At 63.1% G+C, this 54,568-nt stretch carries 59 protein-coding genes and 1 pseudogene (2 of these 60 cut by a window edge); 33 read left to right on the top strand and 27 right to left on the bottom strand.

Annotation, left to right across the window (positions count from 1 at the left end; translation table 11 throughout):
* On the bottom strand, positions 1-823 hold the 5' portion of the coding sequence (locus tag NKI63_RS08890) for an MFS transporter (RefSeq protein WP_023678496.1). 425 nt of this gene lie to the left of the window's left edge; 823 of the gene's 1,248 nt are visible here — the first part of the coding sequence; it begins with the start codon at positions 821-823; its stop codon lies beyond the left edge, outside the window.
* A gap of 96 nt (positions 824-919) precedes the next feature.
* Entirely contained in the window at positions 920-1,114 is a 195-nt protein-coding gene (locus tag NKI63_RS08885) for a DUF1192 domain-containing protein (RefSeq protein ID WP_023678495.1), read from the bottom strand.
* A gap of 124 nt (positions 1,115-1,238) precedes the next feature.
* On the opposite strand from NKI63_RS08885, the gene NKI63_RS08880 reads away from it, so the two are divergent.
* The 3 genes from NKI63_RS08880 (at position 1,239) to NKI63_RS08870 (ending at position 3,559) form a co-directional block, all read left to right on the top strand.
* The gene (locus NKI63_RS08880) at positions 1,239-2,249 is read left to right on the top strand and encodes an NAD(P)H-quinone oxidoreductase (RefSeq protein WP_352452476.1); all 1,011 of its coding nucleotides are present in this window, start codon (positions 1,239-1,241) and stop codon (positions 2,247-2,249) included.
* A gap of 132 nt (positions 2,250-2,381) precedes the next feature.
* Positions 2,382-2,522, top strand: coding sequence for a DUF1127 domain-containing protein (locus tag NKI63_RS08875; protein WP_352751194.1), 141 nt, complete (start codon positions 2,382-2,384; stop codon positions 2,520-2,522).
* A 341-nt stretch (positions 2,523-2,863) separates the two neighbouring features.
* Positions 2,864-3,559, top strand: coding sequence for a DUF1013 domain-containing protein (locus tag NKI63_RS08870; RefSeq protein WP_254816540.1), 696 nt, complete (start codon positions 2,864-2,866; stop codon positions 3,557-3,559).
* A gap of 107 nt (positions 3,560-3,666) precedes the next feature.
* Here NKI63_RS08870 and NKI63_RS08865 read toward each other — a convergent pair whose 3' ends face one another.
* From NKI63_RS08865 to NKI63_RS08855, 3 genes are all read right to left on the bottom strand, one after another.
* Entirely contained in the window at positions 3,667-4,386 is a 720-nt protein-coding gene (locus NKI63_RS08865) for a helix-turn-helix transcriptional regulator (protein ID WP_254816539.1), read from the bottom strand.
* An 18-nt stretch (positions 4,387-4,404) separates the two neighbouring features.
* Positions 4,405-4,806 carry a hypothetical protein gene (locus NKI63_RS08860; RefSeq protein WP_352821122.1) on the bottom strand — a complete coding sequence of 134 codons (402 nt, stop codon included), beginning with the start codon at positions 4,804-4,806 and terminating at the stop codon, positions 4,405-4,407.
* A gap of 142 nt (positions 4,807-4,948) precedes the next feature.
* Positions 4,949-5,116, bottom strand: a complete 168-nt coding sequence (locus NKI63_RS08855; protein ID WP_254816537.1) for a hypothetical protein — start codon at positions 5,114-5,116, stop codon at positions 4,949-4,951.
* Positions 5,117-5,319: 203 nt separating this feature from the next.
* Here NKI63_RS08855 and NKI63_RS08850 point away from each other — a divergent pair, with 203 nt between their 5' ends.
* Positions 5,320-5,481 (top strand): hypothetical protein, encoded by a 162-nt coding sequence (locus NKI63_RS08850; protein WP_008873884.1) that lies wholly within the window; start codon positions 5,320-5,322, stop codon positions 5,479-5,481.
* Between the two features lie 115 nt (positions 5,482-5,596).
* Here NKI63_RS08850 and NKI63_RS08845 read toward each other — a convergent pair whose 3' ends face one another.
* From NKI63_RS08845 to NKI63_RS08815, 7 genes are all read right to left on the bottom strand, one after another.
* Positions 5,597-6,328, bottom strand: coding sequence for an SGNH/GDSL hydrolase family protein (locus tag NKI63_RS08845; RefSeq protein ID WP_352821119.1), 732 nt, complete (start codon positions 6,326-6,328; stop codon positions 5,597-5,599).
* A gap of 86 nt (positions 6,329-6,414) precedes the next feature.
* Entirely contained in the window at positions 6,415-7,152 is a 738-nt protein-coding gene (locus tag NKI63_RS08840; protein WP_254816535.1) for a DUF899 domain-containing protein, read from the bottom strand.
* 152 nt (positions 7,153-7,304) lie between these two features.
* On the bottom strand, positions 7,305-8,330 hold the full coding sequence (locus NKI63_RS08835) for a class I fructose-bisphosphate aldolase (protein WP_352739602.1): 1,026 nt from the start codon (positions 8,328-8,330) through the stop codon (positions 7,305-7,307).
* 140 nt (positions 8,331-8,470) lie between these two features.
* The gene (locus NKI63_RS08830; RefSeq protein WP_352821116.1) at positions 8,471-9,667 is read right to left on the bottom strand and encodes a phosphoglycerate kinase; all 1,197 of its coding nucleotides are present in this window, start codon (positions 9,665-9,667) and stop codon (positions 8,471-8,473) included.
* A 161-nt stretch (positions 9,668-9,828) separates the two neighbouring features.
* A complete protein-coding gene (locus tag NKI63_RS08825) occupies positions 9,829-10,683 on the bottom strand; it encodes a lytic transglycosylase domain-containing protein (protein ID WP_352504997.1) in 855 nt (284 codons plus the stop codon).
* A gap of 4 nt (positions 10,684-10,687) precedes the next feature.
* Entirely contained in the window at positions 10,688-11,941 is a 1,254-nt protein-coding gene (gene ispG, locus NKI63_RS08820) for a flavodoxin-dependent (E)-4-hydroxy-3-methylbut-2-enyl-diphosphate synthase (protein ID WP_352504996.1), read from the bottom strand.
* Between the two features lie 207 nt (positions 11,942-12,148).
* On the bottom strand, positions 12,149-12,328 hold the full coding sequence (locus tag NKI63_RS08815) for a YdcH family protein (protein WP_254816530.1): 180 nt from the start codon (positions 12,326-12,328) through the stop codon (positions 12,149-12,151).
* Positions 12,329-12,567: 239 nt separating this feature from the next.
* Here NKI63_RS08815 and NKI63_RS08810 point away from each other — a divergent pair, with 239 nt between their 5' ends.
* On the top strand, positions 12,568-12,771 hold the full coding sequence (locus NKI63_RS08810) for a YdcH family protein (RefSeq protein ID WP_023678480.1): 204 nt from the start codon (positions 12,568-12,570) through the stop codon (positions 12,769-12,771).
* Positions 12,772-12,803: 32 nt separating this feature from the next.
* Here the strand turns inward: NKI63_RS08810 and NKI63_RS08805 are convergent, their stop codons facing one another.
* Positions 12,804-13,607, bottom strand: coding sequence for an IclR family transcriptional regulator (locus NKI63_RS08805; RefSeq protein ID WP_352504995.1), 804 nt, complete (start codon positions 13,605-13,607; stop codon positions 12,804-12,806).
* Between the two features lie 128 nt (positions 13,608-13,735).
* On the opposite strand from NKI63_RS08805, the gene NKI63_RS08800 reads away from it, so the two are divergent.
* From NKI63_RS08800 to NKI63_RS08745, 12 genes are all read left to right on the top strand, one after another.
* The gene (locus tag NKI63_RS08800; RefSeq protein ID WP_254816528.1) at positions 13,736-14,617 is read left to right on the top strand and encodes a transporter substrate-binding protein; all 882 of its coding nucleotides are present in this window, start codon (positions 13,736-13,738) and stop codon (positions 14,615-14,617) included.
* Positions 14,618-14,685: 68 nt separating this feature from the next.
* Positions 14,686-15,351: an amino acid ABC transporter permease gene (locus NKI63_RS08795; protein ID WP_352650808.1), complete on the top strand. Its 666-nt coding sequence runs from the start codon at positions 14,686-14,688 to the stop codon at positions 15,349-15,351.
* A gap of 1 nt (position 15,352) precedes the next feature.
* Positions 15,353-16,003: an amino acid ABC transporter permease gene (locus NKI63_RS08790; protein ID WP_352650810.1), complete on the top strand. Its 651-nt coding sequence runs from the start codon at positions 15,353-15,355 to the stop codon at positions 16,001-16,003.
* A gap of 4 nt (positions 16,004-16,007) precedes the next feature.
* A complete protein-coding gene (locus NKI63_RS08785) occupies positions 16,008-16,802 on the top strand; it encodes an amino acid ABC transporter ATP-binding protein (protein WP_352489302.1) in 795 nt (264 codons plus the stop codon).
* A gap of 34 nt (positions 16,803-16,836) precedes the next feature.
* On the top strand, positions 16,837-17,295 hold the full coding sequence (locus NKI63_RS08780; RefSeq protein ID WP_352704295.1) for a RidA family protein: 459 nt from the start codon (positions 16,837-16,839) through the stop codon (positions 17,293-17,295).
* A 26-nt stretch (positions 17,296-17,321) separates the two neighbouring features.
* Positions 17,322-18,527, top strand: a complete 1,206-nt coding sequence (locus NKI63_RS08775) for an aminotransferase class V-fold PLP-dependent enzyme (RefSeq protein ID WP_352751196.1) — start codon at positions 17,322-17,324, stop codon at positions 18,525-18,527.
* Between the two features lie 166 nt (positions 18,528-18,693).
* Positions 18,694-19,641, top strand: a complete 948-nt coding sequence (locus NKI63_RS08770) for a metallophosphoesterase family protein (protein ID WP_352821109.1) — start codon at positions 18,694-18,696, stop codon at positions 19,639-19,641.
* 11 nt (positions 19,642-19,652) lie between these two features.
* Entirely contained in the window at positions 19,653-20,000 is a 348-nt protein-coding gene (locus tag NKI63_RS08765) for a cupredoxin domain-containing protein (RefSeq protein WP_352821106.1), read from the top strand.
* Positions 20,001-20,025: 25 nt separating this feature from the next.
* The gene (locus NKI63_RS08760; RefSeq protein ID WP_352880739.1) at positions 20,026-20,586 is read left to right on the top strand and encodes a sigma-70 family RNA polymerase sigma factor; all 561 of its coding nucleotides are present in this window, start codon (positions 20,026-20,028) and stop codon (positions 20,584-20,586) included.
* Positions 20,583-21,416, top strand: a complete 834-nt coding sequence (locus tag NKI63_RS08755; RefSeq protein WP_352821103.1) for an anti-sigma factor family protein — start codon at positions 20,583-20,585, stop codon at positions 21,414-21,416. Before NKI63_RS08760 ends, NKI63_RS08755 begins: the two co-directional genes overlap by 4 nt.
* Positions 21,417-21,540: 124 nt before the next feature.
* A complete protein-coding gene (gene purE, locus NKI63_RS08750; protein ID WP_352504988.1) occupies positions 21,541-22,038 on the top strand; it encodes a 5-(carboxyamino)imidazole ribonucleotide mutase in 498 nt (165 codons plus the stop codon).
* On the top strand, positions 22,035-23,111 hold the full coding sequence (locus tag NKI63_RS08745) for a 5-(carboxyamino)imidazole ribonucleotide synthase (protein ID WP_352821101.1): 1,077 nt from the start codon (positions 22,035-22,037) through the stop codon (positions 23,109-23,111). Before purE ends, NKI63_RS08745 begins: the two co-directional genes overlap by 4 nt.
* Positions 23,112-23,202: 91 nt before the next feature.
* Here NKI63_RS08745 and NKI63_RS08740 read toward each other — a convergent pair whose 3' ends face one another.
* Positions 23,203-23,625: a lysozyme inhibitor LprI family protein gene (locus NKI63_RS08740; RefSeq protein WP_352504986.1), complete on the bottom strand. Its 423-nt coding sequence runs from the start codon at positions 23,623-23,625 to the stop codon at positions 23,203-23,205.
* A gap of 235 nt (positions 23,626-23,860) precedes the next feature.
* On the opposite strand from NKI63_RS08740, the gene ykgO reads away from it, so the two are divergent.
* On the top strand, positions 23,861-23,986 hold the full coding sequence (gene ykgO / locus NKI63_RS08735) for a type B 50S ribosomal protein L36 (protein WP_006203764.1): 126 nt from the start codon (positions 23,861-23,863) through the stop codon (positions 23,984-23,986).
* A 94-nt stretch (positions 23,987-24,080) separates the two neighbouring features.
* Positions 24,081-24,680 carry a tetratricopeptide repeat protein gene (locus tag NKI63_RS08730; RefSeq protein WP_352687263.1) on the top strand — a complete coding sequence of 200 codons (600 nt, stop codon included), beginning with the start codon at positions 24,081-24,083 and terminating at the stop codon, positions 24,678-24,680.
* 116 nt (positions 24,681-24,796) lie between these two features.
* Here NKI63_RS08730 and NKI63_RS08725 read toward each other — a convergent pair whose 3' ends face one another.
* The 3 genes from NKI63_RS08725 to NKI63_RS08715 form a co-directional block, all read right to left on the bottom strand.
* On the bottom strand, positions 24,797-25,879 hold the full coding sequence (locus NKI63_RS08725) for an NAD(P)H-dependent flavin oxidoreductase (protein WP_352687260.1): 1,083 nt from the start codon (positions 25,877-25,879) through the stop codon (positions 24,797-24,799).
* A gap of 218 nt (positions 25,880-26,097) precedes the next feature.
* Positions 26,098-27,528 carry a pyruvate kinase gene (gene pyk / locus NKI63_RS08720; RefSeq protein WP_352821097.1) on the bottom strand — a complete coding sequence of 477 codons (1,431 nt, stop codon included), beginning with the start codon at positions 27,526-27,528 and terminating at the stop codon, positions 26,098-26,100.
* Positions 27,525-27,989 carry a DUF1036 domain-containing protein gene (locus NKI63_RS08715; RefSeq protein WP_502894192.1) on the bottom strand — a complete coding sequence of 155 codons (465 nt, stop codon included), beginning with the start codon at positions 27,987-27,989 and terminating at the stop codon, positions 27,525-27,527. Before NKI63_RS08715 ends, pyk begins: the two co-directional genes overlap by 4 nt.
* A 267-nt stretch (positions 27,990-28,256) precedes the next feature.
* Between NKI63_RS08715 and NKI63_RS08710 the strand changes: the two genes are divergently transcribed.
* From NKI63_RS08710 to NKI63_RS08695, 4 genes are all read left to right on the top strand, one after another.
* Positions 28,257-29,054 (top strand): N-formylglutamate amidohydrolase, encoded by a 798-nt coding sequence (locus tag NKI63_RS08710; protein ID WP_352821094.1) that lies wholly within the window; start codon positions 28,257-28,259, stop codon positions 29,052-29,054.
* 26 nt (positions 29,055-29,080) lie between these two features.
* A complete protein-coding gene (locus NKI63_RS08705) occupies positions 29,081-29,389 on the top strand; it encodes a DUF1244 domain-containing protein (protein ID WP_254816513.1) in 309 nt (102 codons plus the stop codon).
* A gap of 10 nt (positions 29,390-29,399) precedes the next feature.
* Positions 29,400-29,861: a cupin domain-containing protein gene (locus NKI63_RS08700; RefSeq protein ID WP_352821091.1), complete on the top strand. Its 462-nt coding sequence runs from the start codon at positions 29,400-29,402 to the stop codon at positions 29,859-29,861.
* Positions 29,862-30,021: 160 nt separating this feature from the next.
* On the top strand, positions 30,022-31,188 hold the full coding sequence (locus tag NKI63_RS08695) for an MFS transporter (protein WP_352821088.1): 1,167 nt from the start codon (positions 30,022-30,024) through the stop codon (positions 31,186-31,188).
* Here the strand turns inward: NKI63_RS08695 and NKI63_RS08690 are convergent.
* Positions 31,146-32,057 (bottom strand): LysR family transcriptional regulator, encoded by a 912-nt coding sequence (locus NKI63_RS08690; protein WP_352476142.1) that lies wholly within the window; start codon positions 32,055-32,057, stop codon positions 31,146-31,148. The two genes, NKI63_RS08695 and NKI63_RS08690, sit on opposite strands and share 43 nt — an antisense overlap.
* Before the next feature lie 94 nt (positions 32,058-32,151).
* Between NKI63_RS08690 and NKI63_RS08685 the strand changes: the two genes are divergently transcribed.
* Complete coding sequence (locus NKI63_RS08685) at positions 32,152-33,114, top strand: SDR family oxidoreductase (protein WP_352650943.1); 963 nt, start codon at positions 32,152-32,154, stop codon at positions 33,112-33,114.
* 63 nt (positions 33,115-33,177) lie between these two features.
* Here NKI63_RS08685 and NKI63_RS08680 read toward each other — a convergent pair whose 3' ends face one another.
* The 6 genes from NKI63_RS08680 to NKI63_RS08655 all read right to left on the bottom strand — a co-directional run bounded on the left by NKI63_RS08680 (position 33,178) and on the right by NKI63_RS08655 (position 41,438).
* Positions 33,178-33,336 (bottom strand): DUF3309 family protein, encoded by a 159-nt coding sequence (locus tag NKI63_RS08680; RefSeq protein WP_023678456.1) that lies wholly within the window; start codon positions 33,334-33,336, stop codon positions 33,178-33,180.
* Between the two features lie 98 nt (positions 33,337-33,434).
* The gene (locus tag NKI63_RS08675) at positions 33,435-36,611 is read right to left on the bottom strand and encodes an efflux RND transporter permease subunit (protein ID WP_352821084.1); all 3,177 of its coding nucleotides are present in this window, start codon (positions 36,609-36,611) and stop codon (positions 33,435-33,437) included.
* Between the two features lie 2 nt (positions 36,612-36,613).
* Positions 36,614-37,825: an efflux RND transporter periplasmic adaptor subunit gene (locus NKI63_RS08670; protein ID WP_352821081.1), complete on the bottom strand. Its 1,212-nt coding sequence runs from the start codon at positions 37,823-37,825 to the stop codon at positions 36,614-36,616.
* A 385-nt stretch (positions 37,826-38,210) separates the two neighbouring features.
* Positions 38,211-39,341: a patatin-like phospholipase family protein gene (locus NKI63_RS08665; RefSeq protein WP_352476433.1), complete on the bottom strand. Its 1,131-nt coding sequence runs from the start codon at positions 39,339-39,341 to the stop codon at positions 38,211-38,213.
* A gap of 26 nt (positions 39,342-39,367) precedes the next feature.
* Complete coding sequence (locus NKI63_RS08660; protein ID WP_352821078.1) at positions 39,368-40,150, bottom strand: 3-hydroxybutyrate dehydrogenase; 783 nt, start codon at positions 40,148-40,150, stop codon at positions 39,368-39,370.
* A gap of 199 nt (positions 40,151-40,349) precedes the next feature.
* The gene (locus NKI63_RS08655) at positions 40,350-41,438 is read right to left on the bottom strand and encodes a citrate synthase/methylcitrate synthase (RefSeq protein WP_352701384.1); all 1,089 of its coding nucleotides are present in this window, start codon (positions 41,436-41,438) and stop codon (positions 40,350-40,352) included.
* Positions 41,439-41,530: 92 nt separating this feature from the next.
* On the opposite strand from NKI63_RS08655, the pseudogene NKI63_RS08650 reads away from it, so the two are divergent.
* Positions 41,531-42,662 (top strand): annotated as a pseudogene (locus NKI63_RS08650) (citrate synthase).
* 42 nt (positions 42,663-42,704) lie between these two features.
* Here the strand turns inward: NKI63_RS08650 and NKI63_RS08645 are convergent.
* Positions 42,705-43,358, bottom strand: a complete 654-nt coding sequence (locus NKI63_RS08645) for a TetR/AcrR family transcriptional regulator (protein ID WP_352504976.1) — start codon at positions 43,356-43,358, stop codon at positions 42,705-42,707.
* Between the two features lie 101 nt (positions 43,359-43,459).
* On the opposite strand from NKI63_RS08645, the gene NKI63_RS08640 reads away from it, so the two are divergent.
* Positions 43,460-43,906 carry a hypothetical protein gene (locus tag NKI63_RS08640; RefSeq protein WP_352504975.1) on the top strand — a complete coding sequence of 149 codons (447 nt, stop codon included), beginning with the start codon at positions 43,460-43,462 and terminating at the stop codon, positions 43,904-43,906.
* Positions 43,907-44,014: 108 nt separating this feature from the next.
* On the opposite strand, the gene phaR is transcribed toward NKI63_RS08640, so the two are convergent.
* The gene (gene phaR, locus NKI63_RS08635) at positions 44,015-44,623 is read right to left on the bottom strand and encodes a polyhydroxyalkanoate synthesis repressor PhaR (protein ID WP_254816501.1); all 609 of its coding nucleotides are present in this window, start codon (positions 44,621-44,623) and stop codon (positions 44,015-44,017) included.
* A gap of 278 nt (positions 44,624-44,901) precedes the next feature.
* On the opposite strand from phaR, the gene NKI63_RS08630 reads away from it, so the two are divergent.
* Together NKI63_RS08630 and phbB are read left to right on the top strand one after the other, a co-directional pair.
* Positions 44,902-46,086, top strand: coding sequence for an acetyl-CoA C-acetyltransferase (locus NKI63_RS08630; protein WP_254816500.1), 1,185 nt, complete (start codon positions 44,902-44,904; stop codon positions 46,084-46,086).
* A 104-nt stretch (positions 46,087-46,190) separates the two neighbouring features.
* Entirely contained in the window at positions 46,191-46,916 is a 726-nt protein-coding gene (gene phbB, locus NKI63_RS08625) for an acetoacetyl-CoA reductase (RefSeq protein WP_352504974.1), read from the top strand.
* A gap of 65 nt (positions 46,917-46,981) precedes the next feature.
* On the opposite strand, the gene NKI63_RS08620 is transcribed toward phbB, so the two are convergent.
* A complete protein-coding gene (locus NKI63_RS08620) occupies positions 46,982-48,232 on the bottom strand; it encodes an FAD-dependent oxidoreductase (protein ID WP_352504973.1) in 1,251 nt (416 codons plus the stop codon).
* A gap of 82 nt (positions 48,233-48,314) precedes the next feature.
* On the opposite strand from NKI63_RS08620, the gene NKI63_RS08615 reads away from it, so the two are divergent.
* The 5 genes from NKI63_RS08615 to NKI63_RS08595 all read left to right on the top strand — a co-directional run.
* Positions 48,315-48,899 carry a TetR/AcrR family transcriptional regulator gene (locus NKI63_RS08615; RefSeq protein WP_352751214.1) on the top strand — a complete coding sequence of 195 codons (585 nt, stop codon included), beginning with the start codon at positions 48,315-48,317 and terminating at the stop codon, positions 48,897-48,899.
* 701 nt (positions 48,900-49,600) lie between these two features.
* On the top strand, positions 49,601-52,999 hold the full coding sequence (locus tag NKI63_RS08610; RefSeq protein ID WP_352504971.1) for a helicase-related protein: 3,399 nt from the start codon (positions 49,601-49,603) through the stop codon (positions 52,997-52,999).
* A 12-nt stretch (positions 53,000-53,011) separates the two neighbouring features.
* The gene (locus NKI63_RS08605; protein WP_254816495.1) at positions 53,012-53,398 is read left to right on the top strand and encodes an RNA-binding S4 domain-containing protein; all 387 of its coding nucleotides are present in this window, start codon (positions 53,012-53,014) and stop codon (positions 53,396-53,398) included.
* 148 nt (positions 53,399-53,546) lie between these two features.
* Positions 53,547-53,885 (top strand): ferredoxin FdxA, encoded by a 339-nt coding sequence (gene fdxA, locus NKI63_RS08600; protein WP_254816494.1) that lies wholly within the window; start codon positions 53,547-53,549, stop codon positions 53,883-53,885.
* 368 nt (positions 53,886-54,253) lie between these two features.
* Positions 54,254-54,568: the 5' portion of a CarD family transcriptional regulator gene (locus NKI63_RS08595; RefSeq protein ID WP_006327799.1), read on the top strand. Its footprint extends 267 nt past the window's final position; the window shows 315 of its 582 coding nt (coding positions 1-315); its start codon is at positions 54,254-54,256; its stop codon lies beyond the right edge, outside the window.

The following is a 54,568-nucleotide window of genomic DNA, read 5'->3' as shown; positions in this document are numbered from 1 at the left end:
GCGCAGCGCCGAAGGCCGCGCCCGCCAGCACGAAACGACGGTCCGTCGTGTCGGAGAGCCGCCCGGCCGGAAGCTGCATGGCAGCGCCGGCGATGACCACGAGGCTCATCATCAGCGCGATCTCGGCTGTCGAGATGCCGATGCGCGCTCCATAGACGGCACCAAGTGTACCCCAGGCGCCGTTGGCGATGCCGATCAGCACGCAAGCGATCGCCGACACCGGCGAATTGACGTAGAGCCCCTTGACGTCAAGCGACACGTCCTGCAGCGGCTTGGGGTGAGACGCCGTCGAGACCGCCGTCGGGATCAGCGACAGGCAGAACAGAATGCCGGTGATCATGAACAGCGACGCCGATCTCACATCGCCGCCGGCAACGATCATCTGACCGCCCATGATCGAGGCATAGGTGACCATCATGTAGAGGCCGAAGACGGTGCCGCGGTTTTCGTTGGTGGCCTTCTCGTTGAGCCAGCTTTCGATGACCATGAAGGCGCCGGCCATGGTGAAGCCGGTGAAGGCGCGCAGCAGGATCCAGGTATATTCGTCGATGATCAGGCCGGTGAGCAGTGCGACGATCGCTCCCGATGCGGCAAAGGCGCCGAAAGCCCTGACATGACCGGCGCGGCGCACGATGCGTGGCGCAAAGAAGCAGCCGGTGACGAAGCCGCCGGCCCAAGCCGTGCCCATCAGGCCGAGCGATGCCGTCGAGAAGCCCTCCACCTGGCCGCGCAGCGGCAACAGCAGACCGTGCAGTCCGGATGCCGCCAACAGGAACGCGGTGCCGCGCAGCAGCGAGAGGATCGGTCTGTAGCTTGCGAACATTTTTCAATCCGGCTGGGGTTTAGGGCACAAGTCTGGAGACAGCGGCATTCGGGCTTTTCGGCGGCGTGCCCGAGCTTTTGGAATTACCCGCAGTAACTACCCACGGCGAAACAGCGCCTCTGCCGCCGACTTGGTCGAGCCCTTGGTCTTGAGCTCGGCTTCCAGCCGGGCGATCTCGTCGCGCAGGATGCCGATCCGTTCGGACAATTCATCGACAGAAAGCAGCGACAGATCCTGCCCGATCTCGTGCGGGCGCGCTTTCTTCTTGGGTTCGTCGTCGAAGATCGCCATCGTCGCTCCTCCGTGATTGCCCATTTGCCTGATTTGCCAATGAGCATACATAGGGCAAGGGTATGGATGCAAATGGCGGGCAAGAGCTGGCACGAGAAACCGGCGGAGCACGACGGGAAAATTCATGGCGAACGCACAGAAAATTCCGGCGAAGATGATGGCGATCGCCATATCGGAACCGGGCGGGCCGCGGGTGCTGAAAGCGGAAACCCGCGACGTACCGGTTCCCGGTCCCGGCGAGATCCTGATCCGGGTGCGGGCCGCCGGCGTCAACCGGCCGGACGTGCAACAGCGCAAGGGCGCCTATCCGCCACCGCCGGGAGCGTCGGATCTGCCGGGCCTGGAAGCAGCAGGCGAAGTCGCTGCCCTTGGTGATGAGATATCGCGCTGGCGCGTCGGCGATCGGGTCTGTGCGCTGACGGCGGGCGGCGGCTATGCCGAATATGTCAGAGTGCACGCCGGCAGCGTGCTGCCGCTGCCCGCCGGCTTTACCTACACCGAAGCGGCGGCGTTGCCGGAGAACTACTTCACTGTTTGGCACAATGTCTTCGAGCGCGGCGGCCTGAAGAGCGGCGAGACCCTGCTCGTGCATGGCGGCTCGTCGGGTATCGGCACCACGGCGATCCAGCTTGCTGCCGCTTTCGGCGCCTATGTCGTCACCACCGCCGGCAGCAAGGAGAAATGCGACGCCTGCCTCAAGCTCGGCGCCGACCGGGCGATCAACTACCGCGAGGAGGACTTCGTCGCCGCAGTCAAGGAGGCAACCGGCGGCAAGGGTGCCAATGTCATCCTCGACATGGTCGGCGGCGACTATGTGGCGCGAAACTATGAGGCTGCAGCCATGGAAGGCCGCATCGTCCAGATCGCGACGCAGGGCGGGGCGGTGGCGAGCGCCGATTTCTTCAAGATCATGGCCAAGCGGCTCGTGCACACAGGATCGCTGCTCAGGCCACGCACCGTGGAGTTCAAGGCGGCAGTTGCGGCTGCGCTGGAGGCGCAGGTTTGGCCGCTGCTCGGCACGCGCAAGGTTGCGCCGGTGATGGATACGATCTTCCCGCTCAAGGAAGCGTGGCGGGCGCATGAGCGGATGGAGGAGGGTGAGCACATCGGCAAGATTGTGCTCGATGTCGCCTGATGGCCCGCAAACAGGCTGAACGAAAGCTTAATGGTGCAATGCAACAAACGCATTGCGGCCATGCAAAAGCGTCTGTTCAATTTTTCATCGCCGATGCCTATTTACGCGGCATCAAAACGATGGAGGACTATCATGAACCCGATCCGCGCTTTCCGTAACTGGCGCATGTACAACGAAACCGTGCGCGAACTGAACCGGCTGAATGTTCGTCAGCTCAACGACCTCGGCATCAACCGCGGCGACATCGAGAGAATCGCCCGCAAAGGGCTTTGATCTCGAGCACGATCCCGCCCGAAGACCGGGCGCTGCTTTTCGGCAACGCCGAGCCGCGGTTCGGGATCAAGCTTTAGAAGCCAGAGCCGCAGCAGACGGATTTCCGTCGCCGGTTCCGAGCCCGCCCGACCTTGGTCTGGCGGGCTTTGTCTTTTTGAAGCTTTCGACTGCATGGCGTCATCTGCCGATCCCGTCGCGGTCTGCCGGCCGTCCTTGACACGCGCCTCCCAAAAACATTGCGAAACGGCGAGCGAGCGGTTATATAGACCGCGATTTTCCCATTTTGGTGGCTCTAAACCACCGCCCGCGCGGGAACGCGGGCGAACGAGAAGGATTTTGTGATGGCCAATACGCTGCTGATGCCAAAGGCGACCGCCGTCTGGCTGGTTGACAACACAGCGCTCTCCTTCGAGCAGATCGCGCAGTTCTGCGGACTGCATCCGCTTGAGGTCAAGGCGATCGCCGACGGCGAGTCGGCGCAAGGCATCAAGGGCATGGACCCGATCATGACCGGCCAGCTAACTCGCGACGAGATCGCGCGCGCCGAGAAGGACCCGAACCACCGACTGAAGCTCTCCGATCCCAAGGTGCGTGTGCCGGAGTCCAAGCGCAAGGGTCCGCGCTACACGCCGCTGTCGAAGCGCCAGGACCGGCCCAACGCCATCCTCTGGCTGGTGCGCAACCATCCCGAGCTCAAGGATGCGCAGATTGCCCGCCTTGTCGGCACGACGAAGTCGACGATCGACCAGATCCGCGACAGAAAGCACTGGAACTCCGCCAATCTCCAGCCGATGGATCCAGTGACACTCGGCCTGACGTCGCAGATCGACCTCGATATGGAAATCAACCGCGCCTCGCGCGGCCGTGAGCAGGCGCAGCCGGTCGGCGATACGCTGCTGCCGGCCGCCTTGACCGAACGACTGGTGCCGGCGCCGGAAAAGCCGAAAGACGAGGACCAGGAACTCGACGCCAACGCCGTCTTCGCCAAGCTTTCGGCGCTAAAGTCGAAGGACAAGGATGCCGACGAAGAGGAGTAGGCATCTCGCATCCAAAACAAAACGCCCGCTTTCAAGCCGGCCGAATCGGCGGGGTTTGTCAGCGGTCTGAGACCGCTTTCAAGCGGGCTTTTTTGTGATCTTCCGTGTCAGCTCCGCGCCGCCCGGTCCGGCGCCATGCCGTAATCCTCGCTGCGCTCCACCGCGCGATAGAAATCGGCGAGCTGCTTGCCGCGCTCCGGCTTGAAGGTGCGGCCGGCGATGACCACCGAGGCGATGCGGTCAATGCGGAAAGCGCGGAAATCGCTGCGCATCTCGCACCAGGCGACCAAGGTCCACACCTTGCCCCAGAACCACAGGCCGAGCGGGCGGATGTCGCGCGCGGTGCTGCGGCCGGCCTCATCCGAATAGTCGATGGTCAGCACCTGACGTTTCTCGATGGACCGCTCGATCAGGTCGATGGCTTCGCGGGCGGCATCGCTTACCACCCACATCGGCGTGTGGATCTCGGTACGGGCGATGCGGTCCTTTTCGGCGTCGGGCAACACGGCGCCTATCTTAACCAGCGCCTCGTCGGCGGCTCGTGCCATGGCCGCGCCGCCAAAGGCGCGCACCATGCGGGCGCCGGCGACCAGCGCGACGATCTCGTCACGCGTGAACATCAGCGGCGGAAGGTCGAAACCCTCCCTCATCATGTAGCCGACACCGGCCTCGCCGTCGATCGGCACGCCGGTCGACTGCAGGTCGGCGATGTCGCGATAGATCGTCCGCTCGGAAACCTCGAGCCACGTGCCCAGCTTCTGGGCAGTGACCAGACGGCCACCACGCAGATGCTGCACGATCTGAAAGAGCCTGTCGGCGCGGCGCATCGTATGGACCCTCGGCGTCTATCGTTCCAGCCCTTCGCGCTTGCGCTGCGCGGCGACGAAGGCCACGCCGAAGGACAGTTTCCTAGTTGTCGGCATGCTTGCGTCGAGCACCCGCCAGAACGGCGCAATGTCGCTCAGCGCCATGCCACGCTCAAGATCCTTGTTGGCGGCCTCGGCGACAGTGCGCAGATGATAGCCGATGGTGACCGGACATGTCACCTCGGCACCGTGCTCGATGGCGAGAACGGTGCGCAAAGCGCGGATATCCATGCCTTCGGGGATGGAGCGGATGAATGCATCGACCTGGCGAGCTGTAGGAACCGGCATCGACTGCCCTTCGACGACGTCGCCGAGGGTGCGTGGCGACGGTTTTATGCCGTTGATGCCAGGCGTGTTCAGCCCGTCGCTCCAGCTATTCATCGATCGTCCTCTCAGCCATCCGTCTCGGGCGGCCATCGCACTATGGCACGAGCCTCCTGACACCATACTGTCAGGAGGTTTCAGCATGCCCATTTCAGCTCGTCGCCAGGTTGCATCCAAAACGCCACCCAGAAAGCTTGCGTCAATTGCCGCCATTGCGGCGGTCGCCATACATGTCCGGCCAACCAATATCCTTGCGGATGTCCGCCGGCAGGGTATTCATGAACCGCTGGGTGCGGATCTCATTGCGCATCGTCCGGATCTTGCCGACATAGTGCTGCACGCTTCGCAGAATGGTAAAACCGTTCATGGCTGGTCTCCTCTCTTTCGATGCAGGCACTATCGCACACCCCTGCTGACAGCAGTCTGTCAGGAGGGTGCGTCTCTCCTGACCGGCGTTTCGATTTGTCGACCGACGTGATCAGGCAGTGCTGAAAAGAGGCCTGCCGCACTGGAAAGACGACGATCTCGGAGCCGCTTTGACAGCCAGCCGCGATGCTGATCAAAGGCGGCATGTCGAAACTTCTCGCGCTCGTCATCATCGCCATGATGGTCATCCAGCTCATCAAGCCGCTCGGCTGGCCCGGACTGAAGCGGCGCAGCGATTTCTGGAAGCTGGCGCTGCTGGCGATGGCGGCGATTTCGATTACGGCGGTGCTCGGGCACTGGACGTGATGCATGTCGCGCAAAGTGTGCAGCGGTTTTGCGACAACGACATGCATGGAAACAGGATCTGAAGCACGTCGGATGAGGCCAGTCGAACGCGACGCGCTTTGGTGCCGGCGGCCCGCTACGCGACGCCCGGTTCGTTGGCGAGCACCAGGCTGACCAGATGTTCCGCCCAGGCTCGGTAGCCGGCTTCCGAAGCATGAAATCCATCCGATGCGAAGCCGGCCTCGGCATCGGTGATCGGCAGGCGGGGCGCCGGTATGGCGCCGCGCTCGAGGCAAAGGCGCGCGCCCATCCGGTTCATTTCGACGGCACGGATTTCGAGAATCTTGCCGAGCAGCGGCGGCATTGCCGGCGCCCGGGTGAACTCCAGCACCGGCGACCACACGACGCGCGCCTCCGGCCATTTGGCGCGCAGCGCGTAAAGCAGGCCGCCAAACTCGCGCTTGAACCGCGGTACCGAATGAAAATTCTTGGTGTCGTTGGTGCCGATGGCCAGCACGATATGCGTCCACGGATCGGCCGATAGATTGGGCAGCACATGATCGCGGATCTGGCCGGAGGTTGCCGAGTTGAAGCCGGCTGACCGCCAGCGCACGATGCGGCCGGTGCGTTGCGCAATCAGAACGGCCAGTTGCGCGGCCAATCCGTTTTCGGAATTGCCGATGCCTACCGAGGCGGCGGAGGAATCGCCAAGCACCAGAACCGAGATTGCTGGCGTCAGGCCAGATGTCTCGTGCATGACCGGACCTTGTGCCGGCAGCATGCGGGTGGTGCGGCGACGCACGCCAAGTCCTTGCCAGACATAGACCGGAAAGGCGAGCCAGGTGAGAAGGGTCGGAAAGCGCCGCATGGCAAGTCCCTTTTAGGGCGTAGCGAACAGCACTTAGCGCATGTTGCATTGGAGGTGAACGACCTTACAGTGGCACCCTTGTCGCCTCAATGGCAGCAGTCATGTGTCCCGGATTGATCTTCGTACTCGTCATGCAGCCGCACCCAGTCGACGAGGCTATGATGCGGGCCGGTTTCGTTGCGACCCTTCGGCGTCAGGTCGAGATAATGATAGGCGCCGATCAGCGGATCGCCGCCTCGGGAGCGCAAGACGAAGGTCAGGAAGATGTCGCCCTTCTCGTCGCGATAGAATACGCTGGCGCCAGGAAGGTCTTTCGAGTTTCGCGCACGCCGCTCGAAATTGTAGGTCGTATCGCCGGCCGCGATCTGCTTGTCCGTGAATGACACCTGCATATCGAAGTTGAAGTCCGAGGCGTAGGACGACACCCAGTCGAATTTCCATCCCATACGCTGCTTGTAGGGCAGCAATTCGGCCAATGGCGCCCGCGCTACCACGACAAGTGAGACATCGTGGTGCCTGAGATGCTGGTTGGCGCCGTCGATATGATCGGCAAGGAATGAGCAGCCTTCGCAGCGATAATCGGCGCCCGGCCCGAACATGAAATGGTAGACGATCAGCTGGCTGTTGCCGCCAAACAGGTCGGGCAGTTTCTTTGGCCCTTGCTCGGTCTCGAAGACGTAGTCCTTGCGGATCTTCAGCCACGGCAATTCGCGGCGTTCGGCGGCGACACGATCGCGAAAGCGCGTCAATTCCTTTTCGCGCGCCAGATGCGCCTTGTGCGCCTGAAACCAGTCTTCCTGCGAAACGATCTTGTTGTTTGGCATAGGTCTGCTCCTCTTTTCACGGAGGACGTTCGGCAGCGAGCAATACCGACACCGGGCTGCATTTCAGTTGCAGGAAAATTGCAGCCCTTGCTGCTTTCAAACAAAAACCCGGGCACGTGGCCCGGGTCGGGAGAAACGCAAGATGTCTTCGGTCAGGCGGCTTGCTCAAGCTTCGGCTGCCATTGTCCAAGCGCTGCCAGATGATTCATGTGGGCGCGATGGGCGAAGGCGGCCTGCGCGGCGGCGACGTTCGCTGCCTTGCCGCCCCAGGCCTTCTGCGGAGCGGCCTGCAAGGCGCGGCCATAGGAGAAGGTCAGCTTCCACGGATGCGGGCCGATGGCGTTGATGGCATTGAGGTTGGCGGTCGCCTCCTCGTCCGATTGTCCGCCCGAAAGGAAGGCGATGCCTCCAATCGCCGCCGGCACCGTCTCGCGGAACAGTTTTATGGTCCTTTCGGCAACTTCCTCCGGGCTGCTGACCTTGCCCGATTTCTTGCCGGCGAGGACCATGTTCGGTTTCAGGATGGTGCCTTCGAGCGCGACGCGGGCCGCATAGAGCTCGGTGTACAACTTTGTCAGTGTCGCCTTGCTGATCTCGTAGCACGTGTCGATGTCGTGGGCACCGTCCATCAGCACCTCCGGCTCGACGATCGGCACGATGCCGGCTTCCTGGCAAAGTGCGGCGTAACGGGCGAGCGCATGGGCGTTCGAGCCGATCGAGGTGGCGGAAGGCACGCCCTTGGAAACATCGATGTCGATCACCGCGCGCCATTTGGCAAAGCGGGCGCCGAGCTTGTAATAGTCGGCGAGGCGTTCGCGCAGGCCGTCCAGGCCTTCGGTGATGGTGTCGCCGGGAAAGCCGGCCAGAGGCTTGGCGCCGGCGTCGACCTTGATGCCGGGGATGGCGCCTGATGCCTTGATGATGTCGACCAGCGGCGTGCCGTCGGCGGCCTTCTGGTGGATGGTCTCGTCATAGAGGATGACGCCGGAAATGTATTTGGTCATTGCCTCGCTGGCGCGGAACATCATCTCGCGATAGTCGCGCCGGCTGTCGGCGGTCGACTCGACGCCGATGACGTCGAAGCGTTTCTTGATGGTGCCGGAGCTTTCGTCGGCCGCCAGCAAGCCTTTGCCGTCGGCCACCATCGCGGCGGCAATGTCCTCGAGACGTTCGTTCATCGTGCTTCTCCTGAAAGAATTGATCCGCGCCCAGCAGACCACCAGAGCCACGCAGGTTCAAGTCGAACCATTTCGTCAAACAAGCGCGAATCGATTGAAAGGCGCGGGCGCACTCCTTCGCCCTGCTCTTGCGGTCGCGCTCAGCGCTTCAAGACGTCGACGCCGGGCAACGGCTTGCCTTCCATCCATTCGAGGAAAGCGCCGCCGGCCGTCGATACATAAGTAAAATCATCGCTGACGCCGGCATGATTGAGCGCTGCCACCGTGTCGCCGCCGCCAGCGACCGAGACCAGTCTGCCGGCCTTGGTGCGCGCTGCCGCGTGCCTGGCCGTCGCCACCGTTGCGTGGTCGAATGGCTCGATTTCGAAGGCGCCGAGCGGCCCGTTCCAGACCAGCGTCGCGGCGCGGTCGATCCATTCGGCAATGGTCTTCACGGTTTTCGCGCCGACATCGAGGATCATGCCATCGGCCGGCACGTCTGCTATGGCGACGGTCTCGCTGGCAGCACCGGCCTTGAACTCCCTGGCGACGACGCCGTCGGCGGGCAGGATGATGGCGCAGCCGGCCTCGGCCGCCTCGATCATGATCTGCTTGGCGGTGGTCGCGAGATCATGCTCGCACAACGATTTCCCGACGTCGGTGCCGCGCGCCGCTAGAAACGTATTGGCCATGCCGCCGCCGATGACCAGCGCGTCGACCTTCTTCACAAGGTTCATCAACAGGTCGATCTTGGTCGAGACTTTGGCGCCGCCGACGATGGCGACAACCGGACGGACTGGATTGCCAAGCCCCTTTTCCAGCGCATCGAGTTCGGCCTGCATGGTGCGCCCAGCGAAGGCCGGCAGCACATGCGCCAGCCCTTCTGTCGACGAATGGGCACGGTGCGCAGCGGAGAAGGCGTCGTTGACGAAGATGTCGCCATTAGCGGCGAGCTTTTCGGTGAAGGCCGGGTCGTTCTTCTCCTCGCCCTTGTGGAAGCGGGTGTTCTCGAGCAGCAGCACGTCGCCGCCGTTCATGGTAGCAACGGCATTTGCGGCCTTGTCGCCGATGCAGTCGGCGGCAAAGCCGACGGGGCGGCCGAGCACGTCCGCCGTCGCCCTGGCGATCGGTTCGAGTGAGAATTCGGGCGCCGGTCCATCCTTGGGCCGGCCGAAATGGGCAAGCAGGATGACCTTGGCTCCCTTGCCGGACAGCTCGGCGATGGTCGGCGCAATGCGCTCGATGCGGGTGGCGCCGGTAACCTTGCCCTCGGTGACGGGAACGTTGAGGTCGACACGCACCAGCACACGCTTGCCGCTGATATTGCCGATGTCGTCCAGTGTCTTGAAGCCGGCCATGCTGATCCCTTTCGCGAAAAATCGCGGGGACCTTACCCCGCATCGACAACGATGCAAGACCTGGCTAACGGTTCACCGAAAATATGATTTCACGTGTCGAGGACGAAGTGCCCACGGGGAGCAAGATGGCAGCAATGGCGCGAAACGCACCGACATATGGCTTACCGATTGCGCACCACGATGCATGCGCCGCCCACGCTGTGCAGTTTCTGGCAAATATCGTCGGCCTTGGCTTTAGTGTCGGCGCCGATCCGCACCGCATAGATGCCGCGTCTGCCGATCGGTGTGCGCACCCGGCTGACCACCGGATCGCGACCGCTGAGCAAGGCTGGAAACCGGCGCTTCACGTTGCTCCACTGATTGAGCGCCGCGGCGCGACGGAAATTGCCGGCCACCTGCACGCCCCACGGCTTGATGTTGATCGACGACATCGGCACGGTTCTGGACATGATCACCGGCAGCTCGCGGCAAGCGGCAGCGAAACTCGCCTTCTTGTCGAGCGGCCGGATGACGCCGGCATACGCGGCATCGGTGAACTTGTCGGCCGGCTCGCCCATAACGTCCAGGACGTAGCTTTCGGTCTCCATCGGGAGGAATCCGCCGGAATTCAGCCAGCGCGTCACCCGGCTCTCGCCAGCATTGTAGGCTGCGGCGGCGAGGCCCAGATTGCCAAAGCCGGTCTTCATTTCGGCGAGATATTTTGCCGAGGCCGGGATAGCCTGCTCGATATCGAACGAATTGGCGAGCCCGCGCATCTTGGCGGTGCCCGGCATGAATTGGGCGATACCCTCCGCGCCGACGGGGCTGACCGCGTTGGGATCGAAACGACTCTCCTTCCAGATCAGCCGGGCAAAGAAATCCCGGGGCAGGCCGTTCTGGTCGGCATGCGTCTCGATAAGATCGCAAACTCGATCGATCAGCTTCTGCTTGGCGGGCCGCGGCGGATCGGCCTGGACGGCCGCCGCCCAGCCCAGCCCGGAAATGACAACCAGCGTCGCCCCAAGCAAACGCCGCATCGAACTACTCCGCCGCGGCTTTGCCGTGTTGCCCAAACCGCCGTTCGATGTAGTCGGAAACCATTTTCTCGAAATCCGCGGCGATCGACGGGCCGCGCAGGGTCGCCGCCTTCTTGCCGTCGACGAACACCGGGGCGGTCGGCGTCTCACCGGTGCCGGGCAGCGAAATGCCGATATCGGCGTGCTTGGATTCGCCCGGACCGTTGACGATGCAACCCATCACCGCGACCTTGAGGTTCTCGACGCCGGGATATTGTTCGCGCCACACGGGCATGTTCTTGCGCAGGTCGGCCTGGATGTTCTGGGCAAGCTCCTGGAACACGGTCGAGGTTGTGCGCCCGCAGCCCGGGCAGGCGGCGACGATCGGCACGAACTGCCGGAAGCCCATGGTCTGCAACAGCTCTTGCGACACCTGCACCTCGCGCGTGCGGTCGCCGTTTGGCTCCGGCGTCAGCGAGATGCGGATGGTGTCGCCAATGCCCTGCTGAAGCAGGATGCCCATGGCCGCGGACGAGGCGACGATGCCTTTCGAGCCCATGCCCGCCTCCGTCAGGCCGAGGTGCAGCGCATGGTCGGAACGGGTGGCAAGCTCGGTGTAGACGGCGATCAGATCCTGCACGCCGCTGACCTTGGCCGACAGGATGATTTTCTCGCGGGCAAGGCCGATCTCTTCAGCCATTTCGGCCGACAGGATTGCCGACTGCACGATTGCCTCGCGCGTCACTTCCTGGGCGGTCAGCGGAAAGCCCTGGGCCTGGTTGTCGTCCATCAGCCGGGTCAGCAGGTCCTGGTCGAGCGAACCCCAATTGACGCCGATGCGCACCGGTTTGTCGTATCGGATCGCCATCTCGACGATCGCGGCGAACTGCCGGTCTCTCTTGTCCTTGAAGCCGACATTGCCGGGATTGATGCGGTATTTGGCCAGTGCCTGGGCGCAGGCCGGGTGGTCGGCCAGGAGCTTGTGGCCGATATAATGGAAATCGCCGACCAGCGGCACGTCGATGCCGAGTCGTTCCAGCCGCTCGCGGATGGCCGGCACGGCGGCAGCGCTTTCGTCGCGATCGACGGTTATGCGCACGATCTCGGAGCCGGCGCGATGCAGCGCCGCCACCTGTGCGACCGTCTGATCGACATCGGCCGTGTCGGTGTTGGTCATTGACTGGACGACGACCGGCGCGCCGCCGCCGACAATCACGCCGCCGACATCGACACCGATCGACCTGCGGCGTGGGAAGGGTGAGGAAAAATATCCGGTCATGCCGGCTGCCTTTAATCTTGAAGGTCCGGGCATGAGGTGGAGGAGCAAAGATGGCTTGTCAATGGCGACTGGCGCGCAGGCCTAGCAAATCGGAAATGACAAGACGGCAGCTTGCCGCAAATCCACAGGCATTTCCGGCAGCATAGCGGTATGCCACCGGAAAGGGACGCGCGCCGGGCGGCGCGCGCTTCTAGTCCTGGAAGGGCTTCAGTGCGTCGTCGGTTTCGCCTTCAGTTTTTCAATCTCGTCCTTGAGCGCCAGCTTGCGCCGCTTGAGATTCACGATTTCGAGGTCGTCTACCGATGGATGGGCCATCGCATCGTCGATTTCCCGTTCGATGTCGCCGTGTTTCCGCTGCAGCTCATCAAGATGGGATGCAAGAGACATGATTGGTTCTCCCTTTCATGGTTTCCTCGATTGCAGCCGCCAAGGCACGTCCACCGCAGGCTCGCTTCTGTGACGGCATAATGACAGTGTGCCACCATCGAGCACCGATGTCGAATGCTGCGTGGTAGCATTCCACGACAATGTGAAATGTGGTATGGGCTGCGCGCCGGTGCAAGAAGGCCCCGGTCCCGCCCAATCAGGCCCAGTGTTTGGGCGCCGCAGACGTGCAGACGGTAAAAATGTCCGATCAGGAACAGGCTGATATCCGCCTCGAATATTCCCGGCTGAAGCAGGAACACGCCGATTTCGATGCGGCCATCAATGCGATGATCGCCATGAATTGCGACCCGCTGCAGATCCAGCGCATGAAGAAAAAGAAGCTTTTCCTGAAGGACAGGCTGATGGCGCTGGAAGACAAGATCATTCCAGACATTATTGCTTGAACGAACGCCGGCGCCGGCCTGCTGGAAAAGCGCTATGCCGCGATCGAAAGCCGTGCGGCGCGCTCGCGCAACAACGCTATCAGATCGTCGGTCTTTTCGGTCGAGGTATCGATCGGAACCACCAGGCACATCGTCGCCTCGACCCTGCCCGGCGCTGAAAAAACCGGCGCGGCCAGGCATTTCGTATAGGCATCGACAAGGCCGGAGGTGACGCAGTAGCCGGCCGACTTGGCGACGGCGATGTCAGCTATGAAATCGTCGAGCCGCAACCTGCGGCCGTCCGGCAGCACGAGATCGTCTTCCGAGACCATATCCTCGATCGCCGCCCTGTCGAACCCGGCGAGGAGCAGCCGCCCGGAAGCTGTCCAGGGAAGCGGTATTTGCAGACCCGTCGCCGAACTGATCCTGAATGGCCTCGTTCCCGGGCTTGAATGGACGATGGTGTAGCGGCCGCTTTGCAGCATGCACAGCTCCGAGGTCTCGCCGGTCTCGCGCGACAGATGGTCGACTTCCTGGCGCCCTCGCCTGAGCAGGTCGTTGCCCCGCACATAGTCCATTCCGTAGAGATAAAGCTTCTTTCCGAAATAGACCCGATTGCCGTCTCCGGCCATCTCAAGCAGGCCTGCGTCGACCAGCGAGCGCACCAGCGTATAAGTCGTCGAACGCGGCGCGTTCACTCCTTTGGCAAGGTCGCCAACGCCGATCGCGCGCTGGGTCGTGTGGAGAAACTCCAAAATCTGGAGAACCCGGTTGAGACCCTTCTCCCGAGAGCCCGAGGTCTTGTCTTCGTCCAGTCCGGCGTCCGGTCGAGCGGCCAATGCATTGCCATCTTGCATTATCGATCCCTGATGTTAATCTGTCTTGTACAGAGTACAGGCGTCTCTTGTAAGAGACAATTACATCAGTTGCAACCGATGCCTGTATCGCTGGTCCAAAGGGGAACACAACACGAAAGGAGGTCGCCGTGAACGACACATCCAAAAGACGTGAATTTCTGAAACTGGGAATGGCCGGGCTTGCAACGGCCGGAGTGATGAGCGCCGCTACCGCGGTCGACGTTCAGAAAGCGGCGGCCCAGGCAGCGCCGGACAGCCTGCTGCGCACCGTCCTCGAGCGCGGCAAGGTGATCGTCGGCACCGGCAGCACCAATGCGCCCTGGCATTTCGAGAACGACGCCGGCGAACTGGTGGGCATGGACATCACCATGGGTCGCATTCTCGCCAAGGGGCTCTTCGACGACCCGACCAAAGTCGAATTCGTCATGCAGGATCCGGCTCAGCGCATTCCGAACGTGACCACCAACAAGGTCGACATCACCATCCAGTTCATGACCATGACCGCCCAGCGCTCGCAGCTGATCCACTTCTCCAGGCCCTACTACGTCGAAGGCATCGCCTTGCTGACCCTTCCGAACGCCGAAAACAAGACCTTCGACAAGCTGCTTGCCGCCGGTTCGGCGACCCGGATTTCCATCCTGCAAAACGTTGATGCCGAGGCAAATGTGCATATCGTGCTGCCGGAGTCGCAGGTGATGCAGATAGACACGCAGGCCAACGTGCTGCAGGCCCTGGAATCCAAGCGCGTCGACGCTGCCGCGGTTGATCTGTCAACGGTCCGCTGGCTCGCCTCGCGCAATCCGGACAAATACTTCGATGCCGGCAAGAGCTGGTTCTCGATGCTTTATGGCGCCGCACTGCGGCAGGGCGACCTCGACTGGCTGACCTTCGTCAACCAGACCTTCACCATCGCCATGTTCGGCCATGAAACGGCACTCTACGACGCTGCGTTCAAGGATTATTTCGGACAGGAGCCGCCGGCCCGCCATCCCGGTTTCCCGGTCATCTGATGCAAGCAGGCGGAAGGACAAACGTCCTTCCGCCCCCCTCTCATCACAGCCCTCTATGACGGGGATGCATGGGTTATACCCTCAACTTCAACCTGATCTGGCGGCATTTCGACAAGCTCTGGGGCGGACTGCTGTTAAGCCTCGAACTGGCCGTCATCTCGATCGCGATCGGCATCGTCATCGGGCTCGTTCTGGCGGTCTGGTACGTATCGGCCGGACGTGCGGTGCGGACCATCATCGCGGCCTATGTCGAGTTCATCCGCAACGTGCCGCTGATCCTGCTCGTCTATCTGGTCTTCTACGGCCTGCCGACGGTGATCGACATTGCCTACAGTGCGCAAACCTCATTTATTGCCACGCTATCGCTCTACAGCGGCGCCTACCTGGTCGAGGTGTTTCGCTCGGGGCTCGAGGCGGTGCCGCGCGGACAGCTCGACGCCGGCAAGGCAATCGGCCTGACGCCATGGCAAAGGCTGCTCCACGTGCGCCTGCCGACGATGCTGCGCATAACCCTGCCGGCGCTTTCCAACACATTCATATCGCTCTTCAAGGACACGTCCGTGGCATCGGTCATCTCGGTACCCGAGCTCACCTACGGCGCCCAGTGGATCAACTTCAACACGTTCCGCATTGTCGAAGTCTATCTGGTGGTGACGGCGATGTACCTGTTGACCGGCTATGCACTGCTTTTCGCGTTGCGGCTGGTCGAGCGCCGGTTCAAGGCGGCGCGCTGAGATGCTGAGCCAGATCATTTACGCCTTGCCGTTCCTCGCCCAGGGCTTTGCGGTAACCTTGTGGGTGTCGCTGCTGGTCGTGGTGTTATCGCTCATCGCCGGCGTGCTGATGGGCGTCGGCCTTGTCTACGGTCCGGCTCCGCTGCGCTGGGCAGTGCGCATCTTCAGCGACACCATACGCGGCATTCCGATCCTGGTGCTGATCTTCTTCGTCTATTACGGCCTGCCCGCGGTGGGGCTGCATCTGGAATCCTTTTGGGCGGCCGTACTCGCCCTCACCCTCTTCAAGACCGCACAAGTGGTCGAATATCTGAGGGGCGCCGTCGGCTCGATTCCCAAGGGTCAGTCCGAGGCGGCGATGGCGATCGGACTGACCTTTCGTCAGCGGCTGGCCTACGTCATTTTTCCGCAGGCGTTCAGGCGGTTCCTGCCACCCTGGATCAATGGCGTGACCGACGCGGTGAAGGGCAGCGCGCTGGTCTCGCTGCTCGGCATCACCGACCTGATGCAGGCAATCAACCAGGTCATCGGCCGCACCTATGAGGCGATGCCGCTCTACATTCTCGGTGCGCTCGTCTACTTCGCCGTCAACTACGCCCTCTCCTTGGCCAGCCGGCGGCTGGAGCAGCGTTTCTCCTTCATCCGGGAATAGCAAGATGTCCAATGCCTCGCACCAGAATCCGGCACTTCTCGATGTCTCCGAGGTTTCCAAAGCCTTTGGATCCGTCGAGGTCCTGCGCTCGGTCAGTCTCAAGGTGACACGCGGCGAGGTGGTGACTGTCATCGGCCCTTCCGGCAGCGGCAAGACCACGCTGCTGCGCTGCGTCAACTTCCTGGAGAGCTACGACAGCGGCTCGATCCGTATCGATGGCAAGGAGGTCGGCTATCGCGAGACGGGAACACGCCAGCGACGCAGCGAGCGCGACCTGGCGGCGATGCGAGCCGAGACCGGAATGGTGTTCCAGAGCTTCAATCTGTTTCCGCATTTGACTGCCGCCGGCAACATCATGCTTGGCCTGCGCAAGGTGCGCGGCAAGAGCAATGCCGAGGCCCGCACCATTGCCGAGCACTGGCTCGGCCGGGTCGGCCTCGCCCACAAGGCCGATAGCCTGCCGGCCGAGTTGTCCGGCGGCCAACAGCAGCGCGTCGGCATCGCCCGCGCCGTGGCGATGGAGCCGAAGATACTGCTTCTCGACGAGATAACTTCGGCGCTCGACCCCGAACTGGTTGGCGAGGTGCTCGAGGTCGTTCGCAGCCTTGCCGAAGACGGCATGACGATGCTGATGGTCACGCATGAGATGGCTTTTGCACGCGATGCATCGAGCCGCATCGTTTTCATGGCGGACGGCGGCGTCAGCGCCGTCGGACCACCCGCCGAGATTCTGGCGGCGGGCTTCGACAATGAACGCCTTCGCAGCTTCCTGGCGCGATTTCGCGCCTCGCATTTTTGACATCGGACGGCGAAAGCTGTCGCAAGGAGCTTTTATGACGCCTTACATCCGGCTCGCGGAATTGGGCCTGACACTGCCCGAGCCGCCGAAGCCCATCGCCAACTTCGTCACCTATGCCGAGAGCGGACGGCTGATCTTCCTCTCCGGCCAGGGGCCGTTGCGCGCCGATGGCGCGCTCTGCACCGGCAAGGTCGGCGACGACGTCAGCGTTGAAGAGGCCTATGATCATGCGCGTCTGACCGGCCTGAACCTGCTCGCCGTCATGCATGCGGCGGCCGGCGACCTCGGCCGCGTCGTGCGCGTCGTCAAGCTGCTTGGCTTTGTCAATGCGACGCCGACATTCAGCGAGCACCCCAAGGTGGTGAATGGCTGTTCCGATCTTTTCGCGGCCGTCTTTGATAAGATCGGCGGACATGCCCGCTCGGCAATCGGTGTCGGCTCGCTGCCGGGCAACATCACAGTTGAAATCGAGGCGGTCGTCGAGATCGCCTGAAATCGTTCGAAACAGGATCTGCAGAGATGACGACCTATGCCGCTGACCGTTCCAACACGACAATACGCGAACGGCTTGGCCTTCGCCCGATCATCAACGTTTCCGGTACGATGACGGCGCTCGGCGCTTCGATCATCGTGCCAGAAGCGATTGCCGCAATGTCGGAAATCGCCTCGCAATGGGTCGAGATGGACGATCTGCAACGCGCCGCAAGTACTGTGATTGCACGCCTCACCGGCGGCGAGGCCGGCTTCATCACCGCGTGCTGCGCCAGCGGCATAACCATGGCGATTGCCGGCGCGATGACCGGAACCAGCCTTCTTGCGATCGAGCGGCTGCCGGACGACACTGAGGGCCTCAAGTCGGAGGTCATCGTCCAGCTCGGTCACATCGTCAATTATGGCGCGCCGATCGACCAGTCGATCCGGTTGGCCGGGGCGAAGACAATACCCGCCGGCACGGTCAGCGTGACGCAGGATTATCATGTGCGCGACGCGATCCGCGACCGCACCGCAGCCGGCCTCTACGTAGTTGCGCACCACACGGTGCAATACGGCATGCTTTCGCTCGAGGAGTTCTGCGAGATCTGCCACGCCAAGGGCGTGCCGGTGATCGTCGACGCCGCCTCCGAATACGACCTGCGCGGCTTTCTCGCACGCGGCGCCGACATCGTCGTCTATAGCGGGCACAAGTTCCTCAGCGGACCGACAAGCGGCATCGTGACGGGGCGCACGGATCTGGTGCGGGCCGCCTATCTCCAGAATCGTGGCGTTGCGCGGGCGATGAAGGTGGGCAAGGAAAGCATTGCCGGTACCATGGCGGCCCTGGAAGCCTGGGAGCGGCGCGACCATGCCGGCATCCGTCAGCGGGAGGAAGCCGCCCTGCATCTGTGGAAAGACGCATTGCAAGGACTGCCTGGTATCGCCGCGCATATCATTCCCGATCCGACCGCCAATCCGCTCGACCGCCTGCAGGTGTTTGTTACGCCTGAAAGCAGGTTCACCGCCGCCGGCCTTGCCTCGGCGCTGGCGGCGGGCTCGCCCCCCATCATCGTGCGCAACCACGAGGTCGAGCGCGGTCACTTCTTCCTTGATCCGTGCAACCTGCACCCCGGCGAGGCAGAAATCGTCGCCGAGCAGCTTCGCGCCGTGCTGACCGCGAAGGAGCGTCCTGCGGATGCGATGAAACCCGCTCGCAAGCAGTCCGCCGGGGCCTTGCGCTGGCCGGACTAGATATCGCCAGAACGTGGTCGAGCCAGTGCCTTCCAGCGCCGGCTTGGCATCGGGCCATTGCGCCATCACGGCACTGTGAATGACTTTTTGGTCGTCGGGCGGAATAAACCACCCCGCCCATTGGTCTCCCAAGCAGACGCCATTTCCGGCGTTGCAGGAGACCGGTATGACCCACCACCACGACAATGAAGCTGACGGCATCAGCCGCCGTCATGCACTGGAATGCATGATCTGGGCCGGCACGGGAGTGCTGTGGACGATTTCGGCCGGCGTGCCGGTTTCGCTCAGCCTGCTCGGCGCGGCGCAAGCCGCAGAAGCCTTGGCCACCGGCTTCATTTTCCTCCAGATCTCCGACAGCCACATCGGCTTCGACAAGGCTGCCAACCCGCACGCCATCGACACGCTGAAGGAGGCCATCGGCAAGATCCAGGCGTTGCCGCAAAAGCCCGCTTTCATGATCCACACCGGCGACATCACCCATTTGTCGAAAGTCGCGCAGTTCGACAACGCTGCCCAGATCATCGGCGGCGCAGGCTTCGACGTACATTATGTGCCCGGTGAGCACGACCTGATCGATGACGGCAATGGCCAGGCCTATCTCGACCGCTACGGCAAAGGCACCAAGGGCGCTGGCTGGTATTCGTTCGACCAGAACGGCGTCCATTTCATCGGGCTGGTCAACGTCGTCAACCTGAAGGCTGGAGGGCTGGGCAATCTCGGCGCCGACCAGTTGGCATGGTTGGCCGATGATCTGAAGGCGGTCACCGCCTCGACGCCAATCGTCGTCTTTGCCCACATCCCGCTATGGGCTGTTTATCCCGAATGGGGCTGGGGCACCGACGACGCGGCGCAGGCCTTGGCCCTGCTCAAGCGCTTCGGCTCTGTCACCGTACTCAACGGCCATATCCACCAGATCATGCAGAAGGTCGAAGGCAACGTTACCTTCCATACCGCGCGCTCGACCGCTTTCCCGCAACCGGCGCCGGGCACCGCAGCCTCACCCGGGCCGATGACGGTGCCTGCCGGCCAGTTGCGCAGCCTGCTCGGCACGAGCAGCGTGACGGTCAAGCAAGGCGGGCAGGACCTCGCCATCATCGACAGCACGCTGGCTTGAGGAGAAATGCGATGATCCGCTTCCCATCCCGCGTCTTGGTCGTATCCCCTGTCACGTTCGGTTTGGCGGCGATCCTGATAATGGTTGCCATGCCACTGAACGCAGCAGACCAGCCAATGGTCAAGATCGAGAACTTTGCCTTCACACCGGCGGTGCTGACGATAAAGCAGGGCACTACCGTGACCTTCGAGAATGACGACGACATCCCGCATCTGGTGGTCGCCAACGATGCCTCGTTTCGCTCCAAGGCGCTTGACACCGGTGACACATATGCCTTCACCTTCACCAAAGTGGGCGACTATGCCTATTTCTGCGGGCTTCACCCGCACATGCAGGGCAGGATCACCGTCGCTCCGTGAGGATTTTCGGAAGGTTCTGCCCGGGATGCCGGGCGATGCGACGGTGTTGAACCAAGAGGCCGCGACCGAGCGCTTTCGCGAGGTGGTTCTGCCCCATCTCGCGGATGCGCTTGCGCTTGCCCGCTGGCTGACGGGCAACGCAGCCGATGCGGAGGATGTGGTGCAGGAGGCCTGTTTGAAGGCGCATGCGGGCATCGCCGGCTATGCCGGCGGCAATGCGCGCGCTTGGCTGCTGGCGATCGTGCGCAACGCCTCTTACTCCTGGCTGGCGCGCAACCGGCCGCGCAGTATCGTCGCCGTCGGCGACCTGAGCGACCTCGATGACATGACGGCTGCATATGGCGCCGGCCTGCCGGATACGGATAATCCTGAGGCAAGCCTGATCGCCAAGGCCGACACGGCCGCACTCGAGGCGGCGATCGCCGCGCTGCCGCACCAATTTCGCGAGACTGTGGTGCTGCGCGACGTCAACGGCCTCAGCTATCGCGAGATCGCGACGCTGCTTGGCGTGCCGCTAGGCACGGTGATGTCGCGGCTGGCGAGGGCGCGCGGTCTGCTGATATCCCAACTTGGGAGGGCGCCATGAGCGCGCACAACGATGGACTGCCCGATGACCCGGCGGGCGTGGCGCTGATGATCCACGCCTTGGTCGATGGCGAGCTCGACGCAGCAGCAGCATTGGCTGTCGAGCGACGCATCGCCGCCGACCCGGCGCTCGCCGCCGAGCATGCCCGCATCGTTGCGCTGCAGACGGTCGTCAGCGGGCTGCCGAGGCTCGATGTCCGTGAGGATTTCAAGGCTCGCATCGCTGCAATCGGGACAGCCGGTACGGAGAAAGTGCTGCCGGCGCCGGCGCCCGCCGCTCGAGTGCCGCCGGCACACAGAGCCGTGCACCGATTTGGCGCGTTCGACTGGCGCGCGCTGGCGGCGTCGATCGTCGTTACCGCCGTGCTGGCCAGCGGCGCGACGCAGTGGATGATGCTGAGCAGGGCGCCCGACAGCTTTGCCGCCGCGGTCGCCAACGGCCACCGCCGCAGCCTGCTGGCAGCCAGCCCGGTGGACGTCGTCTCGTCGGACCGGCACACGGTCAAACCCTGGCTGGATGGCAGGGTCGGCCTGTCGCCGCCGGCACCTGACCTTGCCAGTGACGGCTTCGCGTTGCTCGGCGGCCGAGTCGAGGTGATCGCCGACCAGCCAGTGCCGGCACTGGTCTACAGGCACCGCGAGCACCTGATCACTCTCGTCGCCGCGCCCGAGGAAACCGGCTCGACAGCCGGACCGGTCGATCTTTCTGCTGGTGGCTTCTCGCTGGTCCACTGGAGCGACAGCGCCTTTTCCTACTGGGCGATTTCCGATACCGAACGGCCTGAACTTGACGACTTCGTCAACCGCTTCCGAGCAGCGGCCGCCCGATGACAGACCGCCCAAGTCCATGTGCGTAGCCACGCAGACGGCACAAGCGGCTTTGCCGTTTCCGGCCATCCTTGCGGCTCCCCTCGATTTCCGCTAATGCGCGCCTTTGCCGCCGGAGAGCAGAAGCTTGGACGATCACCGCGCCGACGTCGCCATCATCATGGGCAGCCAGTCCGACTGGGCGACGATGCGCCACGCCGCCGAAACGCTTGAGGCGCTTGGCATTTCGCACAAGCGGCTGATTGTCTCGGCCCACCGCACGCCCGACCGGCTCTATGAGTTCGCCAAGGGCGCCAAGGCGGCCGGCTACAAGGTGATCATCGCCGGTGCCGGGGGTGCGGCGCATCTGCCCGGCATGACGGCGGCGATGACGCCGCTGCCGGTGCTCGGCGTGCCGGTGGAATCAAAGACGCTGTCGGGCCAGGATTCGCTGCTATCAATCGTGCAGATGCCGGCCGGCATTCCGGTCGGCACTTTGGCCATCGGCAAGGCCGGCGCTGCCAACGCTGCCCTTCTCGCCGCCGCGGTGCTGGCGCTGAGCGACGAAAAGCTCGCCGCCCGGCTGGATAGCTGGCGCGCCGCGCAGACCGCCAAGGTGGCCGCCGAGCCCACGGACGCGCCGTGAGCCTGCCGGCGGGATCGAGCATCGGCATCATCGGCGGCGGCCAGCTGGGCCGCATGCTGGCGATGGCCGCGGCCCGCCTCGGCTATCGCATCGTCGTGCTGGAGCCGCAGCCGGATTGCCCGGCGGCACAGGTCGCCAACCGGCAGATCGTCGCCGCCTACGACGACGCGGCCGCGCTTGGCGAGCTGGCTGCGGCCAGTGCCGTCGTTACTTATGAATTCGAGAACGTTCCGGTCGCGGCTGCCGCGGCACTTGCCTCTACGGTGCCGGTCTATCCGCCGGCACGCGCACTGGAAGTGGCGCAGGACCGGCTGGCGGAAAAGAAATTCCTCAATGGTATCGGCATACCGACCGCGGATTTCAGTCCCGTCGACAATGACGAGGAACTGACGGCTGCGCTGAAACAGTTCAACGGCAGCGGCATATTGAAGACGCGCCGCATGGGCTATGACGGCAAGGGCCAGCGTGTCTTCCGCAACATGGAAACAGGCGGCTTTGCCGGCACTTGCGAGGCGATGGGCAACGTGCCGTTGATCCTGGAATCCTTCGTCACCTTCGAGCGCGAGGTTTCGGTGATCGCCGCGCGCGGCAGCGACGGCTCGCTCGCCGCCTACGATCCAGCGTGGAATGTCCATCGCAACGGTATTCTGCACAGCTCGACGCTGCCGGCCGGAGTAGAATCCGACACGGCGGCTGCGGCTCAAACGGCGGCGGCGGAGATCCTTGCAGCGCTCGACTATGTCGGCGTCATCGGCGTCGAATTCTTTGTCCTTGCCGACGGTTCGCTGTTGGTCAACGAGATAGCGCCGCGCGTCCACAATTCCGGTCACTGGACGGAGGCCGCCTGCACCATCTCGCAATTCGAGCAGCACATCCGCGCCGTCGCCGGCCTGCCGCTGGGAAGTCCCGCCCGGCAGTTCGACTGCGTCATGGAAAACCTGATCGGCGACGACATCCGGCGCGTTCCTGAGCTGCTCGCCGAGCCCGATCTGATGCTGCACCTCTATGGCAAGGCCGAGGCGCGGCCCGGCCGCAAGATGGGCCATTTTACGCGCGTGAGCCGCCGCAGCTAGAGCATGATCCCGAACCGAAGGTCCGCGCTAGCGAAAAGTGGAATCCGGTTTCGGAAAAGATCATGCTCAAACACAAAGTTAGAACCTACGCTTACTGGATGTCGCCGCTCTCGTCCTCGTCGGGGCTGGCGCAGCTCACATCGCCTTCTGCGCAGGTCGAATCGGCGGTGAGCTGCTTAGTGCGATCGTCGGTCAGCCGCGTCAGGCATTCCGATATCAGCATCGGATAGATCGAGCCGCCTTCGCTGTCCGCGGCGGAATAGCTGCATTCCGCGTCGCGAAAAGCGATCCAGGCGCGCTGCGCCGTCTGCAACAGCTTCCTGGCTTTTGCGTCACTTCCGCCGATGAGATCCTGGTAGGCCTTGTTGAGCTTGGCGTCGGCGGATTTGTAGTCCGCGTCGGCGCAGATGTTCATCATCTGCTGGCTGTCGTCGTTGCGGTCGCATTCCTGCGCATGGGCAACAGAGCCTGCCGCGAGGACGACAAGACAGGCGGACACAAGAATTCGGCGCATGACGATCTCCAATTCGCAACCGCATCATTCCAGCCGTCGCAAGCCTGCGCAATGCCGCAAGGCGCCAGTGGCGGATATTTGATGATACGAAACGGTCCGTATCGTTTAGGCAACGCGCTTGCGGTTGACACGGGCAACGCTCCTCGTCTATGAGCCACGCACAGTTCAAAGGCGCGTCTGTGGGCGCGCCTTAATAATTCGGCCCGTGACCGGGCCCAGACCGACGGGCAAGACCATGAAAATCAAGAATTCGCTCAAGGCGTTGAAGGCGCGTCACCGCGACAACCAGCTGGTTCGTCGCAAGGGCCGCATCTACATCATCAACAAGACCGCGCCGCGCTACAAGGCGCGCCAGGGTTGAGTTTTCGACGGAGGCTGCGCGCCTCCGTTCGCATGATACGACACTCACGCTAAATTCAGTTTGACGATCCGGCGTCGGGGGCTAGATTCCCGCGATGCGGATTCTTTTTGCATTTTTCACGGCTTTCCTCGTTTCCGGCGCTGTCTCGCTGCCGGCGTGGGCTGAAGATCCGACCACAACTCCGCCGACAGCACCTCCGGTCGTCAAGACGAAACAGGCGCGGCTCGATCAGCTGTTTGCCGATCTCAAGCGCGAACGCAATGAAAAGGCGGCCGAGCGCATCGCCGGACGGATCGGCAGCGAGTGGTCCCAGTCGGGCAGCGCCTCTATCGACCTGATGATGCAATGGTCGCAGAAGGCAATCGAAAATCAGAAATTCGATGTCGCGCTCGATTTTCTCGATCAGGCGGTGACTTTGCAGCCGACCTATGCGGAAGGCTGGAACCGGCGCGCCACTGTTCATTTCATGATGAAGAACTACGGGAAGTCGATGGCGGACATCGACCGCACCCTGCAGCTCGAACCACGCCATTTCGGCGCGCTTTCGGGCCTGGCTCAGATCATGGCCGAAACCGGCCACAAGCAGTCGGCACTTGAAGCCTGGCAGCGCGTTCTCGGCATCTACCCGATGATGCGCAGCGCCCAGGACCAGGTCGCCGCACTTTCCGAGGAGCTTGCCGGCGAAGGCATTTGAAGCCAGTAGGGCAATAGGGGAGTAAGGCAGTATGTGAGGTGTAGATTGCACTGCGGAACGCATGCCCCCTACTCCCCTACTCCCCTACTCCCCTACTCCCCTACTCCCCTACTCCCCTACTCCCCTACTCCCCTATAGGCCCGATCTACGCCGCTTGCTTCCGTGACGAGTTTCTCCACAAGCGCGGCGGCCGGCATCTGCCGCAGCTTCGCAACGCCCTGCCCGGCCCAAATGGGCAAGAAGTCAGCCCGCTTGCTTTCATCCTTCGCCATCGAAAGCGGCATGACCAGACTCGCCTGTAGCGGAAACGCCAGCGCAGCATCTTCCTCACCAGCCATTTCCATCACAAACCGGTTGCGCACCACGCGCGCTGGGCGGCCAGTGAAGCAGCGAGTCACCGACGTGCTCTCGTCGTTGGCCGAGCGCAATGCTGCGCGATAGACTGGCTGCACATTGGCTTCAGGACAGGCCAGGAAAGCCGTGCCGATCTGCACACCAGATGCACCAAGTGCAAAGCTGGCGGCAATGCCGCGACCGTCGAAGATACCGCCGGCGGCAATTACAGGCACCCGCACGGCATCAACAATCTGCGGTACGAGGGCCATGGTGCCGGCTGTGCCGATAGCAGGGTCGCCAGTGAATGTGCCGCGATGCCCACCGGCCTCGTATCCCTGGGCGATAATGGCGTCCACCCCTCCTGCCTCAAGCTGGCGCGCTTCCGAGACGGTGGTAGCCGAACACAAGACAGTACAGCCGGCCGCTTTCAACTGCTGCACAATTGCGGTGTCGGGTAGGCCGAAGTGGAAGCTGACCACCTTCGGGCGCAGCTCGAGCACAATTTCGAGACGCTCACGATCGAAGGTGGGGAAGGGCTCGCCCGGCTCGGGCACCGGTCCGAGGCCGACCTCCTCATAGCAGCCGCGAAGGCGGTCTCGCATGCTTTGGGCTGCCGCATCATCGCGTGCCGGCGGCGGGTGCGCAAAGAAGTTGACGTTGATCGGACGATTGGTCGCGTGCTGCGTCGCCGTGAGTTGCTCGCGGATAGCCGCCGCAGGCAGAATGCCGCATCCGAGCGAGCCAAGCGCCCCGGCATTGCTGACTGCCGCCGCCAGTTCCGGCGTGGTGATGCCGCTCATCGGCGCCTGGATTATCGGGTGCTCAATGCCGAGGAGTTCCAGAAGATCAGTGCGCATCCACATTGGATCACCCTCCTCTTTCTCCCAGGAGAGATTTTACCCTAACTGACCTCCAGCTCAAGTCGGATGGGGCCTCCGAACCGGCTCGCGGCCGGCCACAGGCTGATGCACGCGGGCGGGAGTTCGGCGTCGACCCTGATCTACCTGCCGTCGATGCGCCGGGCTGGCGCCGCGTTTACGACGCGCCATGCAGCCGGCCCATCCGGCAGCCGCCGCCGACATTAGCGGCCGACTTCCGATCCGACATAGGCGATGCGCAGCATGTTGGTCGAGCCGGGCGTCCTCAGCGGAACGCCGGCCGTGATGATGACGCGGTCGCCGGGCTTGCCGAATCCTTCGTCCAAAGCGATGCGGCAGGCGCGATCGACCATGTCGTCGAGGTCGATGGCATCGGGAGAAACGACGCAATGCGTGCCCCACAACAGCGACAGTCGCCGCGCCGTGTTGAGGATCGGCGACAGCGCCACGATCGGCACTTGCGGCCGCTCGCGCGCGGCGCGCAGGCCGGTTGTACCCGAGGCCGTGTAGGTGATGATGGCCGACAGCTTCAGCGTCTCAGCGATCTCGCGGGCAGCAAGCGAAATGGCGTCGGCGCCGGTCGCTTCCGGTTCCGAGCGCTGCGCGTTGATGATGCCGGCATAGGTCGGGTCGGTTTCGACCTTGGTGGCGATCCGGTTCATCATCGCCACCGCTTCGACCGGGTAGGCGCCGGCGGCGGACTCCGCCGAAAGCATGATCGCGTCGGCGCCTTCAAACACGGCGATCGAGACGTCCGAGACTTCGGCGCGGGTCGGCACCGGCGCGGTGATCATCGATTCCAGCATCTGCGTGGCAACCACCACAGGCTTGCCGGCGCGGCGGGCGGCGCGGGTGATCTGCTTCTGAATGCCAGGCACGGCTTCGAGCGGCATCTCGACGCCGAGATCGCCGCGGGCGACCATCAGCGCATCCGAAAGCTCGATGATCTCGGCCAGCCGGGCGACGGCCTGCGGCTTTTCGATCTTGGCCATGATCAGCGCCCGGCCGCGCGCGATCTTGCGCGCTTCGGCCAGGTCCTCGGGCCGCTGCACGAAGGACAGCGCCACCCAGTCGACGCCGGTCGCCAGAACCGCGTCAAGATCCCGGCGGTCCTTTTCCGTCAGCGCGCCGACCGGCAGGTCGGTGTCGGGCAGGCTGACGCCCTTCTTGTCGGAAATGGTGGTACCGGCGACGACGGTGCAGACGATCGCCTGGCCGTTGCTGCTGACCGCCTTGAGCTCGAGCTTGCCGTCGTCGATCAGCAGGCGATGACCGGCCTCGACCGAACGCAGGATTTCGGGATGCGGCAGGTAGACCCTCTTCGAATTGCCGGGCTCGGGATTGTCGTCGAGCGTGAAGGTCTGGCCGACGGTCAGCACTTCTTTGCCGTTGGCGAACTTACCGACGCGCAGCTTTGGCCCTTGCAGGTCGGCGAGAACGCCGATCGGCCGGCCGACCGCCTCCTCGACGGCACGAATGCGGCCGACAAGCGTCCGCATCAATTCATGGTCGGTGTGGCTCATATTGATCCGGAACACGTCGGCGCCGGCTTCGAACAGCTTCTTCAGCATCTCCTCGGACGAGGAGGCCGGACCGATGGTGGCGAGGATCTTGACCTTGCGGCTGCGTCTCATTGACTGTTTGTTCCCGGGGCGGCTGCAGCGCCATCCGTTGCGGGCTCGTCAGTCAGCTGGACCATCCAGCTTGCCTGCTCGCCCGTGTCATATTCCTGAAATCCGGCGCGCTGAAAGCCCCGGGCGACGCAGTCGGTAACGCCGGCGATCTTGAACTCTTTTTCGGCCACGCACATGTTGATCGGGCCATCCCAGCGTCCGCCGCGCTCGGCGTCTTCTGCATAAAGATAGTAAAACCTTGATGACAACGGTCCCTCGATGAGCGTCTTGCAGCTCGATCCTTCGATGTGCCACCAGCCTTCGGTGATCCAGCCGGCCTTGGCGCGATAGCCGATGCCGACGCCGACCAGGTTCTGCGTGGCGTTGCAGACCCGGAAATCGGCCCGTGCCGGCGAGGCCGTGATCACCGCGAAAAGGCCCATTGCCGGTATCAGGAGCGGCATGGCCAAGGCATGGCGCACACGCAGCCTGCCGGCGAAACCCATCCTGAAACCCCTCAAGAACCACATTTGCATCTCTCAACGCCCCTTTTCGGAAAAGTCCGTACGCATGTCAACGCGCCGATCTGTCCAATTCCAATCGATTTAGAAGGCTCCGGCGCGCTTGCGGTCGCCCCCGCTCAGTTTTTTGCAGAAACCGTGGCTAAACAACGGCATTGCGCAAGCGTTCTCTTCGTGGAATGACGATACCACCCTCCCAGGAAGCCCGCGAACAGACCTTTCCCGCCGATGACCCGATCCACAGTTTTCGCGCCTTTCGACATCGTCGAAGGCGACCGCAAGCGCGGCATGGTGCTTTTGGCCGATCACGCTCGCCGCGACCTGCCGGAGGAATATGGCAGCCTTGGCCTGCCAGCGGCGGAGTTCGACCGCCACATCGCCTACGACATCGGCGTCGAGACTGTAACCCGCGAACTCGCAAGTCTGCTCGGCGTTCCGGCGGTGCTTGCCAATTTTTCACGGCTGCTGATCGATCCCAATCGCGGCGAGGACGATCCAACGCTGATTCGCCAGCTCTATGACGGCACCATCATCCCGGGAAATTATCCCATGGCGTCGGAGGAACGCGAAAGACGTCTGGACCGCTTTTACCGCCCCTATCATGATGCCGTCGGCGCCATGATCGCCTCGGTGGCGCAAGCGTCCGCGCAGGCACCTTTCATCTTTTCGGTGCATTCCTTCACACCGACCATGCAGGGCTTCGTGCGGCCGTGGCACGTCGGCATATTATGGGATCTCGACGATCGCGTTGCGCGGCCGCTGATCGACATGCTCGCCCAGGACAAGAGCCTCATCGTCGGCGACAACGAACCCTATGACGGCGCACTGCGCGGCGATACCATGTTCAGGCACGCCATCGTCAACGGATTTGCCCATGCACTGCTCGAGATCCGCCAGGACCTGATCGCCGACCTTAAGGGTGCCCTCGACTGGGCCGAACGGCTGGCGCCGATCGTTGACGCGATCGATCGACGTGCCGATATACATGCGGTGAAAATATTCGGCTCGCGCACCGGACCGGTGTGACGGAAGGCCCAAGGGACGCCAAAGACATGACCGAACTCAGCGACGAACAAAAGCGCGATTTCGAAGCCGCTGCCTTCCGCCGGCTGGTCGCGCATCTGCGCGAGCGTTCCGACGTGCAGAACATCGACCTGATGAACCTCGCCGGCTTCTGCCGCAACTGCCTGTCCAACTGGTACCGCGATGCGGCGCAGGCCGAGGGTGTCGAACTCAGCAAGGAACAGTCGCGCGAGATCATCTACGGCATGCCCTATGCCGAGTGGCAGGCACTGAACCAGATCGAGGCCTCCGACGCCAAGAAGGCCGAGTTCGAGGCAAGGCGCCCCAGGGATCACTAGGGAGGACGCCGTGCCTAAGATTGACGTTGCCGACGTGCCCGGACGCAAGGGCTCATCCTATCCACCGCCGTTCGATGCACCCTGTGTCGAACGCGTGCGGCAGCGGCTGGGCAACGCAGGCGGGCTCACCGACTTCGGCATCAATCTCATGCGCCTGCCGCCGGGCAACTGGTCGAGCCAGCGCCACTGGCATTCGCACGAAGACGAATTCGTCTACGTGCTTGAAGGCGAGCTGACGCTCGTCGAAGATGCCGGCGAGACGGTGCTGCGCGCCGGTGACTGCGCGGCCTTTCCGAAAGGATCAGGCAACGGCCATCACATGATCAATAAATCGGGCGCGATGGCGATCTATCTCGAAGTCGGTTCGCGCTGGCCCGACGACGTCGCCACCTGCTCCGACATCGACATGATGAGCACCAACGTTGATGGCCGGTTTGTGCACAAGGATGGCGCGCCTTATCCCGAGCCGTAAGGATTTCGAAGTGGACCGCCGAGATGGTTGGCCGACGCGAGAGGACGTAGCGTCTGGTCCAAGCACTTTCGGCGAACAGCGCTTGACTGTGAATTGAATCGATCTAATTTGCCGCGCGAAGCCATTTCCGGACCGGATTCTACCCGATGGACGCGCAGAAATGACGCAGACCGCGATTCGTGGACGCTGGGCAGTGGCCGGCATCTTCCTCGCCAATGGCTTCCTGACCGGGAGCTGGGCGCCGCAGATCCCGGTGTTCCTCACCCGGCTGGACATCAGCAAATTCACGCTCGGCCTGTTGATTCTGTTGTTCGGGGCCGGGGCCGTAACCGCCATGACCTGGTGCGGCCATCTGATCTCGAAGCATGGCTCGCGCACTGTGCTGCGCTGGTTCGGACTTGCCGGCAGCTTCGGCCTGTTGGTCGTGGCTCTGGCCCCCAACGTGCCCTTGGCGGCAATCGCCATGTTCATCTTCGGCGGTTCGATCGGCGGCATGGACGTCGCCATGAATGCCAATGCAGTGGCAGTCGAACGGCGGCTGTCCCGTGCCATCATGTCGTCCTCGCACGGCTTCTGGAGCCTTGGCGGTTTCGCTGGCGGCGCTTTGGGCGGTTTCGCCATCCAGAACTACGGTCACCTCGCCCATGCGACGGTGGTGACGGCTCTTGCCTTTGCCGTCATCGCCGTAGCGATCCGCTACCTGATCGCCGAGGACAAGCACCCAGCCCCCGAGCACCACAAATTCGCGTTGCCGGCAAACCCTCTGGTCTATCTGGTTGGGCTGATGGCACTGCTGACGATGATCTCCGAAGGTGCGGTGCTCGACTGGGCGGCGCTGTATCTCAGGCAGGAGCTCGGCGCCGATCTTGCCATCGCAGGCCTGGCCTACGCCGCCTTTTCCGGTGTCATGGCCGTCATGCGCTTCCTTGGCGATGGCGTCCGCAACCGTTTCGGTGCCGTTACGACGTTGCGTGCCTCGGCTCTTGCCGCTGCTGCCGGCATGCTGGTGGCCGGGCTGGCGCCCTCGCCGTGGCTCGCCATTGCCGCCTTTGCCTTTTGCGGCCTCGGCATTGCCAACATGGTGCCGATCATCTTTTCGGCCGGCGGCAACCAGGAAGGCATGGCGTCCGGCACCGGCATGAGCGTCGTCACCACAATGGGTTACTCAGGCATTCTGGTGGCGCCGTCGGCGATCGGCTTCATCGCCGAACGCTCGAGCTTCGGCCCGATCTTCGTCGCTCTTTCCGGGCTGCTGATCGTCGTGCTGTTGATGGCCGGGCTCGCTCACCGCGCTGAATTCGCAGCCGAGGCAGCACCGGCTGAATAGCGCTTGAACTCTTCGTAGAGGAAATCCGCGACGCGGCGGATGCGGACGCTTGTACGCACGTCGCGGTGCATGGCCAGCCACACCGGCAGCGTCGGCAGCGGGAGACCCGGCAGCACTGTCTCGACCAGCGGATCACGGTCGGCGAGCGGCTCCTGGCCAAAGCCGATGCCGTTTCCCGCCCGCACCGCTTCCCACAGCACGATCTGATTATCGGTCCTGAAGCGGAAGGCATTGCGGGCAAGCGGGACGCCGAACTGGGCAAAGCCGCGAATGATCTCATCGCTGCGGTCGAAGCCGACCAGATCATGGCCGGCGAGATCCCGGGCCTCGCGCGGACGGCCACGCCGGTCGAGATAGGATTTTGCCGCGCAGGCGCGGAGCGGAATGTCGGTCACCTTGCGCGCGACCAGTTCATTCTGCGCCGGCTTGACCATGCGAATGGCGATATCGGCATCGCGACGCAGCAGATTCTCGACCTGGTTCGAGGCGACGATCTCGACCTCGATGCCCGGCTCCTCGAAACCAAGCCTCGCCATCATTTCCGGCAGCACATAGGCGGCCACCACTTCGCTGGCGGCAATGCGCACCGTACCCTCTATCGCCTCGACCGATCCCAGCGCCAGCAGCGAAAAGGCGCTCGCCTGCTCGCTCACCGCGCGACCCTGTTCAAAGAGCGTGCTGCCTGCTTCCGTGAGCGCATAGCCACGCCGCCCACGCCGGAACAGGGTGACGCCGAGCGCCTGTTCCAGCTCGGCGATGTGGCGGCCGAGCGTCGGCTGGCTTGCGGCAAGTTTTCGCGCGGCGGCAGACAGGCTGCCGGTCTCCGCCACCGTGACGAAACTCTTGATCAGGTTCCAATCGATATCCATTCAAAATTGAATATCAGAACGCCAGCCTTAGTCAATTTTCATTCGCTTGCGAAGAGGCCACAACAGGGTCGCAACACAAACACGGAGACGAACAATGACCAAGATCGCAATTCTCGGCGCCAACGGCCGGCTCGGCCGTGCGGTGGCCAAGGCCTTCCTCGATGCCGGCTACGATGTCCGCGCCGTCACCCGCGGCGGCAAGGTGCCGGCCGAGCTCAAAGGCGCCACGGCAATCGCCGGCGACGCGCTCGACCGCAACGCGCTGATCCGCGCCACCGAAGGCGTCGACATCATCTTCAACGGCCTCAACCCGCTCTACACCGACTGGGGCAAGTGTCTGCCGATGGCGGAGAACGTCATGGCTGCCTGCCGGGCGAACGGCGCACTGCATCTCTTCCCGGGCACCGTCTACAATTACGGCTCGCCGATGCCGGCGGTGATCGCCGAAGACACGCCGTTTCGCCCGACGACGGAAAAGGGCCGCATCCGCGTCGCCATGGAAGATCTGTTTCGCCGCGAGGCGGACGCGGGTCGGGTGCGCACGATCCTGCTGCGCGCCGGTGATTTCTTCGGCGGCACCGGCAGCGGATCGTGGTTCGATCTGGTTGTCGCCGCCAAGATGACCAAGGGTATCTATACGGCACCGGGACCGGTCGATCTCGTGCATGAATGGGCCTATCTGCCCGACCTGGCCAAGACCTTCGTCGGGCTGGCTGACAATCTCGACAAGCTCGGCTCATACGAGGCGCTGAATTTTCCTGGCCATGCGGTGACCGATCTGGACATCAAGGCGGCCGCGGAGAAGGCGCTCGGGCACGCGCTGAAGCTGACGAAGATGCCGTGGTGGGTGCTGCGCGCCGGCAGCCCGTTCGTGGCGATGTGGCGCGAGATCGTTTCGATGTCCTATCTCCGCTTCGAGCCGCACCGGCTGGCTTCAGCCCGGCTGGAAGGCATTATCGGTACGATCCCGCACACGCCGCTGGAAGATGCAGTATCGGAAGCGCTTGAGGATATCGGCGTCGCCACAACCAAGCCGGTGCAGCAAGCTGCCCAATAAGGAAGTTGAAAAAGACGGATGGTCTGACGGTCATCCGCCGCTTGTCCGGACCAATGATTGCGCTCAGATCCGGCCCATCAACAGCAGCACCAAGACAACGATCAGGATGACGCCGACGATGCCCGATGGGCCGTAACCCCAGGACCGAGAATGCGGCCACGCCGGAACCGCGCCGATCAGGATAAGAATAAGAATAATGATGAGAATGGTGCTGATCGTCATCAGAAAATCCTCGCTTTGAGGTTGCAATGACGAAACAATGCAGAAGGCCGCCCATTGTTCCCGGGCGGCCTTTGCTTGATCAGGGCAGCAATCGGACTCTATTCGGCGGCCTTCGGGAAGGCGATCGCCGGCTCGGCGCCCAGATCGGCGTCCAGGCCTTTCGACGGGATGTCGGCCTTGCGACGCCCCAACAGGCTACTGAACCAGCCACGGCGCGCACCGGGTTTGACCTTGGCGCGCGTGAACACCATCAGCATCGACGGCGTCACCACCAGCGTCAGCACGGTGGCGAAGGACAGCCCGAAGACGATAGCCGAAGACAGCGAAATCCACCATTGCGTCGACGGCGCGTTGATCGTCGTCTCGTGGTGGAAGATTTCGAGGCCGAGGCCGAAAGCGATCGGCAGCACGCCGAGGATCGCCGACACTGCCGTCAGCACCACCGGGCGGGCACGTTCGCGGCAGGTCTGCAGAACGGCTTCGTATTTGTCCCAGCCCTCTTCGCGCAACCGGTCATAGGTGTCGATCAGCACGATGTTGTTGTTCACCACCACGCCGGCCAGCGCAATGACACCGATGCCCGACATGACGATGCCGAATGCCTCTCCCGTCAGCAGCAGCCCGAGGAACACGCCGATCGTCGCCATGACCACGCAGGACAGCACCAGCCAGACGCTGGTGAACTTGTTGAACTGCGCCAGAAGCACGATGAAGATCAGGAAGATCGCCGCACCGAAGGCTTTGCTGAGGAAGGCCCCGGCCTCCGCACTGTCCTCATTCGAACCGGCAAGCTTCCAGCGAATGCCGCTGCCGAGGTTCATGTCGGCGACAGCTTTGGTGACCTCCTGCTGGACGGCAGCCACCTGGGCGCCGGCAGCGACGTTGGCCTGGACGACCACCGTTCGCGCGCCGTCGATGCGGTTGAGGATACCGACCGTCGGCTCCGGCTTGCGCACGACGAAGTTCGAGATCGGCACCGAGCCTTGCGCGGTCTGCACCCTGAGTTCGTCGAGCGTCGACAGCGTGCGCCGATCCTCGGGCAGGCGCAGCCTGATGTCCACCGCATCGTCGGCGCCGGCTGGCCGGTACTCGCTGAGCTTCAGCCCGTTGGTCACCAATTGCACGACCGTCCCGACCGCGGTCGGACTGATGCCGTACTGCGCCGCCTTGGTGCGATCGACCTCGAGCGCCCAGTCGACCCCGGGCGGCGCCAGACCATCGGAAATATCGATGACGCCGGGCACCTTGGCAATGCGCGCGGCGACGGCGCGGGCCTTGTCGTCAAGGCCCTTCGGATCGACGGCCGAAAGCCTGATCTGGATCGGCTTGCCGGTGGGCGGGCCGGCTTCCGGCACGCGAACCTCGACGTCGACACCGGGAATGCCGGCCATCACGCCGCGCAGTTCGTCCAGGATTGAGTTCGCCGATTTGCGCTCGCGCCAGTCGACGAATTCGTACTGGATCACGCCGACCACGTCTTCCGGAACGTCCTGGCCGCCGCCCTGCGTCTTGCCGACACGCGTATAGACGGACTTCACGCCCGGCCAACCGAGCAGCCGATTTTCCGCCGTCTTGGTGGCCGCGTCCATTTCGGCAAGCGAAAGATTGCCGCGGGCGTGGACATAGAGCAGGCCGTAGTCAGGCTCGACATTCGGGAAGAATTCGACGCCGGCGCCGAATTTCGAATAGGCGTAGCCGACGCCGAACAACAGCGCCACAGTGAGGACAAGCACGGTGATGGGATAGTGCACCGCCTGCTTGACCACGGCCATGTACCAGCCGTCGCGATTGTCGTCGGGGTGATGGGCCGGCGCCTTGGCAAATATCGCGCCCAGCGTCGGCGCGAAGACCAGCGCATAGAGCATCGAGGCCGAGAGCGTCACGATCAGAGTGATCGGCATATATTTCATGAAGTCGCCGATGATGCCCGGCCAGAACAACAGCGGCGAGAAGGCGGCAATGCGCGTCATCGTCGCCGCGATGACCGGGCCGGCCATGCGCTTGGCGGCAAGCGCGAACGCCTCTTGCTTCGGCATGCCCTCGCTCATGCGACGCTCGGCGAATTCGGTGACGATAATGGCGTCGTCGACCAGCATGCCGACCGCCAGGATCAGGCTGAACAGCACGATCATGTTGATCGTGTAGCCCATCATTGCCAGCAACAGGATACCGATCAGGAAGGATGAGGGGATGGCCAGTCCGATCAGCAGCGAGGCACGGCCGGACAGCGCGTAGAGGATAACGATGAACACCAGGATGACGGCGATCATCACGTGGTTCTGCAGGTCGCCGAGCAACTGGTTCACGAAAACGGACTTGTCTTGCGTGTAGGTGACGTGCATGCCCTCCGGCATCGTCTTGATGAAGGCGTCGGACACCTCCCTGACCTTGCCAATCGTATCGATCAGGTTGGAGCCGATGCGCTTCTTCACCTCGATGGCAATCGCCGGCTTGCCGTCGAGGCGGGTAGCCGTCTCGGCGTCCTTGAAGGTCGAGCGGATGGTGGCGATATCCTTGGCCTGCACCACGGCATTGGGGCCGGCGACGACCGGAAGCGCCGCCACATCCTCTGGCGTCTCGATAAGCGACGGCACCTTGACTGCGTATTTGCCCTCGGACCCTTCGATATTGCCGGCGGCGACAAGACTGTTGGAAGCGCCGACCGCACCGATCAACTGGTCGAGCTGCAGCCCGTAGGAAGACAGCTTCATCGGATCGATGACCACTTCGACGAGGTCGTCGCGCGCACCCTGCAGCGAGCCCTCGAGCACACCAGGCACTTCCTCGATGCGGTCGCGCAACTCGCGCGCCGCCGCCGTCAGCACGCGCTCGGGCACCTCGCCCGACAGCGTCACGACCAGGACGGGGAACTCGGAGATGTTGACCTCTGAGACCACGGGCTCCTCGGCCGCTTGCGGCAGGTCGGCCTTGCCGTCCTGCACCTTGCTGCGCGTGTCCTGCAGCGCGGTGGCGAGATCCGTCTGTGGCTGGAATTCGACCAGCACATAGCCGCCGCCCTGGAAGGCGGCCGAGCGCATCTCCTTGAGGCCCTTCAGGCTCTTCAGCTTGGCTTCCATCGGCCGCAGCAAGAGGCGCTCGGAATCTTCCGGCGAGATGCCTTGGTAGATCAGGCTGATATACATCATCGGAATCGGAACGTCCGGTTCCGCTTCCTTCGGCGTCGACTGGTAAGCGACCGCACCGGCAAGGATGAGAAAGACCAGGACCGATATGGTCAGCCGGGCATTGCTGATTGCAAGTTTGACGATGTCCATGATTACTGCGTCCCGGTCGTCGCTTCGCCCAACAGCTTTTGGATGGTCGCCTGGTCCGCTTCGACCGGCTTGACCACTTCGCCTTCCTTCACCAGCTCCTGGCCGGCGACGATGATGCGGGCGTCGGTCGGAATGCCGCCAAGCACCAGGCCGGTCGGCGTGTCGTCGACCAGGTCGATCGGGAAGAACACGACCTTGTCGTCCTTGCCGACGGCGCGGATGCCGAGGTCGCCCTTGTCGCCGAGCGTCACCACCGAGCGCGGCAGCATGACGGCATCGGTCGGCTGGGCGCTGAGCGCGATTTCGGCCGTCATGCCGGCCGGTACGGAACCATCTGCATTCGGGATGGCGACTTCGACCCGGAAGGTACGGGTTGCCGATGATGCATCCCGGCTGATGTAGCGCACGATGCCCTCGACGTTCTGGCCGCTGACCAGACGCACATTCGCCTTGTCACCGATCTTCAGATAGCCGAGATCGCGTTCGCTGACCTCGCCGCGCGCAATCACCGGGTCGAGGCTGAGAATAGTAGCCACCTCGCCGCCCTGCATCACGGAACTGCCAAGCTCCACCGGCACCCGGTCGATAACGCCGTCGAAGGGCGCCTTCACCTCATTGCGGTCGAGTTCGGCTTGCGCTGCGTCCAGTTGCGACTTGGCCAGCGTCAGGTTGGAGCGGGCTGTATCGAGCTGCAACTTGGGCAGATTGCCGGTTTTCATAAGCCGCAGGGCAGCAGCCAGCTCTGCCTCCCGCTGCACGACAAGCTGCTTGGCATTGTCGACCGCCGAGATTTTTTCCTCGGCGGCAAGCATCAGGATCAGGTCGCCGGTCTTGACGTGCTGACCCTGCTTGACCGGCAGCTTGTCGATGACGCCGGCGACGCGTGTCGCCAGGACGGCGCGCTTGTCGGCTTCGGTCAGTCCGGAAATGCGGATAGCGCGTGCATAGGTGCGCCGCGGCGGGGTTATGACCGCGACCGTGCGTAACGGCGCCTTGGGCTGTTCCGCCTCGGCAGTCCCCGGCTTGGCAGCCCCCTGTTCGCCAGTTTGGGGCTTGCCTGCGTCGGCTGTCTTGGGCTGCTCGACCTCTCCTGCCTTGGGCTTGTTGTCGGCGGACGCGCTGCCGACGGACGAGAACTCGCCTGTCGCCATCCAGCCGGCGAAACCGATGAGCACAACAATGGCAGCAAGCTTGTGAAACCTGAATTTCGGCATCGTTATTTTTCCAGCGCGCGGGGTTCGGCCAAGCCGCATCTTCTACTTGGGGCGCGTCGCCGATATGGGTGCGCGCGAGGCCGTATTCAAATTGCCGTGATCGGCGAAGCGCGCTTCTACCTCAAAGTTGCGGCGCAATATAGTCAGAAAAGTTGATGGATTGTTGCTTTGTCCGCAAAGATGCGGCTGCAGCATCGGCGGTTGATCGCTAAAACAGCGGTATGGCAGCAAGTGTCAGGATGATTGGACAGATTGCGATGTCATCTGCTTTGCGGAGGAGCGAGAGCAATCCCAGGAAAAGTGTGAAACGGTTTCCGTCCGGAATTGCGTCAAAACAAAAACAAAAAGATAGAGCGGTTCGGCGTTTCCGAAAGGATTGACCGTTCTAGGCCGGACGGCGGGCGGCCTCGGGCTGCTTGCGCGCCGCAAGAAACTCCTTGACCCGGCGGCCCGGCGCGGGCCCGCGTACCGGCTTCAGGCCGTCATCGAGCTCGCCGGACAGATCGATCGTCGGCCGCTTGCCGACGGCGTCGTAATTTTCTTCCAGCCAGTCACTGGCCGCGGTGCGGCCGAGGTCGCGCAGATAGGCAAGGAACGCCCATTCAGCATTGACCTTGGACGATGCCGACAAATCCTTGAACGCTTCGTCGGCATCGATGCGGTGCATGCGTATGTCGCGATATTCGCCGTGCGGCAGTCGGCCGGCGGCGATCAATTCCTTGACGAAGGCGATCGAGCGGAATTCGCGCAACAGCCCGGCATTGAAGGTGATCTCGTCGATGCGGTTTTGAATCTCATTGGCGCTCTTCGGCGTCCCCTCGCGGACCACCGGATTGATCTGAACCAAAAGCACGTCCTCGGTGGCCGCCGTCTTGAAGAACGGGAACAGTGCCGGGTTGCCGCCATAACCGCCATCCCAATAGGGCACGCCCTTGATCTCGACGGCACGGAACAATTGCGGCAAGCAGGCCGACGCCATCACCGTGTCGAGGTCGATCTCGCCGTCAGAGAAGACCCGCAACTGGCCGGTCTCGACATTGGTAGCGGAAATGAACAGTTCAATCGACTTGCAGGCGCGCACATTGTCGAAATCGATCTCACGTTCGACCACGTCGCGCAGCGGATTGATGGCGAGCGGATTGGCGACATAGGGCGAAAATACCCGAGACATCGTATCGAACAGGAAATAGCCGGGCGTGTTCTCGATCGACCAATTGCCCCAGGCGACGTCCCAAGGCATGCGCTGCACCGGGCTGAAGCGGCCCTTTGCCGCCACCGCACGCCAGAAATCGTCGAGCTTCCGCCGCGCACCCTCGACGCCGCCGCGGACAAAGCCGTCGGCCAGCGCCACAGCATTCATGGCACCGGCGCTGGTGCCCGAAACCGCCGTTATGTCGAGGCGCCCGTCCTCCAGCAGCCGATCGAGCACGCCCCAGGAAAACGCCCCGTGCGAGCCGCCGCCTTGCAGCGCGATGTTGATCTTCTTTGGCTCTTCCACCTTGCCGTTCTTCGGCATGGCGTGGCCCTTGACCGCTGGATGGCTCACTGAGCGGTCCAGCCGCCATCGACAGAGATGTGCGTGCCGTTGATCTGCGCCGCCGCATCCGAGCATAGGAACACTGCCACCGCCGCAACCTGCTCGACGGTAACGAACTCCTTGGTCGGCTGCTTTTCGAGCATGACCTCGCGGACCACCGTCTCGCGGTCCATCTTGTTGGCCTTCATCTGGTCGGGGATCTGCGCCTCGACCAGCGGCGTCAGCACATAGCCCGGACAAATGGCATTGCAGGTGATCTTGTCGCGCGCCAGCTCCAGGGCGACAGTCTTGGTCAAGCCCATAATGCCATGCTTGGCCGAGACATAGGCCGACTTGAACGGCGACGCGACTAAGCCGTGGGCCGAGGCGACGTTGACGATCCGGCCGCCACCGGCCTGTTTCATCAACGGAATGGCGGCGGCGATGGTGTGGAAGGCCGATGACAGGTTGATGGCGATGATCGCATCCCACTTCTCGATCGGGAAGCTTTCCACCGGCGCGACATGCTGGATGCCGGCATTGTTGATCAGGATGTCGACCGAGCCGAATGCCTCGGCTGCCTTCGCCACCAAAGCCCGGCACTCGGCCGCCTTTGACATGTCGGCTTTGACATAGGCGGTCCTCACCTTGTGGTGCTTCGCGATCGCGTCTGCGATGGCGTGGTCGTCTGCGGTATCGGAAAAGGAATTGACGACGAGGTTGCAGCCTTCGGCCGCGAGCGCGTGGGCAATGGCCAGGCCGATGCCCGAGGTAGAACCCGTGACGATGGCGGTTTTTCTGGTAGTCAAGGCTGGCTATTCCTTTGAAGTGGGTTCCCGCGGAACCATGTTGCACTGCAGCATATAGGTTCTCTGCCATCCAAGAACAGCGGATGTGTGGAGCAATGACATGAAATTTTTGTCATGAGGACCTCTCTTATCTCGACGAGAGAGGTGTCCGGCACCGGCTATTGCGACCGGTTTCCGCAAGTATGCGAGGGAAAAATCCTCAGGCGACGAGGTCTGGGACCGGCCCGATATAGCGCGACTGCGGCCGGATCAGCCGTCCGCTCGTCTGCTGCTCGCGCGCATGGGCAATCCAGCCGGCGACGCGCCCGGCAGCAAAGACATTGGTGAACGCCTCTTTCGGAAAGCCCGCCGCTTCCAGCAGAAGTGCTGTGAAGAACTCGACATTGGTCTGGAGCGAGCGCGACGGCTTGGCGATGCGAAGCACTTCGAGCGCCGCTTGCTCGACGCTTTCGGCAAACCCCAGCCGGTGGGCGGCTACGCCCTTGGCGCCGAGTTGCCGCACCACCGCTTTCAGCACGTCGGCACGCGGATCGCGCACGCGGTAGATGCGATGCCCGAAGCCCATGATGCGGCGGCCGCGCCCGATCTCGTCACGCAGCCAGCCGGCGGCGTCGCCATGCGCCTCGATCGCATCCAGCATCTCGATCACCGGACCTGGGGCGCCGCCATGCAGCGGCCCCTTGAGCGCTCCGAGCCCGGCCAGCACCGCCGAAGTAAGCCCGGCCTGCGTCGAAGCGACCACGCGCGTGGCGAAGGTCGATGCGTTGAGGCCATGGTCGCAAACCGTCACGAGATAGGCATCGAGTGCCTTCGCCAACTTCGGCGAGGCCGCAATGCCGGTCAGCATCCGCAGCATGTCGGCGGCATGATCGGCCTTGCTATCGGGCGCAATCGGGCTTTCGCCGCGCTGCAAGCGCAGCAAGGCCGGCGTCAGCACGGCAGGTGCTGCAACCAGCCGCAGCGCGTCCGGCAATTTGCCGCCGTCCGGCAGCAGCGCAATGCCGGCGCGCATCGCGCTGTAGATATCGAGGGATGCGAGAAACGGCAGCAAGGGTTCGATCTGCCCGAACACTTCGCTGCGCGCCCGACCGATCGCGTTCGCCAGCTCCTTGTCGTCGGGAAAATCGTCGAAAAAGCCGTCGAACAGCAGATGGACCACCTCGGCGTATTTCCAGCGGCCTGCCAGTTCGGGCAACGAATGGCCCCGGATGGTCAGGCGGCCGCCAAGACCATCAACATCGGAGAGCACCGTTTCCGCCGCCACCACATCATCGAGCCCATTCGCCATTGGTTTTCTCCTTGACCCTTTCCGCGCGGTAGATAAGGGTTGGCGACTGGATCATCAATCTTGATCAACAGAATCAACATGACAGGACTGACATGACGGAGTGGCTGACGCGGGACGAGGCCCTGGAGCGTCTCAAGGTGCGCGCCCAGACGCCGCGGGCGCATCGGCATGCGCCCGGACCGGGCGGATCCACGCCGTAGCCAGTATCGCGCCGACGACATCGCGGCGCTGGCGAGCCGCCGGGCGCGCGGCCGAAATCCCCAGGCCATCGCCGAAAGTGCAATTGCCTGGGGTGAGCCGGCGATCGCCACCACGATCTCGACCGTTTTGCACGGCCGCCTCGTCTATCGCGGCCAGGATGCGGTTGCTCTCTGCGAGGCTGCCACGCTGGAGCAGACGGCAAACCTGCTTTGGGCATCTGACGCACCAGTGTCGTTTGTCTCGGCGAGCCGCCACGGCAACGGCGCAACTGGCCGGCCGGCCGCCTTCGCGGAATTGGCCGCGTTGGCGGCCAAGGACCGGCCTTCGCTCGGCCGCCGATCAGCTTCGCTCAACCACGATGCGGCCGGCGCCATCGCCGCCCTGGCCCAGGCGCTCGGCGCGATTCCCGGATCCGGTGCCGTGCACGAAAGGCTGGCGCGGGGATGGTCGCTCGATGCGGCCGACGCAGACTTGATCCGCCGCTCGCTCGTACTGTTGGCCGATCACGAATTGAACGCATCAACCTTCGCCGCACGGGTCGCCGCGTCCACCGGCGCACCTGTTTCGGCCTGCCTGCTTGCCGGCCTCGCAACGCTCTCCGGTCCGCGCCATGGCGCCGCCGCGGAGGCCGTCATGCTACTGGGCGAGGATGCGCAGAGATTGGGGCCGGATGCGGCCGTCGGACGCTGGCTCGGTCACGACATGCCACTGCCCGGATTTGGCCATCCGCTTTATCCCGAAGGCGATCCGCGCGCCGAACCTTTGCTGGCCGCTATCGATGTCGATGACGGGCTGCTGCGGCTTTGGGATGCGGCCTTTGCGGCAACGGGCATGCGCCCGAACGTCGATTTCGCCTTGGCTGCCCTGACGCGCAGCCTCCGCTTGCCGTCCGATGCGCCGTTCCGTCTGTTTGCGCTCGGCCGCAGCGTCGGCTGGGCCGCGCACGCGGTGGAACAGGTGACAAGCAACGGCCTGATCCGGCCACGCGCCCGCTACCAGGGACCGCTGCCGGAGTTCCATTAGCTGGTGGCGCAATCCCGGTCCCTTTTTTGGGTGCTGGCGGATTTAAGCTTTAGATGGAATGGTCATACGGTTCATGAAAAGTCGGAGAGCCCGCTGCGCGGCCAGGGCTGGCGGCTCGGACGGATGCCATTCCCGGAAATGACCATCGAGCGCCATGCGTGCCAACCCATACACGAGTGCACGCGCGGCAAGCACAAGATGATCAAAGTCGGTGTCGGGAGCAAGCCGACCGTGTTGTTGCGCTTGCGTCAGCAAGTCGATCATCCTCCGCCGAATAGCCTCATTCTGATGACGAAGGCTGTCCGACGCTTCAAAATCAATTAGGGTTCTGGAACTGATGATCTGGAAATGCGTGGGGTTGGTAATTGCCCATTCCAGATAGCCTTGTCCGATTGCTTCGAAAGCCTCAATGGGATCTGCGCTGCCGATTTTCGACTGCGCCTTGGCAACAGCCTCTGTCAGCCGATCCATGGCCTGTTCGGCGACCGCGGTTAGCAACGCTGTTTTCGATCGAAAATGCCGGAATGGTGCGCCGGGTGAAACGCCGGCACGTTTTGCGGCTTCGCGTACGGAGACATGCTCGGCTCCCCGTTCCTCGATGATCTCCACGGTTGCCGTGATCAAGGCCTCGACAAGATTGCCGTGATGGTATCGCTTGGCATGTCCGGCTTCGTCGGAATCAGTAGTCTTGGTCATCTCAGCCAAATAGCACGAGAGCGGAATGTAATCGCTGATTATTTCCCTTGTGTTCGAGCACTGCATATGTAATCAGTGTTTACATCGCAACGGAGGTTATCATGTTTCGCATCATCGCAACGACTGCCCTCGCTTTTTCCTTATTGTCGCTCGTGTCTGCCGAGGCCGAGGATCGGCCCACCCTGGAAATCGCCTGGCCGACCGCAGGTTCAGTTGTCGAACTGGGCAATGCTCCTGAGAAGGCGATAGGCGTCGTCGTCAGGAGCAACTTCAGGCTGCTCGCTGCGGGTGAGTGCGGGGAAATCAGCCAATGCGGCCACGTGCATATGAAGATCGATCCCGACGGAGACACCTGCAACATCCCCGGCAAGCCGTACAACAGCATGAACAGCGACTTTGGCGGTGACCTTATCAAGGCCCGTTTCGGCCATTGCCCGAATGCCGCCGGCAGACACGTAATCGGCGTGCTTCTTGCCGATGATCATCACCGGCCCATTCTAGTAGACGGCAAACCTGTTACCGCTCTGGTGACGGTGACCACGAAATAGAGCATGCCACGATGCATAGCATGGATGACATCTCCGCCTTTCGAGACGAAGATGTTTATCACACGGTCTGCTGAAGGAAGTTTCGGCCGGCACTTCGCCAGCCGGCAGTCAGGACATCGTGTCGAGCTTGCGCTGCATCGCGGCGATCTGCTCCTTCAGTTCCTGAAGGTCGTCGGGTTTTTCCGGTGTTTCCTTCCTGGCCGGTTCGGCCGGGGCTGCTGCCGGCGCAGAGCCCGCAGGCGGGAACGGTGTGAACAGCCGCATGGCGTTCTGGAACATTTCCATGTTGCGCCGCGTCTGCTCCTCCAGCACCTTGATCGGCGTGGCGATCTTCATCATGTCCATCGGCGACTTGCCGAGCGCATCTTTCATCTGCTCGCGAAAGCGTTCCTGCTCCTTAGAGAACGCCAGCATTGACTGCTCGAGAAAGCTCGGCACGATCATCTGCATCTGGTCGCCGTAATAGGCGATGAGCTGACGCAGGAACGGGATCGGCAGCATGTTCTGCCCGTCCTTGTTCTCCAGCTCGAAGATGATCTGGGTCAGCACCGGATGCGTGATGTCGTCACCGGTCTTGGCGTCCTGGACAGTAAAGTCCTCGCCTTTTTTGACCATTTCAGCGAGATCCTCAAGCGTCACATAGGTGCTGGTGCCCGTATTGTAGAGACGGCGATTGGCATATTTCTTGATAACAATAGGTTCGTCTTTTGCGGCCATCTGCATCCTCCCCGGACACCGGGCAGCTTAAGTAAGCCGCCGGTAACGATTGCGCCTTTTTAAAGGATATGCGCAAAAGCGTCATGAATCCAAGCAGTTTGTGCAGTGCGGGAACATTTTATGCTGCGCAGCACGGACGGGCCGCCGTTGCAGCGACGTGCTGCATGCTTGCGGCAGTCGGACGCCATGCCCATTTCGGGTTTGACTCGGGTTGTGGAAAGGGCAAGAAAAGTCCCCGACGGCACCCGAAATCGTTCCCCGAAAGCCTGGAGAAGAACATGTCCGCTTCCAACGCCATCGTTGTCGCCAGTGCAGCGCGCACGCCTGTCGGCTCCTTCAACGGCGCCTTCGCCAACACGCCAGCCCATGAATTGGGTGCGGTCGCCGTCAGGGAAGCGCTTGTCCGTGCCGGCGTCGAGGGCAAGGAGGTGGACGAGGTCATTCTCGGCCAGATCCTGACCGCGGCCCAAGGGCAGAACCCGGCGCGGCAGGCGGCTATGGCCGCCGGCGTGCCGCAGGAGGCTACCTCCTGGGGCCTGAACCAGCTCTGCGGCTCGGGCTTGCGCGCCATCGCGCTCGGCATGCAGCAGATCGCCCAGGGCGACGCGAGGATCATCGTTGCCGGCGGCCAGGAATCGATGTCGATGGCTCCGCATGCGCAACATCTGCGCGGTGGCGTCAAGATGGGCGACTTCAAGCTGATCGACACCATGATCAAGGACGGCCTGACCGATGCGTTCTACGGCTATCATATGGGCAACACCGCGGAGAACGTCGCTCGCCAGTTCCAGATCACCCGCGACGACCAGGACCAGTTCGCACTGGCTTCCCAGAACAAGGCCGAGGCCGCGCAGAAAGCCGGAAAATTCAAGGACGAGATAGTTGCCTTCACAGTCAAGGGCAGGAAGGGCGACACCGTAGTCGACCAGGATGAATACATCCGCCACGGCGCGACAATCGATGCCATGACCAAGCTCAAGCCGGCCTTCGACAAGGAAGGCACGGTGACGGCAGCTAATGCCTCCGGCATCAACGACGGCGCCGCAGCTGTGGTGCTGATGACCGAAGCGGAAGCCGCAAGGCGCGGCATCACACCTCTGGTGCGTATCGTTTCCTGGGCGACCGCCGGCGTCGACCCGCAGATCATGGGGACGGGACCGATCCCCTCTTCGCGCAAGGCGCTGGCCAAGGCCGGCTGGTCGGTCGGCGACCTCGATCTGGTCGAAGCCAACGAGGCCTTCGCCGCGCAGGCCTGCGCCGTCAACAAGGACATGGGCTGGGACCCGGCGATCGTCAACGTCAATGGCGGCGCCATCGCCATCGGCCATCCGGTCGGTGCCTCGGGCGCCCGCATCTTCAACACGCTGGTCTACGAGATGCGCCGCAGAAGTGCCAAGAAAGGTCTTGCCACGCTGTGCATCGGCGGCGGTATGGGCGTTGCCATGTGCGTGGAAGCATTGTGATGAGATAGGCGATACGAGTAGGATGCTGGTGCAAAGCGAGTAGGGAATAGAGGGCAAACCCCACCGCTTCAACGCGCAGCCATCTGCATTTCCCGGGAGGACACATGACAAAGGTTGCAATCGTCACAGGCGGGTCGCGCGGCATCGGCGCGGCGATATCGGTCGCCTTGAAGAGCGCCGGCTATTCGGTGGCCGCAAACTACGCGGGCAACGAGGATGCGGCGGCAAAGTTCAAGGCAGCGACCGGCATCCCGGTCTATAAATGGTCGGTCGCCGACTATGAAGCCTGCACTGCCGGCATCAAACAGATAGAGGCCGATCTCGGTCCCGTCTCGGTGCTGGTCAACAATGCCGGCATCACCCGCGACGCGATGTTCCACAAGATGACGCGCGAGCAATGGAAAGAGGTCCTCGACACCAATCTTTCCGGCGTCTTCAACATGACGCATCCGTTGTGGGGTGGAATGCGCGACCGCAAGTTCGGCCGCATCATCACCATCTCCTCGATCAACGGCCAGAAAGGCCAGGTCGGCCAGGTCAATTATTCGGCTTCGAAGGCCGGCGACATCGGCTTCACCAAGGCACTGGCCCAAGAAGGCGCGCGCGCCGGCATCACCGTCAACGTCATCTGCCCCGGCTATATCGCCACCGAGATGGTCAAGGCGATGGACGAGAAGGTGCTCAACGAGCGTGTCATCCCGCACATCCCGGTCGGCCGTCTCGGCGAGCCGGAGGAGATCGCGCGCTGCGTCGTCTTCCTCGCTTCCGACGATGCCGGTTTCATCACCGGCTCGACCATTTCAGCCAATGGCGGCCAGTACATCAGCTGAGGCTTGGGATGTCGCGGATGCCCCCGTACCGGCCCGACGGCAGGTACGGGCAGATAGCCGGGCTGTCACGCGGCAAGCTTCAGCGCTGGGCTGGCTTCAGGCTGGGTTCGGGTAATTGAACCTGCCTTGCACGCGGGTGCCGGCAGACGGGCAAGCGGTGCCCGGCTGAGGCCCGACAGCTTCAAGGCGATGCGGCGCTTCAGGAATGGTGTGAGGTTCAGCACCGATAGTACGAGGTTGCGAACGAACCGCTTCACTGGACTGCGGGCAAGCGCCATGCCGGTCATCATGCCAGCCAGGTCAAGCACCTCTTGGGCTGCCGGGCGTCGCAGCGTTTCATAGAGTTCGAGCTCCGCTTCGGGGCGCACGCCGTTCACCACGTCGCCAAGCAATTGGCCAAGCACGACCGCGTCGACGATGCCGGTATTCATGCCTTGCCCTCCCGCCGGACTGTGCACGTGCGCGGCATCGCCCATCAGGAACAACCGGCCCTTGCGGTATGACCGGACCAGGCGGTGATGCACGCGAAACCGCGAGCTCCATTTCAGCTCAAGCACCCGGCCTCGTCTGCCGGTCGGTCCGCGGCTGTCGAGCAGCACCTGTATGTCTGCGACTGCGGGTTTTTCCGGTGCATCGTCCATTGTCGCGACGACGCGGTACGATCCGTCTGGGAGCGGCGCCACCACCACCAGTCCGGCTGGCGCAAAGAACAGCGATACTTCGGTTGGCCCAACCGGCCAGTCGAGACGAACGTCGGCGAGAACGAACGACGCCTCATAGGCCGCGCCGTCGAACTCGATGCCGGCCGAGTTGCGCACCAGGCTGTGCATGCCGTCGCCGCCAACGACGTAACGTGTCGATATGATCTTCTCGCGGCCGTTCTCGACCACCGTCACGCGCGCACCGTCAGTGTCCTGAACCACCGCTTTGGCCTCGACCATGCGGTGGATCACGCCGCCCAGGGCGGCAATCCGCTCGGCGAACACCTGCTCGGTGAGATTCTGAGGCAGCATCATCAGATAGGGATGTCTCGACGGAAGCTTTCCGAAATCGAGCTTGAGCAGTGCCCGGCTGCGATCTCGGATGGCGAAATTCTGCAGCTTCAGGGCAAGTTCGCTCAGCCGCTGCGTGACGCCCAGAGGCTCCAGCGCTTCCAGCGTCTGAGCGTGGATGACGCCGGCCCGCGAGGTCTGAAGGCCCTCCCCAAGCCTGTCGATCAGAATATGGTCGACCCCGGCCTGGTGCAGCACGATGGACAGCGCCAAGCCGGTCGGGCCGGCGCCGATAATCAGGACTTCCGTTGCATCAGGCAACATTTTCGCTCTCCATTTATCAACACATGTTGACTTTCTAGCCGAAGCCATTGCATTTGTCAACAGCCGTTGGCATATGGATTTCATGAGCGAGAATCAGCAGAAGAAAACCAGCAAGTCGGACCGCACCCGCGCCCAGATCCTCGAAGCCGCGAGGCTGCTGTTCGCCAAGCACGGCTATGACGGCGCCTCCATCCGCGACGTCGCCGCCCATGCCTCGATCGATCCGGCCATGGTGATCCGCTATTTCCGCAGCAAGGACGAGCTATTCGCCAGAGCGGCGGTCGTCGACCTGAAATTGCCGGCACTGCGGGTGATCGATCGAACCGCCATCGGCAAGACACTGATCAGGCGATTTCTCGAAATCTGGGAAGATCCGGCCAACGGTACCGGCATGGCAATTCTGCTGCGGTCGGCGACGTCGAACGAATTCGCCGCCGAAAAGTTGCGCGATGTATTTGCCAACCAGGTGAGGCCACTGGTTGCGGCGGTCGCTGATCCCGCCGATGCGGGCCGGCGGGCCGGACTCATTTCCAGCCAGCTGCTGGGTTTGGCGATGTGCCGTTACCTGCTGGGCCTACCACCGGTCGTCGCCCTGTCTCACGACGAAATCATCCAGACCGTCGGCCCTACATTGCAGCGCTATGCCGTCGGAGAGGACGTGCCTTGAACAAGCCGTTCAGCGTGAGGCCGAGTCTGAGCCTCATGCGGCAAGTGCGCCGACCGATTGGCCATGACGCCGGCGTGTGCCGAACCAGCACGCAAAGGTTAATGGCCGCTGCGCAGCCTGTGCACAATCCGTCCCGCAGCCTGTGGATTCTCGGTGGAGAAGCTGTTCACAACACAACATGTTGCGGTGAACAAACCAAGAAACTTCGGCTATCTCTGATTCGTCGCCGATTCGTTCCGGCTTTGAGCGGAACGTTAACGACGAGAGCTGAAAACGCCCTCGAAATGATTAAAGCGCGTTAGGAAACATCAATAATTTCATAATGTTGTGCGAAGCAGATTGGCCACCCACGACCATTCACCGGCAAAGGTTAACCATGGTGCTCGCCTGGATGCCGCTTGCATGAATCGGGCCAGTTCCCGTGATTCAGCATGTGGTGAGGTACGCCGGCAGAAAACCCAGATGTAGCCGTGAACAAAACCTGAATCGGCGAGAGTCAGTGATTCGTCGCTGATTCGTTCCAGACTCGTTCCAACTGTTAATCGGGAACAGATTTTCTGGCTTTGAAGCGACCAATCGGCCTGCCCTCGGCACATTCCGCTTTCGCTTCGCGCCCGAAATCCCTATGTGTCGCCTGTCATACGCGGCCAATATGGGCGCGCTCCCGACAATGCGAGGCGGAGAGCCTTATTTCCAGGCCGATGAACATCCATCCGAAACACACTGAACCGCTGATCCTGACCGGCCGGGACGTGACGGCCGTGCTCGGCCCGACCAACACCGGCAAGACCCATCTCGCCATCGAACGCATGGTGGCGCATGAAAGCGGCGTCATCGGCCTGCCGCTCAGGCTGCTTGCCCGCGAGGTCTATGCGCGCGTCTGCGAGAAGGTCGGCGCCCATAAGGTTGCGCTCATCACCGGCGAGGAAAAGATCCAGCCGGCTGGCGCGAAATACTCGGTCTGCACGGTGGAAGCGATGCCGCGCGAGACCGACGCCGCCTTCGTTGCCATCGACGAGGTCCAGCTCGCCGGCGATCTCGAACGCGGCCACATCTTTACCGATCGCATCCTGCATCTGCGCGGCCGCCAGGAGACGCTGCTGCTTGGCGCGGCCACCATGCACGGCATCCTGCAGCGCCTGCTGCGGGGCGTGTCGGTGGTGACCCGGCCACGGCTGTCGCATCTTGCTTATGCCGGCTCGAAGAAGCTGACCCGCCTGCCGCGGCGCACCGCGATCGTCGCCTTCTCGGCCGACGAGGTCTATGCCATTGCCGAGCTGATCCGCCGCCAGCAAGGCGGTGCCGCCGTCGTGCTCGGCGCACTCAGCCCGCGCACCCGCAACGCCCAGGTGGCGCTGTTCCAGTCGGGTGACGTCGACTACCTCGTCGCAACCGACGCCATCGGCATGGGCCTCAACCTCGACCTCGACCACGTCGCCTTCGCCCAGAACCGTAAATTCGACGGCTACCAGTACCGCAACCTGACAGCGGCCGAGCTCGGCCAGATTGCCGGCCGCGCCGGCCGGCATCTGCGCGACGGCACCTTCGGCGTCACCGGCCAGGTCGATCCGCTGGATGAGGAACTGGTCAAGAAGATCGTGGCGCATGATTTCGACCCGGTGAAAGTGCTGCAGTGGCGCACCGCGCATTTCGATTTAGCCAACCTCGATGCGCTGAAGCGCTCGATCGAGACCAACGCCCCGGTCGAGGGCCTGACGCGCGCGCTGCCGGCCGTGGACGCGCAGGCGCTCGAGCATCTGTCGCGCGACGAGGACGTCCGGGCACTCACCACCGATGCGAGACGCGTGGCGCTGCTGTGGGAAGCCTGCGCGCTTCCCGACTACAGGAAGATCGCGCCGGCCCAGCACGCCGACTTGATCGCCTCCATTTACATGGACCTTGCCAGGCATGGCCATGTCGACGAGAACTACATGGCCGAGCAGGTGCGCCGTGCCGACACCACCGAAGGCGACATCGACACGCTGTCGCACAGGATTGCCCAGATCCGCACATGGACCTTCGTTTCCAACCGACCCGGCTGGCTGGCCGATCGGGCACACTGGCAGGAAAAGACGCGCGAAATCGAAGACAGATTGTCGGATGCGCTGCATGAGCGGTTGACGAAACGTTTTGTAGACCGCAGGACTTCCGTCCTCATGCGGCGCCTTAGAGAAAACACGATGCCTGAAGCCGAAATCAGCCCAACCGGAACCGTCCTCGTCGAAGGCCATCATGTCGGCGAGCTGCAGGGTTTCCGCTTTACCGCCGACCAGAGCGCCGGCGGCGAGGACGCCAAGGCGGTGCGGGCGGCGGCGCAGAAGGCGCTTGCCGCCGAGTTCGAGGCGCGGGCCGAGCGCTTCGGCGCCTCTGCCAATGGCGACATCGCCCTGGGTTCGGATGGCACGCTGCGCTGGATCGGCGCGCCGATCGGCACGCTGGTCGCCGGCGAAGACGCTTTGAAGCCGCGTCTTGTCCTGCTGGCCGACGAGCAGCTCACCGGTCCGGCCCGCGACAAGGTTGCGGCGCGCGCCGAGCGCTTCGTCAATTTCCAGATCGAATCCCTGCTGAAGCCGCTGGTCGACCTCAAGAATGCCGAGCAGATCACCGGCATCGGCCGCGGCATCGCTTTCCAGCTTGTCGAGCATTTCGGCCTCATCAACCGTCGCGACATCGCCGACGAGATGAAGTCGCTCGACCAGGAAGGCCGCGCGGCGCTTCGCCGCCTCGGCGTGCGCTTCGGCGCCTACCATGTCTTTGTGCCGGCGCTGATCAAGCCGGCGCCGGCCGGGTTGATCACGCTCCTGTGGGCGCTGAGAAACGACGGCAAGGACAAGCCCGGCTTCGGCGATGTCGTTCACGCACTGGCCTCCGGCCGCACCTCGGTGGTCATCGATCCGACCTTCGACAAGACCTTCTACAAGCTTGCCGGCTACCGCAATCTTGGCCGGCGTGCTGTACGCGTCGATATTCTCGAGCGGCTGGCCGACCTGATCCGGCCGGCGACCAACTGGAAGCCGGGCCTCGGGCCTCGCCCCGATGGCGCCTATGACGGCCAGTCCTTCATGGTGACGCCGCCGATGATGTCGATCCTCGGCGCGACCGCCGACGACATGGAAGAAATCCTGAAGGGGCTCGGCTATCGCGCTGATGCCAAACCGGCGGCCGAGGTCAAGGCGCGGCTCGAAGCACAGGACAATGCCGCGCGCGAAGCGGCCGCTGCAAAGCAGGCGGCTGAAGACGCAACGCGAGTCGAGCAGGCGAGGATGGCGGAAGCATCTGCCGCGGCAGAGCCGCCGGCGGAGGCTTCGGAACCCGTGTCGGATGCGGCTCCCGTTGCGGAGGCGGCGGCCGAAGCTGTAACCGAAGCGACGGCAGAGCCTGTCGCGGAAGCTCCAGCCCCTGAAGCTGCGGCAGAAGTCACGCAAGAGATCCTGCCCACCGCCGAAGCGGTTGCAGAACCAGCGGCCGAGCCAAGGGCGGCGGAACTTGGGGCGGAAACTGAGGCTATGGCACCGGCAGAGCCGCCGATCTTCGAAACGACGGAAACATCGCCGGCCGAACCTGCAGCGACGGCGGAAGCAGTCGCCGACGACGCTGCCCCGGAGGCGGAGGAGCCAAAACCTATCCTGTTGTGGCGGCAGGGTCGTTTCGACCAGCGCCCGCGTCATCGCCAGCATGACCACCGCCCCCGGGACAATCAACGGGGCGCTCGCGCGCGCAATGGTCAAGCTGCGCCGGACAGTCGCAGCGATGCGCCGGTAGATGCGGGCGGGCAACCGACACCAGGCGACCGGGCCGCCCGTCAGGGGCGCCACGACCCGCGTGACGGCGCCGGCAAACCGCGCTTCGATCGCAGCAAGTTCAAGCCTAAACCGCAAGGCGAGGCTGGAGAGCAGCGCGCCGGCAAGCCACAAGGCGACCGCCCCGACCGGCGCGAAAACCGGCCCGACTGGAAGGCTGGCCGGCAGGACGGTAAAGGCAGCGCCCAAGGCGCAAAGCCCGCCTTCCAGTCGAAACCGCGTGAGGAACGCCCGGTCCGCTTCGACCCGGACTCGCCCTTCGCCAAGCTCGCCGCGTTGCGCGACCAGCTGAAGAAGTAAGCTGCTCGTCCAATGGTCACTGATGCCCGCCAGCGCATCGACAAGTGGCTGTTCTTCTCGCGCGCGGTAAAATCGCGCACGCTGGCAGCCAGGCTGGTCGTCGCCGGACGCGTCCGCATCAATCGCGACAAAGCAGCGCAGGCCTCCGATGCGGTCCGGCCGGGCGACGTTTTGACCATCACGCTGGAGCGGCGGATCTTCGTCTGGAAAGTCCTTGGCACCGGCGTACGGCGTGGCCCGGCCGAAGAGGCCCGCCTGCTCTACGAGGACATGTCGCCGCCCGCCACGCCCAAGGGCGAGGCGCTTCCGGATGCGGTGCCGCCGTTGCGCGAGGCCGGCAGCGGTCGCCCGACGAAGAAGGAACGCCGCCAGACCGACCACCTGCTCGGCGACGATTGAGCAAGGTCGAACGCCCGCTTTGCCGGCCTTCCGGAATTCCATTCCGGAAACCGCGGCACCGCTGGCAGGGGCCGCCCTTGCCACCAGCGGACAAAGGCGTTACCTCACCAAAAAAGCCCAACAAAATGGGACGTCCCGGAGCCGACCAATGACCTATGTCGTGACCGACAATTGCATAAAATGCAAATACATGGACTGCATCGAGGTCTGTCCGGTCGACTGCTTCTACGAAGGTGAGAACATGCTCGTCATCCACCCGGACGAGTGCATCGATTGCGGCGTCTGCGAACCGGAATGCCCGGCCGACGCGATCAAGCCCGATACCGAACCGGGCCTCGACAAATGGCTGCAGATCAACACCGAATATGCCGAGAAATGGCCCAACATCACCGCCAAGAAGGAGCCGCCGGCCGACGCTAAAACTTTCGATGGCGAAACTGGCAAGTTCGAGAAATATTTCTCCCCCGAGCCCGGCGAAGGCGACTGACGAGCCCGCCGGCTGCGGCCGCCTGACGCCGCTTAACAGACGTGATACATTAACTGCCTTGACAGGCGGCAACGGCGCGTGGCCTTCGCGCGTGCAGCAAAACCTTGATTCTTCCGACTTTTTGTGTTAAATCAGCCAAACATGCCGGTGACACAACGTCGATTTATGGCGCAAACGCCCCAAATCACTGAAAGGTGAATTTCTCAATCCGGACCAGAGCGATCTGGGGCAGGCGGTCGCAATGTTGCGATTTGCCGGTCCTGGCCTTTCCGGTGAGTTCATCGTTGTGTGGCTAAGGACCGGTCACCCCGGTCGCACGAGTTCGGGCCGGCACGATGCCGGTACCACAACAAGGAGTTCAGGGCGTAATGGCAACGATCACCCCGCAGAAGAAGTCCACCGCAGCGCGCCACGGTTTCAAGACCGGCGAGTACATCGTCTATCCAGCGCATGGTGTCGGCCAGATCGTCTCGATCGATGAGCAGGAAGTCGCGGGCCACAAGCTGGAGCTGTTCGTCATCGACTTCCAGAAGGACAAGATGCGCCTCAAGGTGCCGGTCGCCAAGGCGACCTCGATCGGCATGCGCAAGCTGTCGGAAGAGGATTATGTCGAGCGCGCGCTGAAGGTCGTGCAGGGCCGCGCCCGCGTCAAGCGCACCATGTGGTCGCGCCGCGCCCAGGAA

It is taken from the genome of Mesorhizobium sp. M0410, assembly GCF_040321435.1.
GTDB lineage: Bacteria > Pseudomonadota > Alphaproteobacteria > Rhizobiales > Rhizobiaceae > Mesorhizobium.
The sequence above is the reverse complement of the archived record's forward strand: the minus strand, read 5'-3'. Positions and strand labels throughout refer to the sequence as shown.

What these genes read in the sequence shown, in the direction of transcription:
- NKI63_RS08765 (WP_352821106.1), top strand. Translation starts at nt 19,653, where the DNA reads ATGATCCGCTTCCCATCCCGCGTCTTGGTCGTATCCCCTGTCACGTTC.
- NKI63_RS08855 (WP_254816537.1), bottom strand. Translation starts at nt 5,116, where the DNA reads ATGAACGGTTTTACCATTCTGCGAAGCGTGCAGCACTATGTCGGCAAG.
- NKI63_RS08615 (WP_352751214.1), top strand. Translation starts at nt 48,315, where the DNA reads ATGAGCGAGAATCAGCAGAAGAAAACCAGCAAGTCGGACCGCACCCGC.
- NKI63_RS08655 (WP_352701384.1), bottom strand. Translation starts at nt 41,438, where the DNA reads ATGGCGAATGGGCTCGATGATGTGGTGGCGGCGGAAACGGTGCTCTCC.
- NKI63_RS08815 (WP_254816530.1), bottom strand. Translation starts at nt 12,328, where the DNA reads ATGTCTCTTGCATCCCATCTTGATGAGCTGCAGCGGAAACACGGCGAC.
- NKI63_RS08695 (WP_352821088.1), top strand. Translation starts at nt 30,022, where the DNA reads ATGACGCAGACCGCGATTCGTGGACGCTGGGCAGTGGCCGGCATCTTC.
- NKI63_RS08865 (WP_254816539.1), bottom strand. Translation starts at nt 4,386, where the DNA reads ATGCGCCGCGCCGACAGGCTCTTTCAGATCGTGCAGCATCTGCGTGGT.
- NKI63_RS08685 (WP_352650943.1), top strand. Translation starts at nt 32,152, where the DNA reads ATGACCAAGATCGCAATTCTCGGCGCCAACGGCCGGCTCGGCCGTGCG.
- NKI63_RS08755 (WP_352821103.1), top strand. Translation starts at nt 20,583, where the DNA reads ATGAGCGCGCACAACGATGGACTGCCCGATGACCCGGCGGGCGTGGCG.
- NKI63_RS08875 (WP_352751194.1), top strand. Translation starts at nt 2,382, where the DNA reads ATGAACCCGATCCGCGCTTTCCGTAACTGGCGCATGTACAACGAAACC.
- phbB (WP_352504974.1), top strand. Translation starts at nt 46,191, where the DNA reads ATGACAAAGGTTGCAATCGTCACAGGCGGGTCGCGCGGCATCGGCGCG.
- NKI63_RS08795 (WP_352650808.1), top strand. Translation starts at nt 14,686, where the DNA reads ATGGGTTATACCCTCAACTTCAACCTGATCTGGCGGCATTTCGACAAG.
- NKI63_RS08850 (WP_008873884.1), top strand. Translation starts at nt 5,320, where the DNA reads ATGTCGAAACTTCTCGCGCTCGTCATCATCGCCATGATGGTCATCCAG.
- NKI63_RS08790 (WP_352650810.1), top strand. Translation starts at nt 15,353, where the DNA reads ATGCTGAGCCAGATCATTTACGCCTTGCCGTTCCTCGCCCAGGGCTTT.
- fdxA (WP_254816494.1), top strand. Translation starts at nt 53,547, where the DNA reads ATGACCTATGTCGTGACCGACAATTGCATAAAATGCAAATACATGGAC.
- NKI63_RS08845 (WP_352821119.1), bottom strand. Translation starts at nt 6,328, where the DNA reads ATGCGGCGCTTTCCGACCCTTCTCACCTGGCTCGCCTTTCCGGTCTAT.
- NKI63_RS08825 (WP_352504997.1), bottom strand. Translation starts at nt 10,683, where the DNA reads ATGCGGCGTTTGCTTGGGGCGACGCTGGTTGTCATTTCCGGGCTGGGC.
- NKI63_RS08690 (WP_352476142.1), bottom strand. Translation starts at nt 32,057, where the DNA reads ATGGATATCGATTGGAACCTGATCAAGAGTTTCGTCACGGTGGCGGAG.
- NKI63_RS08680 (WP_023678456.1), bottom strand. Translation starts at nt 33,336, where the DNA reads ATGACGATCAGCACCATTCTCATCATTATTCTTATTCTTATCCTGATC.
- NKI63_RS08630 (WP_254816500.1), top strand. Translation starts at nt 44,902, where the DNA reads ATGTCCGCTTCCAACGCCATCGTTGTCGCCAGTGCAGCGCGCACGCCT.
- phaR (WP_254816501.1), bottom strand. Translation starts at nt 44,623, where the DNA reads ATGGCCGCAAAAGACGAACCTATTGTTATCAAGAAATATGCCAATCGC.
- NKI63_RS08805 (WP_352504995.1), bottom strand. Translation starts at nt 13,607, where the DNA reads ATGCAAGATGGCAATGCATTGGCCGCTCGACCGGACGCCGGACTGGAC.
- NKI63_RS08885 (WP_023678495.1), bottom strand. Translation starts at nt 1,114, where the DNA reads ATGGCGATCTTCGACGACGAACCCAAGAAGAAAGCGCGCCCGCACGAG.
- NKI63_RS08730 (WP_352687263.1), top strand. Translation starts at nt 24,081, where the DNA reads ATGCGGATTCTTTTTGCATTTTTCACGGCTTTCCTCGTTTCCGGCGCT.
- NKI63_RS08840 (WP_254816535.1), bottom strand. Translation starts at nt 7,152, where the DNA reads ATGCCAAACAACAAGATCGTTTCGCAGGAAGACTGGTTTCAGGCGCAC.
- NKI63_RS08705 (WP_254816513.1), top strand. Translation starts at nt 29,081, where the DNA reads ATGACCGAACTCAGCGACGAACAAAAGCGCGATTTCGAAGCCGCTGCC.
- NKI63_RS08860 (WP_352821122.1), bottom strand. Translation starts at nt 4,806, where the DNA reads ATGAATAGCTGGAGCGACGGGCTGAACACGCCTGGCATCAACGGCATA.
- NKI63_RS08675 (WP_352821084.1), bottom strand. Translation starts at nt 36,611, where the DNA reads ATGGACATCGTCAAACTTGCAATCAGCAATGCCCGGCTGACCATATCG.
- NKI63_RS08770 (WP_352821109.1), top strand. Translation starts at nt 18,694, where the DNA reads ATGACCCACCACCACGACAATGAAGCTGACGGCATCAGCCGCCGTCAT.
- NKI63_RS08775 (WP_352751196.1), top strand. Translation starts at nt 17,322, where the DNA reads ATGACGACCTATGCCGCTGACCGTTCCAACACGACAATACGCGAACGG.
- NKI63_RS08645 (WP_352504976.1), bottom strand. Translation starts at nt 43,358, where the DNA reads ATGACCAAGACTACTGATTCCGACGAAGCCGGACATGCCAAGCGATAC.
- NKI63_RS08710 (WP_352821094.1), top strand. Translation starts at nt 28,257, where the DNA reads ATGACCCGATCCACAGTTTTCGCGCCTTTCGACATCGTCGAAGGCGAC.
- NKI63_RS08640 (WP_352504975.1), top strand. Translation starts at nt 43,460, where the DNA reads ATGTTTCGCATCATCGCAACGACTGCCCTCGCTTTTTCCTTATTGTCG.
- ykgO (WP_006203764.1), top strand. Translation starts at nt 23,861, where the DNA reads ATGAAAATCAAGAATTCGCTCAAGGCGTTGAAGGCGCGTCACCGCGAC.
- NKI63_RS08810 (WP_023678480.1), top strand. Translation starts at nt 12,568, where the DNA reads ATGTCCGATCAGGAACAGGCTGATATCCGCCTCGAATATTCCCGGCTG.
- NKI63_RS08740 (WP_352504986.1), bottom strand. Translation starts at nt 23,625, where the DNA reads ATGCGCCGAATTCTTGTGTCCGCCTGTCTTGTCGTCCTCGCGGCAGGC.
- NKI63_RS08835 (WP_352739602.1), bottom strand. Translation starts at nt 8,330, where the DNA reads ATGAACGAACGTCTCGAGGACATTGCCGCCGCGATGGTGGCCGACGGC.
- NKI63_RS08670 (WP_352821081.1), bottom strand. Translation starts at nt 37,825, where the DNA reads ATGCCGAAATTCAGGTTTCACAAGCTTGCTGCCATTGTTGTGCTCATC.
- NKI63_RS08830 (WP_352821116.1), bottom strand. Translation starts at nt 9,667, where the DNA reads ATGGCCGGCTTCAAGACACTGGACGACATCGGCAATATCAGCGGCAAG.
- NKI63_RS08880 (WP_352452476.1), top strand. Translation starts at nt 1,239, where the DNA reads ATGGCGAACGCACAGAAAATTCCGGCGAAGATGATGGCGATCGCCATA.
- NKI63_RS08870 (WP_254816540.1), top strand. Translation starts at nt 2,864, where the DNA reads ATGGCCAATACGCTGCTGATGCCAAAGGCGACCGCCGTCTGGCTGGTT.
- NKI63_RS08620 (WP_352504973.1), bottom strand. Translation starts at nt 48,232, where the DNA reads ATGTTGCCTGATGCAACGGAAGTCCTGATTATCGGCGCCGGCCCGACC.
- NKI63_RS08760 (WP_352880739.1), top strand. Translation starts at nt 20,026, where the DNA reads ATGCCGGGCGATGCGACGGTGTTGAACCAAGAGGCCGCGACCGAGCGC.
- NKI63_RS08785 (WP_352489302.1), top strand. Translation starts at nt 16,008, where the DNA reads ATGTCCAATGCCTCGCACCAGAATCCGGCACTTCTCGATGTCTCCGAG.
- NKI63_RS08780 (WP_352704295.1), top strand. Translation starts at nt 16,837, where the DNA reads ATGACGCCTTACATCCGGCTCGCGGAATTGGGCCTGACACTGCCCGAG.
- ispG (WP_352504996.1), bottom strand. Translation starts at nt 11,941, where the DNA reads ATGACCGGATATTTTTCCTCACCCTTCCCACGCCGCAGGTCGATCGGT.
- NKI63_RS08665 (WP_352476433.1), bottom strand. Translation starts at nt 39,341, where the DNA reads ATGCCGAAGAACGGCAAGGTGGAAGAGCCAAAGAAGATCAACATCGCG.
- NKI63_RS08610 (WP_352504971.1), top strand. Translation starts at nt 49,601, where the DNA reads ATGAACATCCATCCGAAACACACTGAACCGCTGATCCTGACCGGCCGG.
- NKI63_RS08605 (WP_254816495.1), top strand. Translation starts at nt 53,012, where the DNA reads ATGGTCACTGATGCCCGCCAGCGCATCGACAAGTGGCTGTTCTTCTCG.
- pyk (WP_352821097.1), bottom strand. Translation starts at nt 27,528, where the DNA reads ATGAGACGCAGCCGCAAGGTCAAGATCCTCGCCACCATCGGTCCGGCC.
- NKI63_RS08725 (WP_352687260.1), bottom strand. Translation starts at nt 25,879, where the DNA reads ATGTGGATGCGCACTGATCTTCTGGAACTCCTCGGCATTGAGCACCCG.